Annotated in this window: 51 protein-coding genes and 1 tRNA gene (1 of these 52 running past the window's edge); 15 read left to right on the forward strand and 37 right to left on the reverse strand. The window is 51.6% G+C overall.

All coding sequences use genetic code 11. From position 1 onward, the window contains the following. Positions 1-428: 428 nt before the first annotated feature. Genes Afil_RS01265 through thrC form a run of 4 tightly spaced genes read right to left on the reverse strand, consistent with a single transcriptional unit; the run spans position 429 to position 3,946 of the window. Positions 429-1,190 (reverse strand): DUF1461 domain-containing protein, encoded by a 762-nt coding sequence (locus Afil_RS01265; protein ID WP_230266716.1) that lies wholly within the window; start codon positions 1,188-1,190, stop codon positions 429-431. Beyond that, complete coding sequence (locus Afil_RS01270; protein WP_230266717.1) at positions 1,187-1,615, reverse strand: ACT domain-containing protein; 429 nt, start codon at positions 1,613-1,615, stop codon at positions 1,187-1,189. Before Afil_RS01270 ends, Afil_RS01265 begins: the two co-directional genes overlap by 4 nt. Next, the gene (gene thrB / locus Afil_RS01275; protein ID WP_230266718.1) at positions 1,608-2,480 is read right to left on the reverse strand and encodes a homoserine kinase; all 873 of its coding nucleotides are present in this window, start codon (positions 2,478-2,480) and stop codon (positions 1,608-1,610) included. The genes Afil_RS01270 and thrB overlap by 8 nt, the downstream gene beginning before the upstream one ends. Then, positions 2,477-3,946 (reverse strand): threonine synthase, encoded by a 1,470-nt coding sequence (gene thrC, locus Afil_RS01280; protein WP_230266719.1) that lies wholly within the window; start codon positions 3,944-3,946, stop codon positions 2,477-2,479. The genes thrB and thrC overlap by 4 nt, the downstream gene beginning before the upstream one ends. Positions 3,947-4,044: 98 nt before the next feature. Between thrC and Afil_RS01285 the strand changes: the two genes are divergently transcribed. From Afil_RS01285 to Afil_RS01295, 3 genes are read left to right on the forward strand one after another with little or no spacing between them, the layout of a single operon-like run. Then, complete coding sequence (locus Afil_RS01285; RefSeq protein WP_230266720.1) at positions 4,045-5,181, forward strand: homoserine dehydrogenase; 1,137 nt, start codon at positions 4,045-4,047, stop codon at positions 5,179-5,181. Next, a complete protein-coding gene (locus tag Afil_RS01290; RefSeq protein ID WP_230266721.1) occupies positions 5,182-6,495 on the forward strand; it encodes an aspartate kinase in 1,314 nt (437 codons plus the stop codon). Positions 6,496-6,533: 38 nt separating this feature from the next. Further along, a complete protein-coding gene (locus Afil_RS01295; protein WP_230266722.1) occupies positions 6,534-7,523 on the forward strand; it encodes an aspartate-semialdehyde dehydrogenase in 990 nt (329 codons plus the stop codon). 215 nt (positions 7,524-7,738) lie between these two features. Here Afil_RS01295 and Afil_RS01300 read toward each other — a convergent pair whose 3' ends face one another. From Afil_RS01300 to Afil_RS01315, 4 genes are all read right to left on the reverse strand, one after another. After that, on the reverse strand, positions 7,739-9,502 hold the full coding sequence (locus Afil_RS01300; protein ID WP_230266723.1) for a hypothetical protein: 1,764 nt from the start codon (positions 9,500-9,502) through the stop codon (positions 7,739-7,741). Between the two features lie 583 nt (positions 9,503-10,085). Beyond that, entirely contained in the window at positions 10,086-10,907 is an 822-nt protein-coding gene (locus Afil_RS01305) for a sugar-binding protein (RefSeq protein ID WP_230266724.1), read from the reverse strand. Positions 10,908-11,171: 264 nt separating this feature from the next. Next, positions 11,172-11,693 (reverse strand): hypothetical protein, encoded by a 522-nt coding sequence (locus Afil_RS01310; protein WP_230266725.1) that lies wholly within the window; start codon positions 11,691-11,693, stop codon positions 11,172-11,174. Continuing rightward, positions 11,683-12,132, reverse strand: coding sequence for a DUF4430 domain-containing protein (locus tag Afil_RS01315; RefSeq protein ID WP_230266726.1), 450 nt, complete (start codon positions 12,130-12,132; stop codon positions 11,683-11,685). The genes Afil_RS01310 and Afil_RS01315 overlap by 11 nt, the downstream gene beginning before the upstream one ends. A 138-nt stretch (positions 12,133-12,270) precedes the next feature. Between Afil_RS01315 and Afil_RS01320 the strand changes: the two genes are divergently transcribed. From Afil_RS01320 to Afil_RS01345, 6 genes are all read left to right on the forward strand, one after another. After that, positions 12,271-12,942, forward strand: a complete 672-nt coding sequence (locus tag Afil_RS01320) for a hypothetical protein (protein WP_230266727.1) — start codon at positions 12,271-12,273, stop codon at positions 12,940-12,942. Continuing rightward, the gene (locus Afil_RS01325; protein WP_230266728.1) at positions 12,932-15,496 is read left to right on the forward strand and encodes a homocysteine S-methyltransferase family protein; all 2,565 of its coding nucleotides are present in this window, start codon (positions 12,932-12,934) and stop codon (positions 15,494-15,496) included. The genes Afil_RS01320 and Afil_RS01325 overlap by 11 nt, the downstream gene beginning before the upstream one ends. Beyond that, positions 15,489-17,294, forward strand: coding sequence for a bifunctional homocysteine S-methyltransferase/methylenetetrahydrofolate reductase (locus Afil_RS01330; RefSeq protein ID WP_230266729.1), 1,806 nt, complete (start codon positions 15,489-15,491; stop codon positions 17,292-17,294). The genes Afil_RS01325 and Afil_RS01330 overlap by 8 nt, the downstream gene beginning before the upstream one ends. A 297-nt stretch (positions 17,295-17,591) precedes the next feature. Next, positions 17,592-18,437, forward strand: a complete 846-nt coding sequence (locus Afil_RS01335; protein WP_230266730.1) for a hypothetical protein — start codon at positions 17,592-17,594, stop codon at positions 18,435-18,437. Between the two features lie 35 nt (positions 18,438-18,472). Then, positions 18,473-19,000, forward strand: coding sequence for an RNA polymerase sigma factor (locus tag Afil_RS01340; protein WP_230266731.1), 528 nt, complete (start codon positions 18,473-18,475; stop codon positions 18,998-19,000). Then, positions 18,984-20,159, forward strand: a complete 1,176-nt coding sequence (locus Afil_RS01345; RefSeq protein WP_230266732.1) for a hypothetical protein — start codon at positions 18,984-18,986, stop codon at positions 20,157-20,159. Before Afil_RS01340 ends, Afil_RS01345 begins: the two co-directional genes overlap by 17 nt. A 147-nt stretch (positions 20,160-20,306) precedes the next feature. On the opposite strand, the gene Afil_RS01350 is transcribed toward Afil_RS01345, so the two are convergent. The 3 genes from Afil_RS01350 to Afil_RS01360 all read right to left on the reverse strand — a co-directional run bounded on the left by Afil_RS01350 (position 20,307) and on the right by Afil_RS01360 (position 24,400). Then, positions 20,307-20,391, reverse strand: a tRNA-Leu gene (locus Afil_RS01350). Between the two features lie 389 nt (positions 20,392-20,780). After that, the gene (locus Afil_RS01355) at positions 20,781-22,223 is read right to left on the reverse strand and encodes a leucine-rich repeat domain-containing protein (protein WP_230266733.1); all 1,443 of its coding nucleotides are present in this window, start codon (positions 22,221-22,223) and stop codon (positions 20,781-20,783) included. Between the two features lie 293 nt (positions 22,224-22,516). After that, positions 22,517-24,400 carry a cellulase family glycosylhydrolase gene (locus Afil_RS01360; protein WP_230266734.1) on the reverse strand — a complete coding sequence of 628 codons (1,884 nt, stop codon included), beginning with the start codon at positions 24,398-24,400 and terminating at the stop codon, positions 22,517-22,519. 482 nt (positions 24,401-24,882) lie between these two features. On the opposite strand from Afil_RS01360, the gene Afil_RS01365 reads away from it, so the two are divergent. Then, entirely contained in the window at positions 24,883-25,089 is a 207-nt protein-coding gene (locus Afil_RS01365; RefSeq protein ID WP_230266735.1) for a cold-shock protein, read from the forward strand. A gap of 153 nt (positions 25,090-25,242) precedes the next feature. Here the strand turns inward: Afil_RS01365 and Afil_RS01370 are convergent, their stop codons facing one another. From Afil_RS01370 to sufC, 8 genes are all read right to left on the reverse strand, one after another. Further along, positions 25,243-26,304: a hypothetical protein gene (locus Afil_RS01370; RefSeq protein ID WP_230266736.1), complete on the reverse strand. Its 1,062-nt coding sequence runs from the start codon at positions 26,302-26,304 to the stop codon at positions 25,243-25,245. 172 nt (positions 26,305-26,476) lie between these two features. Then, positions 26,477-27,127: a GDSL-type esterase/lipase family protein gene (locus Afil_RS01375; protein ID WP_230266737.1), complete on the reverse strand. Its 651-nt coding sequence runs from the start codon at positions 27,125-27,127 to the stop codon at positions 26,477-26,479. Between the two features lie 70 nt (positions 27,128-27,197). After that, positions 27,198-27,710 (reverse strand): 5-formyltetrahydrofolate cyclo-ligase, encoded by a 513-nt coding sequence (locus tag Afil_RS01380; RefSeq protein WP_230266738.1) that lies wholly within the window; start codon positions 27,708-27,710, stop codon positions 27,198-27,200. Between the two features lie 8 nt (positions 27,711-27,718). Beyond that, a complete protein-coding gene (sufB, locus tag Afil_RS01385; RefSeq protein ID WP_230266739.1) occupies positions 27,719-29,134 on the reverse strand; it encodes a Fe-S cluster assembly protein SufB in 1,416 nt (471 codons plus the stop codon). Continuing rightward, positions 29,131-29,568: a Fe-S cluster assembly sulfur transfer protein SufU gene (sufU, locus tag Afil_RS01390; RefSeq protein ID WP_230266740.1), complete on the reverse strand. Its 438-nt coding sequence runs from the start codon at positions 29,566-29,568 to the stop codon at positions 29,131-29,133. The genes sufB and sufU overlap by 4 nt, the downstream gene beginning before the upstream one ends. Positions 29,569-29,585: 17 nt before the next feature. Beyond that, positions 29,586-30,854 (reverse strand): aminotransferase class V-fold PLP-dependent enzyme, encoded by a 1,269-nt coding sequence (locus Afil_RS01395; RefSeq protein WP_230266741.1) that lies wholly within the window; start codon positions 30,852-30,854, stop codon positions 29,586-29,588. Further along, complete coding sequence (locus tag Afil_RS01400) at positions 30,844-31,632, reverse strand: SufD family Fe-S cluster assembly protein (protein ID WP_230266742.1); 789 nt, start codon at positions 31,630-31,632, stop codon at positions 30,844-30,846. Before Afil_RS01400 ends, Afil_RS01395 begins: the two co-directional genes overlap by 11 nt. Positions 31,633-31,636: 4 nt before the next feature. Then, the gene (gene sufC / locus Afil_RS01405) at positions 31,637-32,452 is read right to left on the reverse strand and encodes a Fe-S cluster assembly ATPase SufC (RefSeq protein WP_230266743.1); all 816 of its coding nucleotides are present in this window, start codon (positions 32,450-32,452) and stop codon (positions 31,637-31,639) included. Between the two features lie 708 nt (positions 32,453-33,160). Here sufC and Afil_RS01410 point away from each other — a divergent pair. From Afil_RS01410 to Afil_RS01420, 3 genes are all read left to right on the forward strand, one after another. Then, a complete protein-coding gene (locus tag Afil_RS01410) occupies positions 33,161-34,270 on the forward strand; it encodes a peptidylprolyl isomerase (protein ID WP_230266744.1) in 1,110 nt (369 codons plus the stop codon). A gap of 1 nt (position 34,271) precedes the next feature. Next, a complete protein-coding gene (locus tag Afil_RS01415; protein ID WP_230266745.1) occupies positions 34,272-35,195 on the forward strand; it encodes a peptidylprolyl isomerase PrsA in 924 nt (307 codons plus the stop codon). 212 nt (positions 35,196-35,407) lie between these two features. Further along, positions 35,408-35,776 carry an HTH domain-containing protein gene (locus Afil_RS01420; protein ID WP_288820612.1) on the forward strand — a complete coding sequence of 123 codons (369 nt, stop codon included), beginning with the start codon at positions 35,408-35,410 and terminating at the stop codon, positions 35,774-35,776. 131 nt (positions 35,777-35,907) lie between these two features. Here Afil_RS01420 and Afil_RS01425 read toward each other — a convergent pair whose 3' ends face one another. From Afil_RS01425 to Afil_RS01470, 10 genes are all read right to left on the reverse strand, one after another. Continuing rightward, positions 35,908-36,276 (reverse strand): DUF4176 domain-containing protein, encoded by a 369-nt coding sequence (locus Afil_RS01425; RefSeq protein ID WP_230266747.1) that lies wholly within the window; start codon positions 36,274-36,276, stop codon positions 35,908-35,910. Positions 36,277-36,336: 60 nt separating this feature from the next. Beyond that, positions 36,337-37,143, reverse strand: a complete 807-nt coding sequence (locus Afil_RS01430; protein WP_230266748.1) for a hypothetical protein — start codon at positions 37,141-37,143, stop codon at positions 36,337-36,339. Continuing rightward, positions 37,118-37,300 (reverse strand): hypothetical protein, encoded by a 183-nt coding sequence (locus Afil_RS01435; protein ID WP_230266749.1) that lies wholly within the window; start codon positions 37,298-37,300, stop codon positions 37,118-37,120. The genes Afil_RS01430 and Afil_RS01435 overlap by 26 nt, the downstream gene beginning before the upstream one ends. Next, complete coding sequence (locus Afil_RS01440; RefSeq protein WP_230266750.1) at positions 37,297-37,581, reverse strand: WXG100 family type VII secretion target; 285 nt, start codon at positions 37,579-37,581, stop codon at positions 37,297-37,299. The genes Afil_RS01435 and Afil_RS01440 overlap by 4 nt, the downstream gene beginning before the upstream one ends. Before the next feature lie 103 nt (positions 37,582-37,684). After that, positions 37,685-37,978 carry a WXG100 family type VII secretion target gene (locus Afil_RS01445; RefSeq protein WP_230266751.1) on the reverse strand — a complete coding sequence of 98 codons (294 nt, stop codon included), beginning with the start codon at positions 37,976-37,978 and terminating at the stop codon, positions 37,685-37,687. A 111-nt stretch (positions 37,979-38,089) separates the two neighbouring features. Next, positions 38,090-38,344 carry a hypothetical protein gene (locus Afil_RS01450; protein ID WP_230266752.1) on the reverse strand — a complete coding sequence of 85 codons (255 nt, stop codon included), beginning with the start codon at positions 38,342-38,344 and terminating at the stop codon, positions 38,090-38,092. After that, complete coding sequence (locus tag Afil_RS01455) at positions 38,341-41,808, reverse strand: FtsK/SpoIIIE domain-containing protein (protein ID WP_230266753.1); 3,468 nt, start codon at positions 41,806-41,808, stop codon at positions 38,341-38,343. Before Afil_RS01455 ends, Afil_RS01450 begins: the two co-directional genes overlap by 4 nt. Further along, positions 41,768-43,687 carry a hypothetical protein gene (locus Afil_RS01460; RefSeq protein WP_230266754.1) on the reverse strand — a complete coding sequence of 640 codons (1,920 nt, stop codon included), beginning with the start codon at positions 43,685-43,687 and terminating at the stop codon, positions 41,768-41,770. The genes Afil_RS01455 and Afil_RS01460 overlap by 41 nt, the downstream gene beginning before the upstream one ends. A 45-nt stretch (positions 43,688-43,732) precedes the next feature. After that, entirely contained in the window at positions 43,733-45,289 is a 1,557-nt protein-coding gene (locus tag Afil_RS01465; protein ID WP_230266755.1) for a protein kinase domain-containing protein, read from the reverse strand. Next, positions 45,282-46,859 (reverse strand): FHA domain-containing protein, encoded by a 1,578-nt coding sequence (locus Afil_RS01470; protein WP_230266756.1) that lies wholly within the window; start codon positions 46,857-46,859, stop codon positions 45,282-45,284. Before Afil_RS01470 ends, Afil_RS01465 begins: the two co-directional genes overlap by 8 nt. A gap of 148 nt (positions 46,860-47,007) precedes the next feature. Between Afil_RS01470 and Afil_RS01475 the strand changes: the two genes are divergently transcribed. After that, positions 47,008-47,610: a hypothetical protein gene (locus tag Afil_RS01475; RefSeq protein ID WP_230266757.1), complete on the forward strand. Its 603-nt coding sequence runs from the start codon at positions 47,008-47,010 to the stop codon at positions 47,608-47,610. Positions 47,611-47,793: 183 nt separating this feature from the next. Here Afil_RS01475 and Afil_RS01480 read toward each other — a convergent pair whose 3' ends face one another. Further along, positions 47,794-48,300, reverse strand: a complete 507-nt coding sequence (locus Afil_RS01480; protein WP_230266758.1) for an NUDIX hydrolase — start codon at positions 48,298-48,300, stop codon at positions 47,794-47,796. Positions 48,301-48,387: 87 nt separating this feature from the next. Next, on the reverse strand, positions 48,388-49,671 hold the full coding sequence (locus Afil_RS01485; RefSeq protein ID WP_230266759.1) for a tetratricopeptide repeat protein: 1,284 nt from the start codon (positions 49,669-49,671) through the stop codon (positions 48,388-48,390). A gap of 112 nt (positions 49,672-49,783) precedes the next feature. Between Afil_RS01485 and Afil_RS01490 the strand changes: the two genes are divergently transcribed. Next, positions 49,784-50,041 (forward strand): hypothetical protein, encoded by a 258-nt coding sequence (locus Afil_RS01490; RefSeq protein WP_230266760.1) that lies wholly within the window; start codon positions 49,784-49,786, stop codon positions 50,039-50,041. A 170-nt stretch (positions 50,042-50,211) separates the two neighbouring features. On the opposite strand, the gene Afil_RS01495 is transcribed toward Afil_RS01490, so the two are convergent. From Afil_RS01495 to Afil_RS01520, 6 genes are all read right to left on the reverse strand, one after another. After that, on the reverse strand, positions 50,212-50,766 hold the full coding sequence (locus Afil_RS01495) for a hypothetical protein (RefSeq protein ID WP_230266761.1): 555 nt from the start codon (positions 50,764-50,766) through the stop codon (positions 50,212-50,214). Positions 50,767-50,868: 102 nt separating this feature from the next. After that, entirely contained in the window at positions 50,869-51,969 is a 1,101-nt protein-coding gene (locus Afil_RS01500) for a transglutaminase domain-containing protein (protein WP_230266762.1), read from the reverse strand. Between the two features lie 369 nt (positions 51,970-52,338). Further along, entirely contained in the window at positions 52,339-53,109 is a 771-nt protein-coding gene (locus tag Afil_RS01505) for an inositol monophosphatase family protein (RefSeq protein WP_230266763.1), read from the reverse strand. Between the two features lie 14 nt (positions 53,110-53,123). Further along, positions 53,124-54,221, reverse strand: coding sequence for a DUF4062 domain-containing protein (locus Afil_RS01510; RefSeq protein ID WP_230266764.1), 1,098 nt, complete (start codon positions 54,219-54,221; stop codon positions 53,124-53,126). 104 nt (positions 54,222-54,325) lie between these two features. Then, positions 54,326-56,917, reverse strand: coding sequence for a hypothetical protein (locus Afil_RS01515; protein ID WP_230266765.1), 2,592 nt, complete (start codon positions 56,915-56,917; stop codon positions 54,326-54,328). A 295-nt stretch (positions 56,918-57,212) separates the two neighbouring features. Then, positions 57,213-57,671, reverse strand: the final stretch of a protein-coding gene (locus Afil_RS01520) for an MFS transporter (RefSeq protein WP_230266766.1). Its footprint extends 4,158 nt past the window's final position; 459 of the gene's 4,617 nt are visible here — the last part of the coding sequence; its start codon lies off the right edge, out of view; its stop codon occupies positions 57,213-57,215.

A 57,671-nucleotide genomic window follows, 5' to 3' on the forward strand; every position in this document is an offset into this window, starting at 1 on the left:
ACCGGATCCGAAGTATGAAGAAAACGATGAAGAATAAAAAATACGCCAAGCGGGATCTCGAAAGGGATCCCGTTTAGCGTATCTAATATTCAGTCTCGCGTATACCCGTCGATTGTTTGACACTTACCTTTTTATGTAGGAAGAGAGTGGAAAGAAGAGATTTCACGTCTCATTTGCGTGTGCATCCAATCCAAAATGTTTTTCTCCTGCGGTATCTTTCTTTCCCTCTGAATTTGTTCAAATCCGGTCTTTTAATAAACAATACAGGGCAGTATCGATCCGCCGGAATTACAACCAGCGAATCCTTACCGCCCTGTTTTCGTTTCTTTCGTATTTTGAATTTGCACTTCCGCTTTTCCCTTTTCCCTTGGATCAAGGAATTCGACGAATGGTGCAAAGCCGCAAATTCCGCGACCTTTATCGTTTGTTCAGCGTCCGACGGATTCAGAATCCGTCTGCGGATGCAGATGACTCTGGGGAACGATCCGCTGCAGGTATCGCTGTTCCTGCAGACGGGATTTGAGATAAGCCATACCGCCGTAAAAGCCGAGAACCGCCAGAATGAGTTTGATCGCGATTTTGGCGATCATGGTGGAGAACATGGCTTCCGGACAGATGACAATCATGAAATCTGTCGCCGGATTGAGCAGCCAGTCCATGTTTCCCGCAAAGAAGAGGGTATGAAACCAGGTCCATAAGCCGGTGAAGTCGATGAAATACCAGAAGGCAAAAAAGATCAGTACGACCAGCAGACAGGCGCCGGCCTGTCTGATCCCCGTCATCAGAATTCCGAGACAGCGGGTTCCGTTGGATCCGAATTTCCAGAACAGCCAGCCTGCGCTGATCAGACAGACGAACCAGGAAACAATCATGACCAGTCTGGCGTTTTGCCACAGCTGCCGGACATCAACCATGTGCTTTTTCTCTTTGGCATTGAAGGTATCGCGCACTTCGTTTTTCCAGAATACCTTGCCGTCGAGATTGTCGCGTTTGCCCTCGACGTAATCCGTCATCATGAAAATGGAATTCTGAAGATCTTCATCGGACACCGAAACGGTCTGTGCCAGATTCAGCTTGTCATACAGACGTATGTAAAAGCCGTGATCAAAAACGACCGCCGCGACGCTCGAAAGCAGGGCGGCGATCAGAAAGGAAAAGCCAAAAAGAACAGGTAAAACCTTGCGCGTCATTCGACGGTAACCAGATATACGCTGGAGACCCGGTCGGTCTTGCGCAAAATGTCCACGAGATCTTCGATGCTCTGTTCGAGCTCGGTAATATCGAGAGTCAGCGTCACGTTGGAAACGTGATTGATCGGGACGGTCTGGTTGATGGCGATGACGTTGAGCTGGGCAATACGGGTCAGGATGATGGAAAGCACGCCTTTTTCATCCTGAACGACGAGTGAAAGAATCGCCCGGCGGCTTGCGTCCTTGGGCTCAAACTGAAAAATGGAATTCTTATATTTATAGTACGTTCCCCGGGAAATGCCGACTTCGCGTACCGCTTCGCAGATCCGGCGGACTTTGCCGGAATTGAGCAGATTCTGCGCTTCGACGACTTTTTCAATGACATCGGGAAGAATCGAAGAATTGACCAGATAGTATTTATCCATGAATGACCTCCGCTCCATGTTCTGAAACTTCAGACAGACGTACATCCAGTTCGGGATGTGCGTTTTTAATTTCCTCTTTCAGCGCCTGAAGAGTGTCCTTGTTCTGACTTACAAAAAGCATGGTAGATCCGGATCCGGAAATCCAGAACGGTACGGAATTTCGTGCCGCAATTTCCTGCATCGCCGGATAGTGAGCAATCAGCTTTGAGCGGCTTGGCTCATGAAGCAGATCATGACACGCTTCAAACAGCAGCGTTTCGTCTTTATGCGTCCAGGCGTATTCAAAGAGCATGGCCCGGCCGGCCTGCATGGCTGCATTGTGAAGAGGAATTTCTTCTGGCAGCGCCTTGCGCGCCATCGGGGTGGACACTTCATACGGCGGAATGACCACAAGGGCTTTCCAGCCGTTGGCCCCCAGATTGACGCCGATCAGCGAGCGGGTACCTTCCACCGTAACGGAAAGCGCGCCGTTCAGAGCCGGGGCAACGTTGTCGGGATGGCCTTCAATTTCCACCGCGCACGCCAGCAGCTGATCGTGATCCATCTCCAGTTCGGCGATCGCGTTGGCGCCAAGAATGCCGGCGACGACGCACTGACTCGACGAGCCTAGGCCTCTGGCAAACGGAATATCGGACTGAATGTCGATGTGTACGTTTGGAACCGGCTTGCCGCACTTATGGCAGGCGAACACAAAGGATGTCCAAACCAGATTGTCGGCAGTGGCGTATTCCCTGGGACAGCCGCTGATGAGCAGCTCATCGCTTTTTTCAAACGTAATGGAAGAGTACCAGTTCAGCGCAAGTCCGAGAGTATCAAAGCCCACGGAGCAGTTGGCGCTGGTCGCCGGTACTTTCACCGTAATCATGCAAAAATCTCCTTCGAAGCGTCGAGCACATTTTCTTTCATCGCTTCAGGATCAATTACCGCATCGTGCAGAATTTCGAGACGTTCGAGAACGGCTAAAGGATGCGGAATGGCGTCGGCATTGATCTTTTCCAGATCGCGCATCGCCTGCCATGGATTGTCTTCTTTCTGTCCAAGGGAATCGAGAACGTCCTGAGTAAATTTGTACGGACTCGCCGTGGACAGCGCGATGACCGGCGTTTCGGATTTTTTCGCAAGCGCATACGCGGCCGCCGAATGCGGATCGAGCACGTAGCCGGTTTTGTCAAAGACGTCCTTAATGGTGGCTTTGAGCTGCGCGTCGTCATACCAGCCGCCTTCAAAAAGACGGGAGATTTCCGCAAAGGTGTCTTCATCCAGCGTATAGCTTCCCTTTTCGGCCAGATCCTTCATCCAGCCGGCAACTTTTTCGGTGTCTTTATTCGATGCGTAGTAGAGCAGACGCTCGAGGTTGGACGAGATCAGGATATCCATGCTTGGCGAAATCGTCTGAATGAACGGACGGTTGCGATTATAGGTTCCGCAGGCAAGGAATTCGGTAAGAACGTTGTTGGCGTTGCTGGCGACGTAGAACTTTTCGACCGGCAGACCGAGCTGCATGGCGTAGTAGCCGGCGAGCACGTCGCCGAAGTTTCCGGTCGGTACCGAGAAGGATACTTTGTCGCCCGTCTGAATGACGCCCTTGTTTACGAGCTGGCGATAGGCATCGAAGTAGTACACGATCTGCGGAATGAGACGTCCGATATTAATGGAGTTCGCCGAAGAAAGAACGATATCGTCCTGGGCGAGTTTTTCCTTCAGATCTTCATCGAGGAACAGCTTCTTGACCATGCTCTGCGCATCGTCAAAGTTGCCTTCGACCGCAAACACTTTCACGTTGCCGCCCGACTGGGTAGCCATCTGCTTGTACTGCACGGCGGAAACTTTGTTATGGGGATAGAAGACGCAGATGCCGGTATTGTCCACGTCCTCAAAGCCGGACATGGCCGCCTTCCCGGTATCGCCGCTGGTCGCGGTGAGGATCAGCGCTTTCTTGCCGGTATCTTTCAGAGCTTTGGATAAGAACCACGGCAGAATGGTCAGCGCGACATCCTTGAACGCGCTGGTCGGTCCGCGGAACAGCTCGAGAATGTAAATGCCGTCAACGTCTTTTACCGGCGTAATTTCATCGCTTTCAAAACTGCCGGTGTAGGCATTTTCAATGCAGTCATCGAGTTCTTCGCTGGTATAGCCCGAAAGCAGCGCCGTGAACACTTCCTTGGCGATGCCTTTGTAATCGAGCTGAATCAGCTTGTTCAGATTCAGCTTTTCCTGGCCGAGTCCGGGCCAGACAAACAGTCCGCCATCGGGACTGATTCCCTGCAGCACCGCCTCCTTGGCGCTGATCGGATCCGCGTTTTTACGGGTTGACTGATAATAAGGTTTCATAAATTTTCGGCTCCTTGAAATCGCATATGCCCTATGATACAATGTGCAAGTTTTTAAGACAAGTGTATATTAGACAAGAACAAAAGGAGTACAAAGCAATGAAAACGATGAATTGTGTCCTTCTTGGCTACGGTACAGTGGGACAGAACGTAGAGCGTTTATGCCGCGGCATTGACGGTCTGGAAATGAAAGGCGTATTTGTCCGCCCGGCCAAAGCGCGCGAACCGTACTTTTCCGCAGATGGAAAAGCGCTCGTTTCGCGGCAGGACGTTCAGATCGTATTTGAATGCCTCAACGGACTGGAACCGGCCAATACCCTTATCCGTATCGCCCTGGAACATGGAAAGAATGTGATTTCTTCCAACAAGGCGGTTTTAAGCACATATCTGCCTGAGTATATCAAACTGGCTGACAAATATGGCGGATCGATTCAGATTGAGGCCAGTGTAGCGGGTGGAATCCCTTTAATTGACGGAATTCTCAAACTTTCTGCCGCTGAAGAGCTCAAGGGATTTGAAGGCATTCTCAACGGAACCTGCAACTATATTCTCAGTTCCATGGAAGAAAACGGCACGTCCTTTACCGATGCGCTGCGCAGCGCACAGGAGCTCGGCTTTGCAGAAGTGGACCCCACCAACGATGTGGAAGGAAGAGATGTCTGGTACAAAACGCTGCTCGTCTCCTCTTTATATACAAAATCGCCTGTGACCACTCTCCCCGATCCGATCGGCATCTCCAGTATCGGCATAGACGAGATCGCGCTGGCGAAAAAACATCATAAAAAAATCCGCCATCTTGCAATTCTGAAAAATGAAAGCGGATCCTTTTCGGCTCTGATCGCACCCGTTTTCCTGAATGCGAGCGATTATCTGTCTTCTGTTGGTCAGAATTACAACGCGCAAAAAATCGAAGCTTCTTCTTTTGGAAGTTTAGGCTATTATGGCCCCGGAGCCGGCGGCAGTCCGACCGCGCAGGCTATGATCGCCGACGCGATCAACCTGCTGAACGGTACCGTTCGCAGAATTTCGCTCGATCAGCACGCCACATTCTGCAAGGATGGTATCCGCGAAGACTGGATTGTACGCACGTGCAAAAATCTCGATTCTGTAAAGAACGCAGATTCCACCTATTTTGAAGAAGACAGTCTCTGGCTGATTAAAGATCGCGATCTTTCTCTTGTCGAAGAGATCCAGGCGATCGATCCATCGGCCATGCTCGCAGTATGGAGGAAATAAATGGCTTTAAAAGTGACGAAATTCGGCGGCAGCTCCGTTTCCCAGGCCAGCCAGTTTCGAAAAGTAAAAGAAATCGTGGAGGCCGATCCGGATCGCCGTTATGTCGTCGTCTCCGCACCAGGCAAGCGCTGCAGCAATGATTCCAAGATTACCGATCTGCTCTACCTGCTCGACGCGCATCGTCAGTATCATGTCGATGCCAGCAACGTCTACAAGCTGATCCGCGACCGCTTCGTGGAAATCCGCGACACCCTCGGCCTCAAGCAGCCGATCGAAAAAGAGCTGGACACGATGTACGCCAGCCTTTCTTCCATGAGTGAAATGGAAATCGTATCGCGCGGCGAATACTTCTGCGCCAAGCTCATGGCCGAATACCTCGGCTTCCCGTTTGTGGATGCGGCCGATGTCATCCGGATCAACCACGACAAGTCCATCGACTGGGAAGCGACGCGTGCCCGTCTGAAAGCCATCATGAATGAACACGAACATTTCGTATTCCCCGGCTTTTACGGCACAGCCGCCAACGGCAAGATCATGGTCTTCTCGCGCGGCGGCGGCGATGTGACCGGTGCCATTCTGGCCAACATCATGGAAGCAGATATCTACGAAAACTGGACCGATGTTTCCGGATTCCTGATGGCCGATCCGCGCATCGTTCGCAATCCGCAGCCTATCACCCACATTACCTACTCCGAACTGCGCGAGCTTTCCTACATGGGCGCGTCCGTGCTTCACGAAGACGCCGTCTTCCCCGCGCAGGAAAACAACATTCCGATTCATATTCTCAACACCAACCGCCCGCAGGATGCCGGCACGATCATTCAGGAAACGTCCCTCGTGCCGCGCAAGTACCCGATTACCGGTCTGGCCGGCAAGCCGGGCTTCCTGTCCATCTATATTTATAAGAAGCACATGTCCAACGAAGTCGGCTACATGCGCAAAGTGCTCAGCGTTCTGGAACGCTACAACGTTTCGATCGAGCACATTCCAAGCGGCATCGACTCCTTTACCGTTCTGGTCAACGGAGCTGAAGTTGAAGACAGCCTTTACGAGATTCTCCACGAAATCAAGCGTCAGGTTGCACCGGATGAAATCAAGGTGCAGGACCATATCGCGCTCGTCTCCACCGTCGGCAAAAGCATGTCCCATCAGCCGGGCAACGCCGGCCGTCTGTTCGAAGCCTTAGGCCGCGAACACATCAACATTGTCATGATCGCGCAGGACTCCAACGAAATTAACATTACCGTCGGCGTCAGCGAAAAAGACCTTTCCCGCACGATCGAAGTCATTTACAACGAATTTGTCGTTGACTGAACCGCTCTACATTTGAATCAGGAAGAAGGAATACGATTATGAAAACCATCGCCATTGCCGGTGCAACCGGCGCTGTAGGCGCGCAGATGCTCGAATGTCTGCACGAACAGGGCATTGAAGCCAATATCAGACTTCTCGCCTCGGCTCGATCCGCCGGAAAACAGATCGAAGACTGGACCGTTGAAGAACTGACCGAAGATTCGTTCAAAGGCGTCGACTATGTCCTGGGTGCCTGCGAAAACGATGTCACCAAAAAATGGATGCCGTGGGCCCAGAAAGCCGGCTGCGTTGTCGTCGACAACTCCTCCGCTTTCCGTCTCGATGAAAATGTTCCTCTGGTCGTTCCGGAAATCAATGCCGAAGATATCCGCAAGCATCAGGGCATCATTTCCAACCCGAACTGCTCCACGATTATCGCATTAATGGCCATGCACGATCTGCACGAGCTCTACAACATTCAGGATGTCATCTGCACTACATTTCAGGCTGTAAGCGGCGCCGGTGTCAAAGGTCTGCGCGATCTGGAAAACCAGCTCAAGGATCCCGAAGCGACACCGGAAGCGTTCGCTCATCCGATCGCCTTTAACGTCATCCCGCAGATCGGCGGCTTTGATGAAAACGGCATTACGAGCGAAGAATGGAAAATGCAGAATGAAGGCCGCAAAATTCTTCACGCGCCAGAGCTGAACGTCAACTGCACGTGCGTACGCGTACCCGTATGGCGTTCCCATTCCGAATCCATCACAATCCGTACTGAAAAACCGGTCGACCTCGATGCCTTAAAAGAACGTCTGTCGCATTCCGAAGGCGTAAAGCTGCAGGACGATCCGGAAAACAACGTCTACCCGATGCCGATCGACACATCCAATCAGGATCTCGTCTACGTCGGCCGTCTGCGCTACGATCCAGCTGATCCGACCCACAGAACCGTTTCGCTCTTCTGTGCGGGCGACCAGATCCGCAAAGGCGCTGCCTCCAACGCCGTTCAGATTCTCAAGAAACTGATGGAAATGGACGAACAGGCTTAACTTTAAACACTTTACGGCGGTATCCCTGCGCGGGATGCCGCCGTTTTTATCTCTTTGACCGTCTGGCCGAATACAGCCCAGACCAGAAAAATCCGCAGATCCAGGCGACCGCCGGTCCTTTTCTCCGGCCGTTTGCCTGTGTCTGCCGATTTTGAAATTCAAAAAACGAGTGCGCTGTTCACGCAGTCCTTTTTCCCCTTGGTGTTGAACCAGTTTTATTTCGTCCCGTACCAGCTGATGCCTTCTGCGACCCATCCAAGACGGCCGAGCGCCTGATTTTCTTGACTGGACTTTGTGAAATTGTGCGCACCGGCTTTCGCGTTCGGATTGTACTGCCGATAAATCGGGACGCCTTTGGCGGGATCGGAATACCAGCCGATCTTTTCGTAAATCCAGCCGGCTCGCACCAGACCGTCTTTTTCCGCTTCACTGAGCGTGTAATGATGATCGCCCGCGTTCGGATTGTACAGACGATAGACAGGCAGCTCGGACTGCACAGGGGCCGTCCACCCTTCTCCTTCATACGTCCATCCCATCTGCACTAAGGCGTCGCGCTCCACCGCGCTTTCCGTATAAAAGTGTTCGCCAGAATTCGGGTTGTACAGGCGCTGCAGATTCACCCGCTCCGCGCTCGCTCTGGAGTAGCCGGTCCATTGCGCTTCCAGACGAAGCGGTTCTTCGCTGTCGTCACCAAGCGTATGGATCACGGCGCCATCCGGGATTTGTACCGGAGAATAGCCGGCACCGCGCGCATTTGGAATGGTGTCGAAATAGCGCAGATCTCCCCGAAGGGTGCCGTCACTGGAACAGAGAATCTGTCCGTTGGGACGGTAAACGAGCCAGCCGTTAAACGCCATCGCGTCATGGATAAAGGTACAGGCGGGAATTTGCGTACCGCCCTCGCCTAGCGAAACCAAAATCGGCTCCATGGTTCCCTGTCCGATGCCCGGATCGAACGAGAGCGTCCGTGTTTTTTCCTTCCAGACAGCACGCAGTTCGATGTCATCGCCGCTCTGGGCTAAAGGCTGCCCGAAATCGGAGGGCGTCAGACTTTCCCACGAAGCGACGACAGCCAGTTTCCAGCCTTCCTGCTGCGCCTGCACAGGATCTGCAAAATAGGCCCGGGTTCCATTTTTCTCGTACAGACTTTCGCTGCTGGTGAGCCTGGATACCGTCCATCCTGCGAACTGATAGCCAGGGCGCCAAAGCGCACCGTCTCCGAGCGTATAGGGCGTATCGATCGGAACGATTTTCGCATTCGGACTTCCCTGTCCGCCGTTGGCATTGTAATGAAGGACATACGCCTTCGGTGTCCAGTAATGCAGAACTTCGGAGGCGCGGACCGTACGGGAATGGTCAATCCGGCACAAGGCTCCATAGTTGGCTTCGAGAATCGACAGCTGATCGCCGTTTACGTTCCAGACAAAGGCGGTATGCCCGCTCATACGGATCACATCGCCTGCCCGAATGCCTTCGTTTCCAACCACATACCGGGTACCGATCCGCGAGCTGCGCAAATAGCCATGGCACTTGTAATAACAGAGGTAGGCAAAGCCGGCGCACTGCACGCCCTGATCGAAGCTGTTGCATTTGACGCTTCCGCTGCGCGAACCATGATCCGAACACGGAACGTCCGTCGTACTGGTCAGGGAATAGGCCGAATCCGGACTGAAATGGTTCCAGCAGCGCCCCTGCGGCAAATCCCGCCGCAGCTGATTCACACGCTCTTCGAACGTCCCTTCATACGGCTGTACGTCTTTTTCCCGGCTGGAAAATTCAAATTTTCGATCTTCTTCCCCTAAAAGACTCGCATCGATATTGTAAACGGGTTCGGGATACGCATACGTCAGTCCTGAATCGTCTTCTTTGGCCTGAATCTGCATTCGATGACTCTGGAGCGCGGGAGAAATTTCCAGACTGAGCGCCATCGAAACACTCATCAGAACGAGGGCCAGTCGCTTGAGAATCGGATACTTCATACATCTTTCTCCTGTCAAAAAGACAGGTCAGATTATGGATTGGAAATAAATCATCTGACCTGTACAAAAATTGTTGCATTTTCGGAAAATGGCGCGGCGAACCGTTCTTCGCGTCCATTTTCGGGAAAATCTGCCCGGATTTTCCTTTTCTGGCTGGGAATTATGGCATTACTTTTAATTCGTTGCGGACATCTCTAAACCTGATTTTATGAGCAATTCGGACATTTCTTAACTAAGATTCTCTATTATTCCACCCGATTTGTTAAATTGGTTGATCTTTTAAAAATTTAGTATACACATTGTCACTATCGTAATTCATTTGTGCCTTCATAATTATTTTTAACTTTATTATCAGACCCGCTTTTTCACCCTCTGAGAGGACCAAAAAGAAAACGTTCCGGGTTTCTGTACCGTTATACGGTTCAGAATCCGAAACGTGTATTCCGGCTCGTCCTTCCTTTTCAAACCGGTTTCTGATTTTAAACTCGACCAAAAGAAAAGCAGCCCTTCCGAAAAAACGGTCAGGACTGCCTTGTGGATGTATTTCAAACGACAGGCCGTCTGCGGTCTGGAACAGATCGTGCTATTTCAGGATACGGAATTCACCGAAGGAAGAATCGACATGATAGTCCGGTTCTTCGGTTTTTGGATCTACCCAGGAAATCCATTCCATGACGGTATCGTCGCCTTCTTTTTCCGGAGACGAGAATTCGGCACGGTATACGCCTGTGCGCATCGTTCCATCTTCCTTAAGAAGGTTCAGATCTTTCAGCGTGCTCAGCGGCACTTTGCCTTCGACAACGTAGCCATCGTCGGTCTGTACGCCAGCGGTTTCAAGACCTTCAAGATTCCAGGTTCCGTCAAAGTGGCGATAGTACTCGATGGAATAGTCATGAACGCGTCCCTTCGGGTCGATTTCTACACCGTAGTAGAGCGGCATGCCTTTGGGTGTCGGCAGGTCTACCGGTCCCTGCGCGAGAAAGATTTCTACGCGGTCTTCCGCATCGACTGTACTTTCATCGTCTTTCCAGTCTTCTTCCACGAGGACTTCCGGATCGGTAACTTCAAACATGAAGTACAGATCGGTTCCGTCGTTGTACGCTTCGAATACCGTTACCGGCGCTTCTTTATCTGCCCATGGATAGAAGAAGGATCCGGAGATATTCTGTACGCTCGACCAGACGTCTTCGTCGATCTTGCCGTCGATCGTCGCTGCTTCGTCTCGTTTTACGACATCATAGTGCGGCGTGGTGGCCTGGTTTGGAATGGCAGCGGAAACGGCCGCTTTTTCCTTTCCTTCCGAAGCTGAAGCGTCGGTCGGCGTTTTGGCCGCCGGCGTTGTAGAGCAGCCGGCAAGAAGCAGCAGCGCGCCGGCGCCCAGAGTAAGTTTTCGCAGAGTGTTCATTTTTCTTTTTCCTCCTGCTTTTCTTACCCCTAGTATAGGTGCGCCTCTTCAACACCTGTAAGCGTTTTCTGACTATTCCATTTTAGTGACCAAAGAAGCCACTGAAAATCCAAGGCATCGCCAAAAATCGCCATATAAATCGCCATATATAGACATTTTAAAAACCTATGTTAAGACATTATCATCCAATTTGTTTGATTCTTTTGCCTTATGATTTTTTCAAAAGGTATACATTAAAAATTCAGCACATCGCTTTTTTCTGGCTTAGCGGCGCCCTGCCGGAGCGCGCCGGTCGAATCGTTTACACAGCCCGCGAAGCGGCAGAAACAGAAAAAACGTCACGACCATATTGGCCACGCCATGGACCAGATCAAAAGGAAGACCCGCCACCCACCACGAAAAGGCAGCGGATACGCCATTGAACAGTCCAAAAATCAGCGCAAACCAGAACCCGAAGGAAAAGCCAAAAACGCCAGCCAGCAGACTCCAGAACCAGATCGATCGGATGCGACGGCAGGCATAGGCCACGTCAAAGAGAAGCGGCCAGACCAGGACATAGCCCATATTCCAGACGCCGGCTCCCCAGACGAGCAGTTCGCAGACGATATAGACACAGATCGCCAGAAAGCCTTTCTTTCCCAGACAGCAGCCGGCCACCAGAACGAGCAGCGTAACCGGTTCAATATTGGGCAGGGACGCCATCGCCATTTTCAGAGCGAACATCAGAGCGCCGTAAAGCGCGCCAAAGCAGGCATCGTAAAGCAGGGTGCGGGACTTACTGCTCATAGGACCATGTGTAGACGGCATCGTTTTCCGGCTGAATCGAACTTACGCCCGTCTGGGCGTCTTCGCCGTTGATCTGCAGTTTCCACCAGGCACCCTTTTCGGCCTTTTCCCCATCGACTTCGGTCACAAAAAGGCCGTACTGACTTTGTTCGCCCGCAATCCATCCCTGCTCGAGAAGCGCGTCGGCCAGATTGGAGGCATTCGTAGTGAGCTGAATCTGCTTGCCTGTCCCATCCTGATGCATCACATGCATGGTAAAAGTAACCGTCTCATTGACCGGGGCATTACTTGAAAGGGAGGTACTCGAACTTTCCTGCAGGGACGATGAACGAACCGCATACGAATCCGCAGCGGATTCTGCATGCGAACAGGCGCCCATAAGCAGCGAAGCACAAAGAAGAACACCCGCACCGTATGTGCGAAGGACAGATTTTTTCATAACGAAGATTCCTTTCCAAAGACACGGCTTTCCAGAACAAATTCACTCTCTTCTGCAGACATCGTCTGCAGATTTTCGTACGCCGTCGGCTTCTACAAGAGTTAGCCTGTTTAAACCATGCTCATTATAATGGAATTCATGAAATGGACGGAAAATTTGAAGCAGACGGCCCTGCGCTATTGTCACGTACCCAAAGCGGCCGTTTCGCGCTATGAACCGCTGCTAGAAGAGCTGCGGCATCCGCTGCAGGAAAATACGCATTTTCGCTTTATCTTTCGCGTTTTTGATCTCGAACGCAATGGAGATTCGATCTCTGTAGATCAGGGGCGAATCGTCCTGAGCGGCCGTATGGCTCAGAGTCTGCTTGCACACTGCGAGAAAGTTCTGATTCTCGGGGCAACGCTTTCTGGCGATTTTGACCGGCAGCTTTCTCAATTTGAAGTACAGAACAGTGCGAAAGCTCTGGTTTTTGACGCACTTGGAAGCGCTTTGATCGACGAAGAACTCGACGCCTGCACAAAAGAGCTGCAGCAGAAGCTTCCTGGCTGGTATTTCAGCGATCGCTTTTCGTGCGGATACGGCGATCTGCCGCTTTCTTTACAAAGCGATCTGGCTGAACTCTTAAAGCTTGCACAGACGATTGGCGTACACGTTCTGCCTTCCCGCATGATGGTTCCGACCAAATCCGTTACCGCATTCATCGGGCTGAGCCGCACGCCCCTTCCTGCAAAAATCCGCGGCTGCGCGTACTGCCCGCTTCGCCCAGACTGCAAATATCTTAAAGGAGGACTTCGCTGCTATGAAAACTGAAACGACATCTCCCGATTACCAAAATACAGACACTTCCAATCGCTTTCTGACTCTGTTTGAACCGGACCGACTGATCGTATTGGACGGTGCCATGGGAACAATGATCCAGAAAGCCGGGCTGCCTTTGCTTCGTCATCCCGAGCGAAACAACGTTCTGTTCCCCGAAGTGATTGAAGGCATTCACCGCCAGTATATCGAAGCCGGCGCGAATGTGATTTACGCCAATACGTTTGGCGCTTCTCCGGATCGATTCCAGGACGAACCGGAATCGTATGAAGTCATCATTCAGCAGTCCGTGGCGCTCGCCCGAAATGCCGCTGCAGGAACCTCCTCCAAAGTCGCGCTCGATCTTGGTCCGCTTGGCATTTTGATGGAACCGATGGGCAGCGTCACCTTTGACGAAGCCTATGCGCAGTTTACGGCGATGGTCAAAGCCGGCGCAAGTGCCGGCGCGGATCTGATTGTCATTGAAACGATGAGCGATTTAGCCGAAGCCAGAGCTGCCCTGCTGGCCGCAAAAGAAAACAGTTCGCTGCCCGTTGCGGTCACGATGACGTTTGAACAGAGCGGCCGGACCTTTTCCGGCACCAGCATCGAATGTGCCGCCATTACCCTGCAGTCCCTGGGCGCGGATGCGATCGGTCTGAACTGTTCCCTCGGTCCGGATCAGCTGGTCGATCTGGTCAAGAGGCTTCATGACGTGACCAGCCTGCCCATTTTGTGCAAGCCCAATGCCGGTCTGCCCGATCCGATCAGCGGACACTACCATCTTTCGGACGAAGACTTTGTTCGCTTTGTCCGAAAAATCGTCGAAGCCGGTGCGGTAGCCATCGGCGGCTGCTGTGGGACGACCCCCAGCACCATTTCCCGGCTTTCAAAAGCCTTGAAAAACCACCCGCTGCGGCCAGCCGGAAAGCGGCTGGACGCCATCTGTTCGGATCGTCTGTTCACTTTGTGTGACGGGATTCAGGTCGTTGGCGAGCGCATTAACCCGACGGGGAAAAAGCGCATGCAGAAGGCGCTGAGCGAGGAAGATTTTGATTTCATCGCCCGCCTCGCCATTGAACAGAAAGAAGCCGGCGCAAACATTCTGGATGTGAATGTCGGCGCGCCGGATGTGGACGAAGTTCGCCTGATGCCGCTGGTCATTCGTACGATTCAAAGCGTCTGCGATCTGCCCCTGCTTCTGGACTCTTCCAATCCGAAAGCGCTTGAAGCCGGACTGCGCCAGGCGTCGGGCCGATGCGCCGTCAATTCGGTAAACGGTTCGCAAAAAAGCATGGATTCCATTTTCCCGCTCGCCCAGAAATACGGCACGCCAGTCGTTGCCCTCTGTCTGGATGATGCCGGAATTCCCGACAGTACAAAAGGCCGTCTGGAAATTGCCCGTCGCCTGGAACAGGAAGCCGCCAAATACGGCATTGCCCACGGCGATCTGTGGTTTGACGCGCTGACGCTGACCGTCAGCGCTCAGCAGGATCAGGCACAATGCAGTCTGGAAACAATCGAAAAACTGAACAAAGAACCCGATACGCGAACGATCCTTGGTGTTTCCAACATTTCCTTCGGTCTTCCCTGCCGGCCGATTCTGACCCAGGCATTTTTGAGCGCCGCGCTGCAGTGCGGTCTGAACTTTGCGATCATCAACCCGTCTCTGGAACCGCTGATGGATACGATTGCGGCGTTCAAAGTCCTTCGCCAGATCGATGACGGCTGCCGCGGCTACATCGAACGATTTGCGCAAAGGCAGTTTCTCGAAACGCAGAAACCGGCAGCGACATCCGCTGCGGCGTCGATTCAAACTTCGAGCCCAGTAAATCCGTCGGCCGAATCCGCTTTGACAAGCGGCGCGAATGCTGCACCGCTGTCTGGCGGCTGTGATTCCCGCGCCCGTCTGATGGATGCCATTTATAAAGGTCTTTCCGGCGAGGCAGCCGAGGCCGCTAAAGACCTTCTGCGCGAAGGCGAAGACGAAATCGAACTCACGTCTGAACTGCTCATTCCGTGTCTCGATCGCGTCGGTACGGATTATGAAAAAGGCGTTCTGTATCTGCCTTCCCTGCTCCAGTCAGCCAGCGCGGCGCAGGCGGTTTTTGAAGTGATCGCCCAGTCGCTCGAAGCGTCCGGCAAAAACCGGGAATCGCGCGGTGAAATCGTTCTGGCTACCGTGCAGGGCGATATCCATGACATTGGAAAGAACATCGTCAAGACGCTGCTGGAAAACTATGGCTTTACCGTCATCGATCTGGGCCGCGATGTCTCCCCGCAAGCCGTATTGGATGCGGTCGTTTCACGAAACATTCGTCTGGTCGGTCTTTCCGCTTTGATGACGACTACGCTCAAAGCGATGGAAGAGACCATCGCCCTTCTTCACACGCTCGACAATCCGCCCAGAATCATGGTCGGCGGCGCGGTTCTGACCGAAGAAGCCGCGAAAAACATAAAGGCCGACTGGTACGCGCCCGATGCGAGAGCTTCGGTTCAGATTGCGGAAACCTTTTTTGAAAAGGAAAATCGAGAATCCGACAAAAAGGAGACATCCGCACATGACTGATCCCCAGCCTTCAAAATTCGCGAAAGACGTTGTCTATCCCGTGCTGTTTGACGGCGCCTACGGGACGTACTATGCTGCGAAAACGCACAATCCCACCGATCAGGTCGATCAGGCACTTCTGGGCGATCCTGCCTGCATCGAAGCCATTCACCTTGAATACCTGCAGGGTGGCGCCAGCGCGATCAAGACGTGTACCTTTTCCGTTCCTGGCCTGTATACCCAAAATCCCGATCTGACGGCGCATCTGATTCATCAGGCTGTACAGACCGCAAACGCGGCGATCGAAAAATCCGGACGCAGCGATGTTTTGCTGTTCGCGGATCTTGGTCCGGTTTCGAAACAGGAAAATCCTCGTCTGGTGTTTGAACCGCTTGCCCGTCTCTTTCTGGACGAGGGGGTAACGAACTTTCTGCTGGAAACCCAGCCGGATTTTCGCGAGATGGAAGACATTTCGCAAGCGATTCGCGATCTCTGTCCGGCTTCACGCATTGCGATCAGTTTTGCGGCTGGTCCGGACGGACTCAGTCCGAACGGCTGTTCCGCAAGGATGCTTCTGGAAAAAGCCGATCAGGCACCCGCCATCGACTGGATTGGTCTGAACTGTCTTTGCGGACCGTCTCACATGCTTCGGCTGCTGCAGGATCTGCCGGACTATTCCAAGCCGATGCTCGTCATGCCCAATGCCGGCTATCCGTTTGTGACCAGCCGACGCACCATTTACAGCGGAACGCCGGACTATTTTGCCCGGACCATGCAGGCGATGCAGGAAGAAGGAGCTCGGATTCTTGGCGGATGCTGCGGAACGACCCCAGACCACATTGCGGCACTCAAAGCCGTGCTCGATGCGGACTGCGCCCTCCAGAAAACGGATTCTGCGGCCAAATCGCCGGAAGATTCGAGAGGATCGGTGCAGCGCCGCCGGCATCCCGACCGGCTGGATCTCAATTTGCGAAACGGACGCAAATCGATTCTGGTCGAACTCGATCCGCCCACCAACGATCATATCGTCCCGTTTTTAGAAGATACGGTTCGCCTGAAACAGGCGGGCATCGACATGCTTACGATCGCGGACAATCCGATTGGACGGCCGCGTGCGGACTCCTCCCTGCTCGCCTGCAAAATTCATCGCGAAACCGAACTGGACGTTCTTCCCCATATGACGTGCCGGGATCGCAACCTCAACGCCATCAAAGCTCTGCTTCTGGGGCTTTCGATGGAAGACGTGCATCAGGTGCTTCTCGTCACTGGCGATCCGCTGCCCAGAGAAAGCCGGGATGAAGTCAAAGCGGTGTTCTCGTTCAATTCCCGTACGCTCGCTTCGTATGTCCAGACACTCGAAGACGAAGGGCTCTGCCAGCCGTTTCATAAACTGGCCGCGCTCGATCTGAACGCCCGAAATTTTGACGTCCAGCTCGGCATCGCCAAAGAAAAGGAAGCTGACGGCATTGAAGGCTTTCTGACACAGCCCATCTTTTCCCGTCGGGCCATTGAAAATCTTCAAACCGCCCGCGCACAGCTTCATGGCACGATTTACGCCGGGCTGATGCCGATCGTCAGCCATCGCAATGCCCTCTTTTTGAAAAACGAAATTACCGGCATGGATATTCCCGATGAGCTGGCCGCTTTATATGAAAATAAGGACCGGGAGGAATGCGAAGCCATTTCTCTGCGCGTCTGCCAGGATTTAGCCCGACAGGCGGCCAAATTCTGCGACGGGTTTTATCTGATGACGCCCTTTCGACGCGTCTCGCTGATCCTCTCGCTCATTGAAGCGCTCGAACCGCTGCTTACAGAATAAACAGCAGGAAAGCCCTCAGGCGTATGTTGGAGAACCGACAGAACGCCTGCAGAACTTTCCTGCTGTTTTTGGATTGCGCCAGATTCCTGATTCTTGCGTTTTTTCTTCTTTTTCCTGCTCGCTGCTAAAGTTTTTGCGGCTTCTCTGGAACAAGAGCCCTTTTTGCTCCCTTTTCGAAGCCGTCCGATATCTTTTTTGTCCTTTTTTTCAAAGAAATAATCGAAAAAGAAAAATATCCAAATTTATGCAAGGATTCTCTCATCTTAATCGTGTTTGAAGTAAAGGAGGTTCTCTTGTATGAAACCTGTTCAATCTGTTCTCACACTCTGTCTGCTTTCCCTTGTGCCCATCGGCTGCGCTTCGCCGTCTTCTCCGTCTTCAGCCGCAAAGAGCGACGGCTCGTCCATGAGCGCTTCGCAAAGCCAGACGACAGCCAAAAAGGAAAGCACGAAAAAAGATGCAAAGAAAAACTCGAAGAACGACGCTTCCGATCAAAAGAAAAACGACAGCGCGTCTTCAGCTCCTTCCGTACAGGAAGCGAGCAAACAGCCCGCTGCGGATCCGGTCGCTGACTACGACGTCGACACCGTTCTGGCTCAGGGCGCTTCGCTGATCGGTCAGCGCATCTCGGTCATCGGCAATCTGCCGCAGGCGGCGATGCCGGATGGAAACGGCGGCTACGCCACATACATCCTGTCCGATAACGGCAGCGCTCTGCGATTTACGGGCTGCGTGAACTTCGGTTCCTGCAAAGCACGACTTACCGGAACGCTGCAGGCACTCAACGGCGAGTACGTCCTCAATGCCGATTCGGCCGAACAGCTTTCGGCTTCCGGCGTGAATGCGCTCCCGTATTCGGCACCCGTAGAAGAAAATACGAATACGGTATATGATGTCGAGACGGTTCTCGCCAACGCGCCTTCGCTGCTCGATCAGTACATCGAAGTGAGCGGCAATCTTGGCCAGAACGCCCCGCGTGACGAGCAGGGACGTCCGATTCTCTGGCTGACCTCCAATTCCAGAAGCCAGCTCCGTTTTGACGGAAACATCCCCATCGGCGGCTGCCCCGCCATTCTTGGCGGAACACTGACCCAGGACGACCGCGGGTATGTTCTGCAGCTCGAAAGCTATCAGACCATCTAGAATTCTCTGGCCGCCCATTTTAGACAGGAGTACGTATGCACGATCAACCGCCCAGGCAGGCGAAACTGAAAACCGATGAAGAAATTGAGTCTGCAGTAGAAGAGTGCGGCGATGGCATGTATCGTCTGGCGCTGAGCTACTGCGATTGTGCCCAGGCGCAGGATATTGTGCAGGAAGCCTTCCTTCGCTATATGCGCTCGGATCAGGCGTTTCACGATGGAGACCACCGCAAAGCGTGGCTGTACCGGGTGGTGATCAATCTGTGCAAGGACTACCATCGCAGCTGGTGGCAGAAGATGCGCACCGACTATCCGCGAAACGATCCGGCACCCGCTAATGAAGAAAACAATGAAATTCTCGATCTGGTCCGCTCGCTTCCATCCAAAGAAGCAAGTGTCCTCTACCTTCACTATTACGAATCCCTTTCTGCCGATCAGATCGCGCAGATTCTGAACTGCCGCCCGGGAACGGTCTATTCCCTGCTCTCCCGCGGTCGAGGGCATTTAAAAGTCATCCTGTCCAGGGAGCATGGAAAGGAGGATTTGCATGACAGAAGAAGATAAGTATCTGGAAGAATATCGCAGCACGATGAAAAAGGCCGTTCTCTCTTCTAAACAGAAGCAGGACCTGATTTCTGCAATGAAGGAAGAGCAGACCAGAATAAGGGGAAGCCAGACGCAGGAACGCGAAAATCAAAAACGCCCGTCCTTCTTTAATCGAACCTGGAAGCCGGTACTGGCTTCGGGACTGGCTCTGGCTATGATTCTTCTGCTTACCTTGACTTCCTTTCCCAACTCGAATCGATGGGTACTGCCCACTCCATCCGCCAGTCCCAATCCGGACGTTCGCACAGCCGATCTGACGCCGCTGCCCAATCCCGCTTCCGGTGAAACTCCCGTTCTGAATGCGGGCGGTTTGGGCACGGCTGGATGGTACGAACAGACCGTAAATCCAGCCGCCAGCGAGGCATGGCCAGAAACGCTTCCGGTGTATCGCTGGCATGAGGCCATAGAGCAGCGGCGCCTGAACCCAGACGATCAGGAAAGCATGCTCGAAAAGCTGGAACCCTTTGCCAAAGCGCTGCAGATCGACGCGCAATGGACAATTGGCGATATCGATCCGTATTTGATGAATTCCTCCATCTGGGCTGATACGCCCTGGGGACGTCTGGATCTGGTGGGCAGCGATCAGGGAGAACTGTTCGTCAACGGAGCGATTTCCTTCTCGGCGTCATCCCTCGACGAAGCAAAAGCCCAGATCGAACAGATCGTTCAAAGCTATTCCGCTCTTTTCCCAATCGAAAATCCGGTCATTGAATCGATTCCCGTCCGTACGACGGAACCGCAGACGACGTACACCTTCATTGTGTATGCCAGAGAAAAAGCGGAAGGCGATCGGCTTTCCACAAGCGAAGCCCGACCCATTACGATTTATGCAAACAAGGGAGGCGTACAGGCCATTGTCTACCCGCTCGATACCGCCGACTGGGAAGCGGACTATCCGGTTTTAAGTCTGGAGGAAGCCATTCGGGCATTTGAAACGCCCGCAGGCTATGAAGCGCCGCAAAGCGATCGCATCTGGCGGATCTGGAAAAGCGATGCAACGGGTACCTGGCTGATGCCGTACTATCGTTTCTATGTAAAGAGCCAGACGTACGACGGCTATGAAGCCTTTGATCTTTGCGCGATTCAGCCCGAATATTTGAAACAGGCCGAAAAATGACAAAACGGTCCGGATGAACCTCTTCGAATTCGAAGACGGTTTTCCTCCGGACCGTTTTTCTTTTGTCCATGTCGGGTCAGCGCCTGCAGGATACAGGCAGACCGACAAGGCATAAAAAAAGCTTCCTTGCGGAAGCGAATTTTCAAATGGTGAGGTCGATGCGACTTGAACGCACACGAGCTAAGCTCACTACCCCCTCAAAGTAGCGTGTCTGCCATTCCACCACGACCTCAGGCTTGAATACTTTAACACAGTTCTTTGAACGTGTCAATTTCTTTTTGAAACTGACTGACGATTTGAAGGTTTTTTGATCGCCGCGTTCATCGAACATGTGTAATCATACTCCTCCTGAAACGAAATGCAACCCTTTTTAAAAAATTTATAAAATTTCCCAGATGCGGTGAATTGAAGGGTGAATTGAAGGCAGGATCAGAGAGAAACGAAGCCTCGAGATGAAAGCCAGGGACCAGCGAAGATGCGCATGTGCCGTTCGAAACGGTTCCGAAAGAAAATGCCGGTCTCTCTTCTTCCCCGCTTTCAAACGGATGGCGAACACAGCGTTCTCTGCGCAAAAAAAGTCCCCGAATTGCTTCAGGGACCAAATGTCTTGAATGAACTGGATTACTCCGTAAATTTGTCGTAGAAGGCCATTTTCTCGAGTGCAGACGTATCCGCAATCGGGTTGTCTTCCAGACGCAGGGCCTGCAGCAGAGGCAGATCCTTGAGCGGGCTGACATCGCTGATGTAGTTGGCTTTCAGCGTCAGCTGGCGCAGGAACTTCAGGTTGGAAAGCGGTGAGAGATCGCGGATCATGTTGTGATCGAGACGCAGATACGAAATGAACGTCAGATCGGCCAGCGGGCGCAGATCGGAGATGTTGTTGTTGTAAAGGTCGACATCGCACAGTTCGCTCAGACCTTCCAGCGGAGACAGGTCGGAAATATTGTTGTTTTCGAGCGAAAGGATTTTCAGATTGTGCATGTCTCGCAGGCACTCGATGCTGCGGATCTGGTTTCTTCCCACGTTCAGATCCACCAGTTCGGTATCGTCGCGCAGACAGTCGATGCTTGTGATGCGGTTGGTGAACAGATCGAGGACTTCGAGTTCCTTGGCTTTCGCGAGGAAATCGACATGATCGAGCAGACAGAACTCGGCATGGAGCACTTTGAGGTGTTCGACATTCGTAAATTCGTCGACGTGCTCGAGTTCGTTTTTGGACAGGTTGAGAACCTGGAGTTCCTTAATATGATTCAGCTCGCGCATATCCGTAAAGCCGGTCTGTTCCATGGAAAGCACGCGCAGATGTTTCAGCTTGGCCAGGAAAGAAAAGTCATTTGGATTGTTGTAGTCGAGGTTGAGAATTTCCAGCGACGGGAAATCCTTCAGCGGATCGTAGTCTTTCAAATACGGGTTATTGGAAACATCGAGTTTCTTGAGGTGTTCCATCGCCGAGAGCGAAGAAATATCCGATACCAGGTTGGTGGACAGATTCAGTTCTTCAATGTGGCGAAGGAAAGACAGATCTTCAATATAGTAGCGGCGCATGCCCGACATATCGAGACGGACAAGTTCCGGAAGCATGCCCAGAACCGAATAGTTGAACGGTCCGTTTTCGGTATTGATCCGGATTTCCTTGAGGTGCTTGCAGCTTTCTACATAATCGAGCGAGTCGATTTTGGCTCGTCTCAGATTGAGGATTTCCAGGTTGATCATGCTTCCAACCGCGGAAATATCCATAACGTACAGATTATTACGGGACAGGTTGAGTCGTTTGATCTGGTAATGGGCGTTAAGCGGTTCAATGTCACGCAGCCGGTTTCCGCACAGATTGACGTCCACCAGGCTCGACAGAGGACGAAGCGCTTCAATGCTCGTCAGTGCATTGTTGGACAGATTGATCTTTTCGAGATTTTCGGCATACTGCAGACCTTCGATCGTATCAATATCGCGATCGGAGGCGTCGAGCGAAATCAGTTCCTTAAGATCTTCTTTCTGCAGCGTCTCGGGGGTTTTGTGGAGAGTGCCGGCAATCACTTCCGCTAAAGCTTCATTGCGAATAAACATGTTTTTCCCTCCAATTCGATGGCTTGATTTCCTTTATTATACATGATCCACCACACGGGATGATTTCAATCCGGGCGATTTAGCATTTCCCAGCAGCCGTACAGAAGACCCTTGCATTGCCCCTTTTCCAATCTTCTTTTCTGCGCAGAAAAACTGTTCCTGAAAGACTGGTTTTTTCTTATTTCCCCGTTTTTACCCGTTCTGATTTTTCCGTCCTGAAACTGCAAAAAAGCCATGAAACTTCGATCGTGTTTTCGACCGGTTCCATGGCTTCTGTATGTTTATTGTTTATTTCAGCTGGTCCAGAGCTGACTGGATCGCAGGATTATTCCGATGCCGCCAATGCTCTGTCCAGCGCCAATCGACGCGTTGTAGCTTTCGTTTTGCACTATGAGCGTACGGCCGTTCTGGCTGAATACGGCGTTCCAGCCGCTCTGCACACGGAAATCCTGATTCAATGGAATTTCCGCTTTCCAGCCGTTTACATCGTGATTTTCCTTGTTAGTCAGCGTCAGTTCATACTGTACGTAGTATTCCCCGTTTTCTGACCAGCTGTTTATCGTTTTCAGGGACCAGTTTAAAAAGCCGCTCTGTCCGGAAGACGGAGTATCCGGTTTTGGCAGATCCGGCTCAACGGGATCCGAAGGCTGCGGCAGTCCTGGATTTGGATTGGGCAGATGCGCTGGATAATGATGCGTATACGTCTCATAAAACCATTCTCCGGATGGGGTCAGGTCAGACAGCGAGAGGGATGTCGTCGTTCCGGGCTTGAACAGCGCGGACGTTTCGTTCTTATCGCTTAACGCCCAGCCGACGCGGCTGATTCCGTATTCATTCAGCAAAGCGATCCATGCATTTCCAGAGGCCGGATCGATCGTTCCGTTGCCGTCCGCCGAAGAAATTCCAAATTCCGTTACGAATACCGGCAGGCCCAGCGCATGCGCCGTTTTCAGCTTATCCCGGATCGGCTCCTTATGCGTCGCTGCATAAAAGTGCTGCGTATACATGATGTTCGAATAGCCCTGAAGCGGATCGCGGGCGGCAACGTCTACATCCTGAGACCAGGTCGGCGTACCGACAAGAATGACCGCGTCGGGATCGTGCCGGCGAATGATCGGAATGATCGTATTGGCATAGGCCTTTACGGAAGCCCAGTCCGTCCCGTTCGGTTCGTTGCAGATTTCATACAGAACGTGCTTCTCGCTGGCGTATTTAGCGGACATTTCATCAAAGAAGACTTTTGCCTGATCGATATGCTGGTTGGGGTTGCCGTCGGACAAAATATGCCAGTCGATAATGACATACTGCCCCGTGGCTTTGGCCGCCTTCACGCCGCGATCGATGATCGCCTTCAGTTCGGTCTGGTTTCCACCGGAGCAGTAACCGCCGTATTCCTGGGTGTACAGCGCCAGCCGGATCACTCGGCTGTTCATCTGGGTATACAGAAAGCGGAATACATTTTCATTTACGTACTGCGGCATGTAGTTCAGTCCGAACGTACTGAATCCCTGCAGAACGACTTCCTGATTGTTCTCATCGAGAAGCTTCGTTCCCGAAACGTGGAGCGCTTTTAAGGAGCGATCGACCGGCACGCCTTCCTTCTCCGCATACCAGGCAATTCCTTCCGCCTTCCAGCCAAAGCGGACCAGAGCCTGATCTTCCTGCCGGCTTGTGGTGAAATTGTGCACACCGCTTTTCGCGTTCGGATTGTATTCGCGATAGACCGGCACGCGTTTCTGGGTATCGGAATACCAGCCGATCTTTTCGTATCGCCAGCCGAGCTGAACCAAAGCATCCCGTTCGTGAAGATTGAGCGTGTAATGGTGATCGCCCGCATTCGGGTTATACAGACGATACACCGGCTCTCCGCTCTGCGGAGCAAACCAGCCGATTCCCTCGTACTGCCAGCCATATGAGATCAGCGCGTTCTTTTCATGAAGATCCGCCGTATAAAAATGTTCTGAAGAGTTTGGATTATACAGCCGGTACATTTGTGTACTTGAGTCTGTTGCATCCTCCTCTGTCCCTTGGGACTGAGTCTGCTCATCCAAAGACCTGTCGAAAGAGTCCGTATTGGCCCAGACCGGCAGTGAGGACAAGGAAAGTACGATCGACGAAGCAAGAAGAATTTCAAAGGTTCGATCGATCGATTTCAGCAAACGATTTGTTTTTTTCATGCTTCCATTATATCGAGGCGGCTGAAAACACCCTTTCGCCACGCTGAGACAATTCCGTGCCCGATCAAAAAGACACGCCTTCCTTCAGCGCTGAAAACAGAGGAAAGCTCACGCGGTTTTATCGCCAGCCGCATGGAAAAACCTTTGCCTTTTCACAGCGGATTTTAAACGTTTTCTCTACACTCAAGCGGCCCTGCGAAAGGCAGTGAAAGTTTTTTGAAAGCATGCCCCATAGATATATGATCTTTATATAAAGTATATTTGTATTTTTTTACATTGTTAAATGACATATTTCGTGTTTGTTGAAAACAGAAACCTGCTTGACCTTTTTTATCCAAAGTCTATATAATTGCTGATGTAAAGGATAGATTTCATACTGATTTTTAGAAACTGGATATTCGCAGCTTTTTCGTTTTCCAGGTTCGCATTAAAAGCTCTCTTTTTAATAATAAAATCTTCCAATCTATTCCGGGAGGTAAAACATGAACACTGGAAAAGTGAAATGGTTCAACGCCGAAAAGGGTTACGGATTCATCACTGGTGAAGATGGAAAAGACGTATTCGTACACTACTCTTCCATCAACCAGAAAGGCTACCGTTCCCTCGAGGAAGGCCAGACTGTTACCTACGACATCGTTGAAGGCGATCGTGGAAAACAGGCAGCTAACGTGACACCTGTTGCTGAATAATCACAACCGAAAAATGAAAAAAAATTGAGCGCATCCGCGCTCTTTTTTTCGTTCAAAAAGGGAGAGTTATCGACGCTGAGTCGACAGCTCTCCCTTGTGTTTTCTATTGTTGTCCAGTGTTTTTACATTTGAATTGAGCGGTCCGCTGGTCCGTTAGGCTTCCTGTCCAAAGCTGCGGTAATGCAGATCCACTTTGCTTTTGAGCTGCTGCTGGATCTGCGCAAATGCCTTCTGGAACATCGGCTCATCGTAAAGAATCAGATCAATATACGAATAGGACTTGCCGATGGCTCCGCCGATCACCTTGGCGCAGTGAAGCGGCGCCAGAATATTTTCGATCTGAGTCGAAAGGGCCTGCCGGAACGACGCGTCTTCCTTAGCGTCGAACAGGTTGGCGTAATAAATGTAGCCGTACTCCCCTTCTCTGGATTTAATATCAAGCGAAACATCGCTCTTATTTCCCAGCGATTCTTCGATCAGCGAAGGATGGGTGGTGAAAATAATCTTCATATCCTTGCGCAGCGAATCGCTCGCAAAATCTTCGTGCGGTTTGAAGACGGTATAAATATCGGTCGGATGTTCATACTGCGGCCATTTCCGTTTTTCCGCTGTGTCGAGAATGACTTCATACAGCTCCGTCAGATTGCAGAAATCGACGCCGTTTTCCGGCTCGTCGACATAGTCTACGATCCCGACATACGCCTCAAGTTCTTTCTCGCCAATGGCCAGTTCCACCAGATAGATCGACATTTCCCGCTTGTATTCGGTATTGTCGACCAGCGAGAAGCCAGGGCAGTACACTTTGCAGACAAAAGAATGGTTTTTCTCATCGATCTGATAAAAGACCGTCATGTCAAAAAGCGAATAGCGTTCCTCCTTAATCTGCAAAGAGGCTTCGATCGCCTTTTGCGAGAGCGGCGGCAGCGTGTCGTTGATGATCCAGGTTTTCTTTACGGACTCTGGTGCAAGTTCCTTCATTTTTTCGCAGATCAGCTGCGTCGTTTTATCCGGACCGGTATCAAAGGTCATTTCCGGCTCTTCCGCACGATCTTCTACAAAGAAATGCGCGCCGCTGATTTCATAGGACAGCGAATTCAGCGTATCGAGAATTTCCGAAAGCTGATCATAGTTTTTTTCCTGCAATGCCTTCAGAAGCGCTGGTTCTTCATCACAGAACCGTGCCCAGAACGCATGAATTTGATCAAGTACACTCATGTTCATTCTTCTTTCCAGTTCACTTGGCCAGACCGGACTTTTGTCCAGTCTTCCTTTCCAGCATATTTCACGCCGGTCTGTTTGAACGCTCGTTTGCCCGTCACAGGTTGGACAATGCGCTCGAGCAGAATCCGTGAAATTCTTTTTTCGCATTTATCGCGTTGATCGAGAATCATTTCGAATCGGCAAAAATCGTATGAAATTTCTCTTCCAGAGCTTTGGCAAGTCGCAGATGCCCGCTGGCATCGAGATGAATGCCGTCATAGCCGCCTCCATACAGACCGATCTCACTGCTGATCAACGTATAAAAGCAGATTTCTTCTCCCGCTTTCTGGATCTCGCTCTGGGCCTGTTCGAGAATGCGCTGACCGCTTTGCGAAAAGGTCGAAAGCATTTCCCTGTCAATCGCCTCTGCATTTAACAAAGGCGGACTCACCAGCAGCCCCGGCGTATGCGGACACAGAGTTCTCGCCGCGTTTAAGGCGTTTAAAAACGCATCGAGATTCGCTTTCCAGACGCGGATGGAGGGTGAATACATCCGTCTGGCGTCGTTGCTTCCTAAAGCGATCACAATCAGATCGAGCGGGAGATTTCGTTCAATCGCTTTTCGTATCGAGGCGGATCCGGATTCAGGACCCAAATAGCCCGGCCCATCGAGCACCCGGCCATTCATGCCTTCTTCCAGAATTTCATATTCGGGACAGTCGCTTCGAAGGCGCTCCACAAAGCGGTCATGCCGCTGATCCTCGGTCTGCGGATCCCAGCCCCACGTATTGGAATCCCCGAAAATCAGGATCCGTTTCCTGTTTTTGCGGTCTGCCATACAGTGCTTCTCCTTTCTTCCAAACGCATCTAAACGCATTTGTACAAAACAAACTGGCGGTCTGACGGATTTATTGGCCGTTTCGATCGTAGTGCAGCGTTCGTGTCGGCGTGATGATCCAGTCCAGCCGCTGATCCCAGGATTCGGGCTCAAACTGACCTTCCTGCTCATCGAAGGCAATTCCGATGCGCAGGCATTCGGGATGCTTTTCCAGATAGCGATCGTAATAGCCGCCGCCATATCCGATCCGGTATCCATCGCAGAATACGAGTAAAGGAATGACAAGAACGTCCGGGACAATTTCCTCATCGGAAACGGGTTCCGGGATGCCAAACCCGCCGGGTTTTAAAATTGTGGAATCGTAAAAAGCCATCTTCGTCTTATCGAGTACGCGCGGCAGGACAAAGGTCCAGCCCGGATCCCGCAGCGAGAAAATGTCCGCTTCCTGGCGTACTGGATAAAAATACCCGATGCACGAAGAGGCTTTTAAAAAAGGCAGAATCCGCCTCGCAATCTGTTCGTTTTTCAGATCGCGCGACGAAATCTGCTTTCTTTTCTCTATCCATTCGGATCGGTCGATCATCGTAAAATCTAGCCAATCGAATCGGACATATCCAGTTTGAGAAGCTGGTTGAGCTCAACCGCATATTCCATCGGCAGCTCGCGGGTAAAGGGTTCCAGGAATCCCATGACGATCATTTCCGTCGCCTTGGCTCTCGAAAGGCCGCGGCTCATCAAATAGAACAGCTGTTCTTCGGAAATGTTAGAAACCGTTGCTTCGTGTTCGATCTGGGAAGTCTGATTGAGCTGACGGTTCAGCGGGATGGTATCGGAACGGGAAATCTTATCGAGAATGAGCGTATCGCACTCGACTTTGGATTTCGCATAGTCGGCTTTCTTTCCATGAACGACCCAGCCGCGGTAGTTCACTTCCCCGCCGCTGCGGGCTACGGACTTGGAAATAATGGTAGACGACGTATGCGGCGCGAGATGAATCATTTTCGCACCGGCATCCTGAATCTGCTCCTTGCCGGCGACGGCGATCGAAATCGTCGTGCCTTTCGCGTACGGTTCCACGAGTACGCAGGACGGATATTTCATGTTCAGATGCGAACCGATGTTTCCGTCAATCCATTCCATATGACCGTTTTCACGCACCTCGGCACGCTTGGTTACGAGGTTGATGATGTTGGTCGACCAGTTCTGTACAGTCGAGTAGCGGCATTTGGCGTTTTTGTGTACGTAAATTTCAACAACGGCCGCATGCAGAGAATCCTTGGAATAAATCGGGGCCGTGCAGCCTTCCACGTAATGCACATCCGCCCCTTCATCGACGATGATGAGGGTCCGTTCAAACTGACCGGAAGCCTGCGAGTTAATGCGGAAGTAGGACTGCAGAGGCTTTTCGAGCTTTACGCCTTTTGGCACGTAAATGAAGCTGCCGCCCGACCATACCGCGGTGTTCAGCGCCGCGTACTTGTTATCGGAATACGGAATAATTTTTCCAAAGTATTTTTTGAACAGATCCGGATGTTCGCGAAGCGCGGAATCGGTATCGAGGAAGATAACTCCCTTTTCCTGTACTTCTTCGAGCATGTTGTGGTACACAACTTCGGATTCATACTGGGTGGAAACGCCGGCCAGATATTTCTGTTCGGCTTCTGGGATACCGAGTTTTTCAAACGTATCGCGGATCGTTTCCGGAACTTCGTCCCAGCTCTGTTCCTGCCGTTCGCTCGGTTTGATGTAGTAGGTGAACTCATCAAAATCGATATGGCTCAGATCCGGACCCCAGTCCGGGTTTTTCATTTTTTCAAAGCAGTGGTAGGCATCCAGACGCCGCTGCAGCATCCATTCCGGCTCTTTTTTGATCGCCGAAATTTCACGGATGACTTCTTCGTTCAGTCCTTTGCCTGTGTTGAATACCGACGTGTCCCTGTCGTGAAAACCGTATTTGTAGTCGGTATCCTGGAGCGCCTGCACTTCTTCTTTTTTCAGATCGCTCATTTGCCGGCCTCCTCTTCATCAATCATTTCCTGCACCGCCTTCCAGCCGATGGTTGCGCATCCGATCCGGTTTGGCTGCTTCGAAACGCCCTCAAAAACGACGGCTTCATCGAGCACCTGCGGATCGTAGGGCTTGCCCTGAATCATCTGGTTGTAGTTGTTGATGATGTTCTGGGCTTCCTCAATCGTCTTGCCTTTGAGCAGTTCGGTCAGAATGGAAGTAGACGCGGTAGAAATCGCACAGGCTTTTCCGTCAAAGCGGACGTCTTCAATTTTTCCGTCCTTGAACTTGGCCTGCACGGTAATATCGTCAATACACGAATCGCTGGCCATGTGGCGGGAATGGTAATCCGCCTCATCGGAAAGCGATTTGTTATGGGGATAGCTGTAGTTGTCCAGGATAATATCCCGGTAGTAAGAAGGATCAATCGACATCGTAAATTCCGCCTTTCCTAGAAGAAAATATCCAGACACTTCTCGACGGTGGCATCCTTGATGGCATCCACGAGACGGTCGACATCCTCAAGATCGTTATAGAAATAAAGACTGGCACGGACGGTGCCCGGTTCCTTAATAATATCGCCCATCAGCTTGGCGCAGTGCTGGCCGGAGCGGACGGCGATGCCTGCGGACGAAAGATAGCTGGCCATATCCTGCGGGAAGATCAGCTGACCCTTGTCGTAGACGTTAAAGGTGATAATGCCGCTTGGAGAATCGGCATTGTAAAGCTTGATTTTGTCCTTAAGCTCTTTGGTGGCACGTTCGACAAAATGCTTCTTGAGTTCGAGTTCATACGCATGAATATCCTCAAGCCCGATTTTTTTCAAATAGCGCGCTGCCGTGGCCATACCCATGACGCCTTCAATCGGCTGGGTGCCGGATTCGTATTTCAAAGGCGTCTTGCGCAGTACGAGCGTATCGCAACCTTTGTAAAAGCGGGCGTTGCTTTCTCCGCCGTAGAACACCGGAGTGAGCTTGTCGAGCAGTTCAAAGCGGCCGTACAGTACGCCGACACCGGTCGGACCGCACATCTTGTGGCCGGAGAAGCAGAAGAAGTCGCAGTTCATTTTCTGCACATCGATGGGCAGATGGGCAACGGACTGTGCGCCGTCCACCACAAAGAGAATGCCCTTGTCGTGGCAGATTTTTCCCATATCTTCTACCGGCGCAGCATAGCCGAGCACGTTGGAAACCTGGGCGATGACAACGACTTTTACATTTGGATTTTCATCGAGCGCCTTCTGGAAGTTTTCGATGGTCACACGGCCGTCTTCAGTCAGTTCCATGAACTTGGTCTCGACGCCTTTTTCACAGCCGGCCTGCTCCCACGGCAGAATCGAGGAAGCGTGTTCGGTTTCGGATGTCAGGATAACATCGCCTTCCTTGAGCATTTCGCGAACGACCATTAACGCGACCATATTCAGCGATTCGGTCGTTCCGGACGTGAAGACAATTTCTTCCTTACGGGCGGCATGAATGTATTCCATCATAGTCTTTCGTGCGCCTTCAAAGGCATGATCGACCTGGGCGGACATTTCGTAGTCGCCGCGGTGGGCGTTGGCACCAAGGTATGTGTAATAGCGAACGACTTCATCAATGACGCACTGCGGCTTGAGGGTCGTTGCGCTGCTGTCGAGATAATCCACGGGATGACCGTTCATCGTCCGCTTCAGGATCGGGAACTCGGCACGGATTTGTTCAATATTTTCTTTAATATTCATATAGACCAACTCTCTGTTCCATCTGAACTTCAATTTCACTGCGCACGTCATCGTCTGCAATCAGAGAGATGACCGGCTTGAAATAGCCGATGGAAAGCAGACCGACTGCCTGTCTTGTTGACAGACCGCGGGACTGCAGATAGTACAGCTGTTCGGCATCCGGCTGACCGATGGTCAGCGCATGGGATGCTTTTACATCGTTTTCATCAATATAAAGAATCGGTATTGCTACAGCTTTGTGGTCCTTGCCCATCGTCAGAACGCGGGTTTCCTGATGGGATTCGCTGGCATAAGCGCCTTTGACAATCCGTCCGGCTGCGGCCATTTCGTAATTGCCACCGTCAAAGCAGACCGCAAAGTTGTGCATGTTGCCAAAAGTATGCGGCACGAGGTTGTTCAGATTCAGAACGCCTTTCTTGAACTTGTCGCGCAGGCAGAGCTGAGCAGTATAGAAATCCAGATCGGCTCCCTGTTCGATCAGATCCCCGTCAAAATGAATTTCGCAGGGTTCGTCCTGCAGATCGAGCAGACCGATTTTTACGTTCGAATCGGCTTTGGAGCGCGCCGTGATATCGAGTCGAAGGGCATGCTCCGTTACGTTCTGAATAAAAACGCGGACCTGGCTTGAAGGTTCGGCTTCAAAATCCAGAGAAAGGGTATCTTCTTTCGCATCGACGAAAAGAAGGATACTGCCCTGTGAATGCGCATCAAAAACAAGACGGACATCCTCATGCAAATCGATCCGGTCTTCAAACCGGTTTCTGTATGTCCTCTCCATGGGCCTACTCCGTTTTCTTGGCGCCGCAGTTTTCGAGCAGGACGGGGTTTGGCTTTTCTTCCTTGCGGGCGTGAACGTGGTACTCTTTTTCGATCCAGTCGTAGCCCTCGCTGTCGACTTTATGAATCAGTTCCGGTCCGCCGGATACGACAATGCGGCCGTCGACCAGAATGTGAGCGTGCGTCGGCTTCAGATAGTCCAGGAAGCGGGCATAGTGGGAAACTACGATAACGCCCATGTGATCTTCTTCTTTCGCCTTCAAAACGGCTTCCGAAACAATGCGCAGAGCGTCGACGTCCAGACCGGAGTCAATTTCATCGAGCATCGTCATCGTCGGTTTCAGCAAAAGCATCTGCACAATTTCATTGCGCTTCTTTTCGCCGCCGGAAAAACCGACATTCAGAAAGCGATGGGCCAGATCCGGTTTCATGTGAAGCTCATTGATCGCATGGTCCATTCCCTTAATAAACTGAAACAGAGAAATCGGGGTTTCTCTGCGTGCGTTAATCGCGGTACGCAGAAAATCGGAATTGGTTACGCCGGCGACTTCGCTCGGGTACTGCATGCCCAGAAACAGGCCTGCCTTGGAACGTTCGTCGACAGGCATGTCGAGAACGTTTTTTCCATCGAGCGTAATGCTGCCCTGGGTGACTGTATATTTCGGGTTGCCCATGATTGCGGCAAGCAGGGTGGATTTACCGTTGCCGTTGGGACCCATTAATGCGTGCATTTCATCGGAGTTCACGGTCAGGTCAATGCCTTTTAAAATTTCGTTGCCTTCAACGCTGACATGAAGATCTCTAATTTCCAATGTTGACATTTTTGATACCTCATTTCACTAACAGAATCAGTATACTCTAAAACCGTTTTATCCCCTTTAAGAGCGAACCGGCAAGCTGTATTTGTGAGTTATTTTTCATCTTTATAAAAACCGGGCTTCCTACACTCGCACCAGGAGGTGTAACTTGCCGCATTCTTCCTTTGAAAAGCGAGCGGGTAAATAAAAGCATGGAGCGGATCAGCGTATTTCCTTACGGGCAGATACAGTCTCAAAACGGGCAGATACAGTCTCAAAAACGATCGTGCCCCTTTCTGCTTCCGAACGTCTTCTTAAAACTGCTCGTTAAATACTTTCGTCTAATAATATGGATCCATTTCTGGAAGGCGGAAAGCATTCCGGCAGGACGCAAAGTAAATAGAGGACTTTACCCGTTTGGAAAACCGGTTTTAATCCGCCTTTTACGCTCGGCTGGCAGTCTGAAAGCCAAAGGCACTTCGAAAGGCTTTTCAAAAGCGCAGAATGAGCATAAAAAAGGCGCCCATTCAGGACATCGCCTTCACACAGGGACATCGGCAATCCCTGTTCCCTCTTTGGCCGGTACATTGCTTTTTATAGAGGCCTTTCGTATAATTTTGACTGATTCTCAAAAAGGAACCGGTTCTATTGCCCGCCTTTTTTCCTCTCTTCCGGATCACAGAAAAAAGAAAGGATTCAGCTGCAGCCGGAAGAGATTTGCAGCGAAACGCAATGTCAGAATTCTTAAGAAAATACTGGTTTGTGACACTGATTGCGATCGCGTTTATTGGTGTACTTGTTTACTTCGTCATCGATCTGAACAAGGATAACGTAAACTCCCGCAAAGTCGACGGCCAGGATGTAGTTGCCTCCCTGAATTTCGGCGACATCACCAGTACAGATCTCTACGATGAGCTTTCCTCGAACTCCTCGAACGTTCTCTACAACATGTATCGCAACGCGGTTGTAGACCAGAGCGTCGAAGCCGATTCGGAAATGAAAGCCAACGCGAAACAGATCGCCAAAAACATTGAAAACAACATGAAGTCGGACAGCACCGGCAAAACCCGTCAGTCCATTCTTCAGACGCTGGCTTCCTACGGGTTTACAGGAGATGATGCGCCTTATAATTACGCCATGACGGCGGAAAAGATCCGCAAGCTTGACGCCGATTACCTCAAGGAACACTTTGATGAACTGAGCATGTTCGTTCCGGAAAGCGGAAGAACCATTTCGATCATCACCATGCAGGTACCAAACGCAGACGTTCTTTCCGATGCATCGCAGGAAAAGAAGGACAACATCCAGAAAGCCCTCGATGAAGGAAAAGACTTTGCGGAAGTTGCTGAGGAATACTCCGACAGCGACAACACAAAAGACGGCGGCTTCTATGGCTACATTGACGAGAACACAACCGATCTCGATTCCAATGTGCTCTCCGCTGCAAAATCCCTGTCCAAAGGCGGCGTATCCGACTGGATCACCGTTCAGCCTGACGGCATGGAAATGGTTACCCTCTACAAAGTGTATGTAAACGAAACCGATCCGAAAGCCATGATGGACAGCGGCGACGAAGATGTGATCGAAGCCATCGTGACTTCCCTGACCGGAAGCGTAAACGGACTGGAAGCTGCCGCTGTTGAAGACGCAGCATCCAAGCTCGATATCACCTACGAAGACGATTCCGTAAAGGAAAAGATGGAAAAATCGATTAAGGAACAGCTCGACGCCTTTGAAAGTGCGAAGACAACAAAGAAAGCCGAAGTTGAAAGCGCCGCAAAAGAATCCAGCGAGCAGTCTTCTGCCGCCAGCAGCGAAAAAAAGACTCAGGAGGGTGAATAAGATGAAATACAAAACACCGCTTCTGCTTGCCGCCCTCTGCGCATCCATGACGTTTGCCGGATGCCAGGCCAATACATCCGTTCCAGAATCTTCTGCGAAACTGATGACCGTAGGCAAGACGACCTTTACCAAAGGCGACGAATATAACGTATTTAAAGAGATTTCCGGAACCAACGGCGTCCTGTCCATTGCCAATTGCAAGATTGCGGACAAGGAAATCGGCGTAACCGATGAAATCAAGGAAGAAGCGCAGAACACGCTTGATACCTACACCGCAGTAGACGGCTTTGAAGATCAGCTCAAGGAAAACGGCTACGACAGTGCTGAGGATTTCATCAACAAAGTTCTGATCCCCAACATCCAGTCCACCAAGCTGACAGAAAAGTACTTCACCGATGCCAAAGAAGAAATTATTCAGGAATTCGATCCGGTGAAAGCCTTCATTATTGAAACCGACTCCGAAGACAACGCCAACAAGGCGCTCGAAGCCCTGAAAAAAGGCGAAGACGCCGGAAAGGTCGGCGCGCAGTACGCCAAGGCCGACGCCACCTATACCGGAAGCGAACAGATCGTTTCCACGCAGGACAGCGGCCTTCCGGAAACGCTCCGCAACGCCATTCTCGACGCCAGCAAAGACGGCCTGCTCGATCAGGTCTTCACCAGCGACACGTCGACCGACGATGTGACCTATTACGTGGCTTCCGTTGTATCCACCGATTACGACGCCAACCTCAAGGACATCATCAGCGCACTTTCCAGCAACCAGACCGTTGCCAAGGACTGCCAGATTTACTACCTGAAGAAATATGCCTTCGAAGTGCACGATCAGGAAATCTTCGATGCCTTCAAAGCCAACTCTCCAGAATATCTGGTAACCCGTCCGGATCTTACTGAATCCGATGACAGCCAGTCCGCAGCTGCCTAAATCGTACGTTTCCAATCCCACAGCCTTCTGAAAAGAGGGCTGTTTTTTTTTGTACCCATCTGGATGGATAAATCCGGATTTGCAAGAAAGCGAAAACTCTCGCAAAAAGGATTCCTGTCACTCTCCCTCTCTGGAATCGATCGGTTTCCCGGATGATCCGAACATGCGACAACAGGTTTACCGTCAACGCGAGCGGTAAGGAGAGATCAAGTATGCCACGTTCCTGTTTCACACAAGATCAGGTGAAAGTTCTGAGCGAAAATCCAAACACAGATTTTGTGTCTGCGCACTCCATTCGATTTACGCCTGCGTTTAAGGACCAGCTCTGGAAGTACGTTCAGAGCGGTAAGAATCCGCGTGATGTTTTTGAAAAAGCTGGCTACGATCTGAATTGGATTGGTCAGCGAAGAATCGACAATCTCGTTCAAAAACTTCAAAAGCAGCGAGAACCGCGCGAGAACAATACCGTTCCGGCTTGGAAGTATCAGAAGGCTCTGGCGGAAGCTGAGGCCTTACGACGTGAGATTGATTCGCTAAAAAGAATTCTCCGTATCACTGATGCCAGAAAGTATCGAATCTGAGCAGGCATCGGATGCTCTTCCCCAAAAGCTGCATACAAAAGAGCTGAAGAAACCCTAAAAGAGGTAAAGTAAAGCCGGCAAGCTTCCAGATCCTGGAAAGGCCTGCCGGCTTTGTCTGTTTTTTTCGCCGTTCAGCATGCTGCAGTGGACACAGAGTTTTTGAGATGTTCTGCCCACTTCTGGTCCATCTGCCTGCGAAACTGGATTTCTTCTTCGTCCTGCAGGCCGATAAAAACCAGACTTTGAATAGCGGGTGCATTGAACATGCACGTCTGCCTCGCACTGATCAGTCCTTCTGGCCAGCCAACAGCCGCATAGTCATACAGTCGGCCCGTAGTGACATCCTGCTGGGCGCGACCGATAATCATAAACCGCTTATCCCCTTCCTTCAGGCAAACGATGCTGCCCAGAGGCAAAAAGGGCTTCAGTCCCGGTGACGACAGTTTTTCCGACTTTGAAGTGTCCGTTCGATCCTGCGGCTTGCTTTCTTCTTTTTCCATAGCTGTTTCCTCTTTCGAAATTTACTCTGTAGTGAATCTCTCAAACCGGTTTCGACTTACCTAGTTGTATTCAACGCGAACGCTGAGACCGGCACCAGCTAAAAGCGCGCCGTTAACGCTGACTCCCCAGACCCCCGGAGTATTGGCGTATTCAAAGCCGGCTTCTACACTGCCTACCGAGCCGGAAAGGCCCATCGTGATCGTAAGGCCTGCCAGATCGAAAGCCATTTCGCATTCACCGCGTGCCAGGGCAGCCCCAGCCTGAGCGGAAATTACCTGCTCGTCGACGGAGAAAACGCATTTCGCCTCTCCGCGGACCGAGCCGACTTCTCCTGCGGCGCGTACCGACGCATCAAACAGCCCCAGATCCACACCTGCAGCGGTTTCTGCTCCAAAGAGATGGGCCTGTCCCTGCGTCTGCAGACTGAGCCGCGGATTGATCTGATTGTTTTTCATCAGTCGAAATCCAACGTTTCCCGAAATTCCGATCGACAGCCAGTCGTAATTCGCATACGCGTACAGATGGTCCTGACTCCAGGTCCAGCCGCCGGCCTGATACGCGTAATTGGCACCCATCACGGCGTTTACCGTTCTCCCCCTCAGAAGACCGGCACCCGTTCCATGGGTGACAAAGGACGTGTTCCAGCCGGGGGTATTGGCCACATAGACCACGCGGCGATCGTACAGCGACGCTTCGTTGTTCTCGATCAGATCGGCGGTTCGCTCAAAGAAAGCCGCAAGCTGGTCGAGAGAATTCATGATCTGTGCGTGGCGGCTGTTGAGAATTGGACTGGTAAAGGAAGCTGACTGTTTCAGTGCCCGTATGGACGCAGCAAGGGCTCTAAAGTCCTGGGTGTCGAAGGTCATTCCAGTTCAGCTCCTGAATCTGTGCCTGGATCTGGTTTTGGAGAAGGTGAATTCGCCGCAGAACGGCCTCGCGCTCGGCGCTTTCCAAAGAAGATGGCAATGCGTTTTTCAGCTGACTCAGACTCCAGTAGAGCGAGCGATAATACGCTTCTTTCATGCTTTGCCGCCAAGCGCTTCCTCGTTCTGGCGATAGCTCATCGCGGTGTCGCTCAGAAACGAGCAATAGGCGCTGACCAGTTCGATATATTTTGGAAAAATGGGGCTGAGCTGTTCAAACTGCGCGAACGCGTCGTTTGCGGCAGGCGACTGCCAGTAGGCATTCATGCCCTGAATCAGGGAACGCGTACTGTTGAACGTGTTTTCCATCTCGGTTTTCAGAGTGCTTACGCGAGCGGCACAGCTTTCAAGCTGATCCGCGCTGATGGTAATCGATGACATGACTTTCTCCTCCTCTTTTTCGTTATGTATGGATTAAGCTGAAGACCTTCCCTTTCGGTCATATGAGTCTGTCCTTTTGGAAGCTGTCTCGTGTTTCGTAATCTCAGCCGAGTCTTCTGGCATTGAGCGTACGATTTTCCTGCAGTGCGCGATACGCTTCCCCGTCGTGGAGCAGGCGGTCGCCATAAGCGTCCATCGCGTTTTTCAGCTGCAGCATTTTCGGACGCAGTTCTTCAAGTCTTGCCATGAAGGCTGCGCTGTCTTCGCCCTGCCACTGGCTCTGCAGTTCATTCATCGTCTGAATCATCTGGCTCAGCAGCGTTTCGTATTCGCCGGCCCGGCTTTTGAGCGTTCTTCCGGTCCGGGAAATCTCATTAAAATCCGCAACAATTCGCATACGCTATCCTTTCTGAACACATCCGTGTTCCCATTCGTTTTTTCTCATTTATCCGGCCGCTGTGTGCGGCCGCTTTTGGTTTTCTGCTCTTGCTGAGGGGGGATTCTGCTTTTATTTCCGGTCAGATTCGCAGGACGTGATTGGAAACAGAAGCAGATGATCCTGATCGCAGATCGGCAGATCGCTCAGTCTCGTTTCCCCATCCACAAGTCCGTGTTCTTCTTCGAGATACCAGGCACTTTCCGCGCGCGAATAGCCTGAAAGAAAGGGCAGAAAATCGAGCAGATCGTTCAGCACCAGACAGGCTGGATTTGCTATTCGAAGAAGATACGTCTTTCGATCCGTCAGGGTCAGATGCAAAATCATGGCTCGTCCAGTGCGGCGGTCTGCACATCGAAAACCTGTCCGTCTTCGATCCAGAGCGCATTGCCTTCACACGGATACGGCAGGCGAAGGCCCAGACTGTACATCCATTCGTTTTCCGGGTGCCCAAACAGGAGCACAGTTCCCTGCCTCGTTTTTTCCTGAAGAACGGCCTGGATCTGGACAGAATCCGCCCGGCTTAAATCCAGACATTCAAAATTCGTTCCGTTTGAAGCGGATCCGTTTTGTTCAAATGGAACCGCCGTCGGATTTTGCATGTACAGTCTTCGCTGCAAACAACGGGCGGCTTTCCCCATTGCCGGCGTCAGGATAATCAGAGTCGTTTTTTGCCCTCGATAAAACAAAGGGGATCGACTGGAAAGATCGATAGCCATGAACAGATCACCCGGTTCTTCTTCAATCTCGTCAGCTTTCAGTCGCAGGCGGCATTCGGGCAGGCGATAAAACCAGGGCCGAATGGTCTGCTGCGCCCTTTTCTGACCGAGAATCAGCCGCTTCTTTTCGCCTTGGATCCTCGCAATCGCTTCGTTTTCCTTAACCTGACCCGGTACGCTGGTTCCCAGAAAGAGAGCGCGCATTTCCCGATCGGCCAGATCGAAAAGAATGCGACAGTCGAGTGTGCCGATAAAGGAAGACCGCGCATAAGGGACGGTCGTAAAGACCAGAATCAGAGTGATGGCCGCTTTTTGCGGCAGCCGATCGATCTGACGTATAGCGGATTCAAAGCCGGCGGGATCATCAAGGACGAAAATCGCAGGACCAATCTCTTCCGGCAGGGCGTCCAGGCATTCCGGCGCAATGACTTGATCGACCCCTTCAAAATTCAGGGTGGAATAAACCGCTCTTTCTTCCTTCGATACCAGGAGCGATAAAGCGTGTCGAAGTGTCTTTTCTTTTCCAGCCATGGCCATCGGTCCGCACGGCAGTCGAAACGGAATCGTTCGATGGATTTCATCGATGAGAATCTGATCTGAGTGTTCTTTCTCTTCGAGCGGATCGGGACAGAGAATCCATTCATGGGGCAGTCCCCTGGCGGCAATCGTCTCGCCGATCTGATCCTGCAGGCTTCTTCTTGGCTGCAAAGCCCACAGGCCGTTTTCATCGAGATATTCGACGGAACTTTTCTGATCCGCCGGCGCCTTGAGATAAAAGACGCGCCCGCGCTTTTCTGCACTTCCCTGCACTTGAAGAATGAACTCTCCCGGCTGCTTTAAATGCACCGCCCCGTCATGCCCGAGCACTTCCCTGGAATCTCCGGAATCCAGAACGGAAAAACAGAGGCGGCTTCTGGAATTGGCCCAGATCTGCTCGTCCACCAGACCGGCCGGTTTCTGTGTGGAAAGAATCAGATGGACGCCGAGGCTTCTTCCAATTCGTGCCGTTTCCTGCAGCGATTTCATGAACTCTGGACAGCGGGCTTTCAGCTGACCAAATTCATCCACGCAGATGAACAGATGGCTGAAAGGAAATGGCGCCGTTTCTGTTCCTGCCGCCTGCTGCTGTATCTGTTCTGCAATGACTTTCTGGCGCCGGTTCAGCTCATTTTCTAGAGCCTTTTCCATACGTTCAATCGAGGCCGCCTGAAGATTGGTCATCAACCCGGCGGTATGCGGCAGCGCCAGAAGCGGTCCGCCAAACGCGCCGCCTTTAAAGTCGATCAAAATGAACTGAACCCGAGAGGGCGGATTTTGCCATGCCAGCAAATGCAGCAGGGTACTTAATCCTTCGCTTTTTCCGCTTCCCGTCGCTCCGGCAACGAGCGCGTGCGGGCCATCCTGAACCAGGTCCCAGAACACGCCTGGCGCCAGTTCAATGCGCAAATTCAGATTGCTCGAGCTCCAGAGCGGTTCGTTTACTGTGCTGGGAACCGGCAGACTGAACAAATCGGATGCCAGACCAAAGCCGCTCGCTCGCAGTTTCTGCCGTTTTTGCGTTCGATCCAGCGACAGGCGAATCGGGGCCGTCTCCCCTTCGGGTTTTGAAAGAGACGTCTTGCAAGTACAAGGAAGAAATTCAATACATGCAGCATTTGCAGGAAGCTGGCTTGCAAAGAGTTTCTGGCGCGAACAGATCGTCCACTCCAAAGACGGATGAAGAGTGGCAAAACGAGAAAATGCCTGCACATGCGGAAAGCAGAGCGGTGTCTGTTCGAAAAAGCAGGCGGAATGAACCGGCATCTGCTCCAGAGAAAAACCGATCCACGCAAAACGCCGTCCGGAAGAATAGACCATATGGCACCATATGAGAAAAAGATCAAGCAGGGCCGATTCGTCCAAATCCGAAAGCGTGATCGTCCTGCCTGGTTCCAGAAAAGACCAGGATGGTGCGCTGAAGCACATCTCTTCCAGTCGATGGACGGCTTCGAGGGCTTTGGGATTTTCGGTCTGCCAGCTGATTTTCGGCTTTCGAAGCGTGATGCACGAGGAAAACTGAACGCCGGCGGGAATGGCCCAGTCCTTTCGCAGACATCCATGACGAAGCGTGTCTTCGAGAAGACAGAGTGTTTTCGCTTCGCTTTGAAACGCGCTTGTTTTCTTTTGGCGCCGTTCTTCCATTTCGTTTGCTACCCGGTTTAAGTACGCCAGATAGCTTTCCTGCGTCTTCTGCGCTTTTCGAAAAATGTTCTGCTTTTGCTTGCGGCCCTGCCAGCCATACCATCCGCCAAATGCAGCTGCGCTCATTCCCGCCCCGACAAGAGATGCCCCCAGCGTTTTCCAGTCACCGGGATTGAGCAGTGCACCGCTGAGTGCCGACACCAGCGAGCTGATCACCATCATTCCGGCGGGAGAGGGCATGCGCGTATATTCGTCGGATTCATCCCGAACGAACGCTTCCAGTTCAAATTCCGCCGGTTTCTCCGGAGATTGAAAGGCATACGGCACAATTTCCTTTTCCCCCGAGGGTGCATCTCGTTTGTGTACGTTGGCCATTTCTCGACTGGGGCCATCGGAAAAAGCCGGAGGAGCCAGCAGCAGTCGATTCCAGAACATAAACAGAGCACCTGCCGCAAAAATCCAGTCGCCTCGATTTAAGAGACAGGATTTTTCAACGCGCTGACCATTCACATACGTTCCGTTGCAGGAAAAATCTTCCAGTTTCCAGAGACCGGGCGAATCCGCTCCAAAGGCCGTCTCAACCGGCTCTGAAGAGATCTCTCCATCATCCTCCGTACGGCCTGCGAGCTCGATTCGAAAATGGAGCGGCGAAGCGTAGGGGAAATCTGCGGAGGCCGTGAACGCAAAACCTTCCGGATCCAAATCGAGCGCCATAAAGCGCGTATTCACCCGACACAGGTAACCGCCAGACCAGGGATGGAATTCGTGAACAGCTAAAAGGGGGGCCTCCATAGTAGAGTCTGTCTTCTCGTCTGTCTTGGCCGCTTCGAAGAGAACGGCCCGTTCTGGCTCAACGAAGAGAAGCGTTCCGCAATCGTCTGCGTTTTCCATCCGCAGCAAAGCCGCCAAGCAGTCCGCAGGCCAGAATCAGTCCTCCCATGGCCGATGCAGGTTTCACATGCAGGGTAAGCGTGTCGAGTTTCTGACCGTCTTTGAATACTTCGACCCTCTGATTTTTTCGAGCGCTGTACAGTTCGAGATACGGCTGCCCCAGCTCATCTTCCTTCAGTTTTGCGGGCTGCTCTTTTCCATCGATTTGAAGGGCATAGGAAGCCGAAGGATCATCCACATACAGGCGGAGCGCTTCGCAGGGCATAATGTCTGTTCCATCCGTTTGGACAAACCCTCGGCAAAGCATAACTTCCTTGCGATGAAGCGCATCCCTGCGAATCATCCGGCCGTTTTCATCGAGGGAACAAAAGCGTTTTAAACGCAGCCCCGGCAGCTGGATCTGCTCCTGAAACATCTTCCCCGAATCGATGACGGTCCAGCTTTGATCCACCTTCTGCTGTCTGGCGTCCAGAAAAACCGCCTGAATCTGAAACGCAGAATTCGATTCTGCATCAAACGCCTGTTCGAGCGATTCGTACGTTTTCTGGGTATCGAGCGACTGTACAGTAAATGCTTCAAGCGTCCCGTTTTGAACGTCGACTTTCAGATCCTGAGCGGAGGACGTAAAAATCAGCTCACCGGGTTTATACGCTTTTTCATTTCCTTTCAAAGCGGTCTGAAGAAGAGAATCCCCGTATTTGCGGCTGGAAGGGCGAAGGCTCTTTTCCGGATCCGCGCTGAGAACGGCTCCGGGATTTTGTCGTCCGGTCGGCGCAAAAGGCGAATACAGCAGCGGATCGTCGAGAAGCGATACGCTGGAAGAAGCGGAATTTGAATCCGTAAAAACCGAAGCGGTCAGCTCAGCGAATGGCCGATCCTGCATAAACGAAAAACTAGCCGAAGAATTCCAGCTGGAATCAGAGAGAGGTGCGTCCTGATACGTGAAGGCATTCTCGACATTTAAAACGGATGGATCCGAAAGATCTGTGCCGTTCGTCTGCGGATTGGGCTGAGGCGTATCGGGATGTTCATACACCGCAAAATCCGAACTGTCGTTTCCTCCTTCCTCTGGCAAGTCATCCTCCAGAGAGCCGTCCTGAGAAGTATTTTCACTATAGGAAAAATCGGATTCGGGACGAGACAATTCACTGGCAGAAAATCCTCCAGCTGCCCAGGATACATCCAGCGGACTGAGCCGTTCGATTTCCGCTGGAGAATGGAACGACTCTGAATATCCGGTATCCGGCTCAGCATCCGGCTGCCCGTCCTTGTTTTCGAGGGAAGGACTATAGACGCTCCATTCCAGTGCGGCACCCGTCGGTACATGGATCAGCCGAAGCCGGCTATGCGGATACTTCAGCGAGAAGCGAAACGAATCGCCCAGAGCGTACACTTCTCGCCTTCCCTCTTCATCCTCGATTTCCAGAACGCATTGCCCAGTGTCGTCATTCAGTCTCAGACAAAGTTCGGTATCCGATAAAATCCGTTCGCCCGGCGTAGCAAAAGGCGCCTGAGGCATGGAAAGCGGCCAGTCGATACTCTCCGTTTCTTCCTGCAGTTGTCGCTGGCTGGCGGAAGACATGCGCTGAAGGCGTAAATACGGGCTGAGCAAGAAGGGACTGTCTTTGGACAGGGCGATTTCGCTGCTTTCCAGAATGTGTCCGTCTGAATCCTGCAATTCATAGGAAAGAACATGAAATCCTTCATCGAGAAGAAGATCCAGATCGTGCAGACGCGAACCATCGAGACAGAAAATCGACCGGTGCCGGTCGACCTGCGGATAACAGACCACCCGCGCCTCAGCGAATACTGAATTCGCAGGATTTTCTGGACTAAGACTGGCGCTGCAAGTCTGCATCACCGTTGTAACCACAGTCATATTCATTCACCTGCCTTTTTACATGCCGTTGATGACGGCTGCGGTTCATCTATTCATACGAGCCTGAATTGTCGAGAGCGAAAATTTGAGACGGCTTTTGTTTTCTCGAAAATCATTCCAGGCTGGAAAAGTCATCGGATAGTTTCCACAAAAACGAATTGTTTTTCTCATCTTCCTGGCGATCGGTTTCCAGAGCGGAATTCGTAACCAGAGGAAAATCGAAAAGAGATCCTCTTTCTGAATTTCCTCTATGGAAGCAGCATCGTCTGAATCTGCGCTTTGCCAGTGCAAATACAGTTTCCAGAGATCCGGGGCGCGTTTGGCCAGAGCGTTCTGCATCGTTTCGTTTAAAGAAAGGGTCTGTCCGTTCTGCCGTTTTCCAATCAGCATGTACACGAGCGAACGCGCACACTCTCCGCTCATCTGTTCAGGAGTTTCGATCTCTGCCAGAAGGCGTTCGAGCCGATCTGGAGCGACCGCATCCGGCGTAAGGGCGACCATCTGCGCCATAAGCTCAAGCGGTTCCTGCCATCCGCTCTGGTCTGGGAGTTCTTCGAGCAGATCGTCCAGCTGCTTCTGCGGGATCAGGCCATACACTAAAAGCTCCAGCATCGCCTTTGAAAAGCGGATCGAATAGTTCGTATCGTCTGGCAGATGATCCATACAGAAGCCGGCCAGACTGCGATGTTCTTCGCGCAAAGCCGCTTTGGCCGCCACACTCCACTCCGCCGGGCTCAGTTTGCGCTGCGGGTTTTCTTCCAGAAGTCTGGCATACTGGGCGCACAAAACCGAGGCTTCGGGAAGTCCGTTCGACGAGTCGAGCGCATACGCCAGCCGCTCATTTTCGCCTGCCTGGGAAGACATTCCAATCGGCAGCACGAGCATCAATACCGAACAGCACGCGACCAGAAAAAGGGACAGGATCAGCAGCGCGCTTTTCTTTCGCGATTTCTTAACGGCCTTTTTCATGGCCTTCAACGACGAGAATCGCCGTCTCGGATCGGTACTCAGTGCTGTCCACGCAATGAGCGAAGGTCCAAACATATGCAGATACAGACGGCCCAACCCGATCTGATCCGCTCGCTCATCCATGCGTGCACCGTCCGCGCCTTCAGGCGGCAGCGCGTCTTTATTGACGAAGACCGGACGCGTGCTCCCGATCGGCAGACAGGCATTGAAATCGATCAGTACGGCATGTCCGTTGTGGACCAGGACGTTGTCGCCTTTCAAATCGAGATACAGATATCCGGCCTGATGCACCTGTTCGATCAGCGCAAGAATTTGAAGGAAGATTTCTTTTTTCGCCTTTCGCGAGGGGCGTTCGTGCAGCCATTCCTCTAACGAACAGCCCTCAAACCAGGTTTCCACCAGCGTGTGGGCATACAAATCGGATCCATACTCCACTAAAGAAGGAGTCCACATCGAATCGAGCTTTTCCAGAACGTCTTTTTCCCGTCGCAAAGCGTCCAGAACAACGGAGGGCGCATCGATCGGAACGCTTTTGCGCACGGCTTTCTTTTGGGAGAGCGGATGCATTACCAGATCGGTCTGGCCATGCGGCGTCTGCTTGAGCGTTTCGATCCAGATCCAGGATTCACTCATGGAAAATCACCGTCCGGCTGCCCAGCCGAATTTCCATTCCGTCATGAAGGCGCATTTTCCGAATGACCCGCTTTCCGTTCAGCCATGTGCCATTGGTCGATTTCAGATCCTGGATGTACCACTTTCCCTGCGTATGCGTCAGCCGGGCATGGGTCAGTGAAATCGTGGGATCGATCAGAACGAGGGGACAGTCTGCCCGACGGCCAACAACAATGTCCGCTCCCTCCAGGTCCAGCCGCTTCCCTTCCAGATCCAGAAACGCAGGGCACGCCAGTTCTTCCAGCAAAACCGTCGGATTCGCAGGCACTGCTCCTTTTCTGGATTTGGAAGTCGAAGAATTTCTTTTTGGCGTCATGCTGCGTTCTGGTTTCTGATCCTGCACAGCAGATTCGGATACCTGTTCTTCTCGTTTTGACAGATCGGGCTGGGATGAAGGATTGAATGCCCCCGAATCGGGCCAGAGCGGACGAGGGGCAAGCGGGCTCTCATGCGGGCTGCCGTAAGGCGTAAGAAGCGGTTCTTCGCGCACCGAAAGGGCGGAAGGTTCTTCAAGACCGTAAAGCGAAACCGAACCGCCAAAAGGCGTGTTGCTTTCTGGAACGCTGTGAGATATCGGATCGTCTTTTCTCGTTTTCCTTGCTTTCTTCCGTTTTTCTGTTTTCTTCGGATTGGAATCATCGGTTCCTTGCGGATTTGGTTCAAGCTTGAGAAGATGCGCTTTCTCTTTTGAAGACGTGTCGGAAAAAGGATCGAATGGCAATCCTTCGCTTTCTTCCCGGGAAAAATCAAGCGGGGAAAGCTTTCCGTCAAAACTTTCGGGCTTTGCCTTTTCAGCCCGGGGAAACAGAGGAGAGCACGCCGCAAAGGACGTCTTCTCTTCATTCAGAGGATCCGTATTCGTATCCTCTTCTTCCGACTCGGTCCACACCAGATCGTCCTTTTCTTCCAAACCGCTCATCCCATCGCCGCGAAGCGGATAAAGCGGTTTGGACCGGACATAAGGCGGTATGTCTTTTTTCAGACAAAATCCGAACAGACGGTTTCTGGACAGAAAAAGCGTTTCAAGCTCCTGGAGAAGAGCATCCGTTTCCAGCCGGCCATTCGCCGCCAGAAACAGCAGCCCGCAGACGGCGCTCGCTTTCGGATCGAAATAGTCCAGCAGTTCCCGATACAAATGAAGCAGTTCCTCCTGCCGCTTCATCCAGGCTCGAAAATGAACCGGGGCCCGGACAAAGTAAAACGCGTCACCGCGAAGGGACAGAAAAATCGTTCGGGCGGAAAGCAGAACCGGCTGGCTTTGCATCGCCTTTAAAACCTGTTCAAGCAATCCATGCAGAAACTGACACGCCAGTCGGGTTTCCAAATGGCTCTGCACGAGAAAATCGTGCAGAGAAATCCGCTCTTCCAGGCTGTAGTACGCGCTGCAGGAAACAGGATCGAGGCGAATTAAGGAAAGAAAGCTTTCATCCTCCTCATTTTCCATAACCCGCTCGTCATACAGTTCGCGCTCTTTGACGCGCACCTGCAGGCGATTCGGTCCATAAACAATTTCTGTACATTCCATCAGCATCTTTTCTCTCTCCTTTCCCGTGGCGTTCGTCGTGTTATACGAGCGATCGCCTACGAAAGGAAAACCGAATTGATTTCGACGTCATGCGAGAGTCAAAAGATGGATGGAGCCGGAAGACACGGGCGAAAGAAACAGCGATAATGAGAGCATGTCGCATAAAAAAACGCGCTCGGATGGACGCGGCTTACCTTCTTCTTTCTGGCTTTGGGGACTTTGCCTCCTTCTGTGTCTGTGGGCGCTTGGTCTCTGTTTATCCTGCAATCCCTGGCGGGACAATCTGACGGGTCTGGTCTGGATCGACCATAAATGGATGAGTGCGGGCGGGTTTATTCCTTTTGCCTGCCTGTTCAACGCCTGTTTAACGGATCGCGTGTTTCGTCAGTGCGAAGAAACACGTCTGGCCCGGCTTTCCCTTTTGTTCTGGGGAATCGGCTGGATTGGCGCATGGCTTCCCTGGCAGGATGTGAGCGTAAACCTGCTTTGGGGTCTGCTCAGCAGCCTGCACCTGTTTCTCTGTCCGCTTGCTTTTTGCGGGATTCTTCTGCTCTGGCTGTATGCGGCGCTCTCCTGGACGAGCAGCCGGGCGCTTCGACAAGCCGCGCAGGGAATGATCGGGATAGCGGCGGGATCTCTGGCTTTGATGGCCTTCAGCCAGTCCGTCAGTCTGTATTGCGAACTCTTCTTTCTTTGCGCTTCCCCTGTGTATCTGGTCTGGAAAATTCGAACATTTTCGCGGGACGCCGGCTCGTGATGTTGCTGCATCGCTTTGGCCGGTCCCTGTTTTTCGTCTACGAAAACGAAACGGACCAAAAAAATCCGCATTCTCTATTGATGAGAAATGCGGATCAGCTGGAGATTTTTCGATTTGAATTCTGGCCGTTTTAAACACAGCGATTGCGTTGAGGCGCGTTCAATCCGACAGCAGCCCAGGGCTTCAGATGTCTGCTTTCTCTTTTTGGACAGGCCGATCGTCCGTTACGATGTGCAGAATTTCCGAATGATCCTGACTGAGGTAATCCTGTAAAAAGGAAGGATATGCCCGGTACTGATCGAGCTGGTCGATCGGAAGCCAGTACATATACTCACGGACGCCCTGCGAATAGCTGTGGCTGTTCAGATTCTGGCTGCCTCTGGGTTTCATCCGAAAGTAGAAGCAGATTTCGTGGCATTCCCGCTCCTGGCCAAACTGCGTATCGCAGAAAAAGCTTTCATGAATGATCGCCAGGCGATCGACTTCATACGCCACGCCGGTTTCTTCGAGCACTTCGCGGCAGACCGCTTCCTGCGCGGTTTCTCCATGCTGGACGGCGCCGCCCACGGAATAGCAGTACGGGCTTCTGGCATTGCCCGCAAAAAGAGCACAGCCATCCTCAATGAGGATGGCTGCAGCGCGATAGCGAAACCATTTGTTCTTGCAGGAAAAGCCAAGATCCATTGACATAGAATTTCCTCCAGATTTCACTCGGACGTACGTCCTTATCGTTTTACCGGTCTTGCATGACCGTTTTTTTGTATCCGGAAAGTCTGATCAGGCTTCGTTTTCCTGAGACGAACTGTACTCGTCAGGCTCATCGAGCAGATGACTCTGCTGAATTTTTGCGAGATAGTTCTGCGCGTTTTCAACGTAGTAAAGGCTGCCGCCCTGACTGATCGTCTTTTCAAAATACATTTTCGCCAGTACGTAATCCTGCTGAACAAAAGAGATCAGCGCAATATAGTAGGCGCATTCCGCACTCTGAAGGCGGCTAGTGGACGCTTTCAGAGACATGAGAAAGTATTTCTTGCTTTCGTTGAAATCGCCGTGCATCAGATTCAGCTTATTTTCCAGCATGCTCAGCTGCGAATCCTTCATCATCATGCCCATCTGACCGCGCGGAAAACGCATTTTCTCCACGGCGTCGATGCAGCGCTGAACGCCGGATTCGTCTTTCAGCTGGTAGTAAATGCTGCCCATGAGCAGATAGTACTGAAGCTGATCGGAGAAGCTCGGACGGCGATAGGCGATCAGAACGTCCTGCGCCAGTTCCGGCTCATCGAGATAAATCAGACAGCTTGCCATGAGCGCCCGGTTAGCCAGCTTGTAGTGGCTGCCGCGTTTTGAATAGTAGAGCAGCGCAGACATGCAGGCTTCCGGATTGCACTCCTGATACAGAAGCATGGCAATCGAGTTGAATGCCTGCATCCGTACGCGGGACAGAAACTGCATGGCGACCATGCAGACGGTCAGCAGAAGAATCAGAATCCAGAAGTTGTCGATGAAGACTAGAGAGCATCCAATCGCAACCAGACCGAGTACAAACGCGAAACGAATCGTACGCATCGTACGGCGAACGTTTTCCCCCAGTGCCTTATAGCTTTCATCCAGAGGGTGATGAATCGTGTAAATACGGACGATTTCATCATCGCCGGTAATATCGGCCTGGCGAAGGGCTTTGCTTGTCGAACGGTTGAGCGTGGCCCAGCCGTAAATCCATACGATGATCGTAACGGGAAGACTGAGAATGCCGATCAGGACAACCCAGTCGGGCATGAACATCAGAAACATCAGAACGATGAAGATGGAACCGCTGTAATAGGCAGAAACGACATTGGCGACCGTAATCACATTCGCCATGCCCATCAGACCGATTCCGCCGGCAAGGGAGATCAGGAGCGGCTGTTCCATGACCGTTTTCAGCACGTCAGCCGGAAGCATATCCTTCGCCATGCTCCAGAACAGTTCGCTGGAGCTGAAGAAATATGTGGTAAGAAAGCCGATCAGAAAAGCGCCGAACAATATCAGCAGCTGCCGCTTGCAGTTATATTTCCACATGAAAAAACCTCTCTAACACTCGATTCTCAAAAGAGCGAGTCCATGAGAATCTCAAATAATACCTTACACAAGTATAAAAGACGAAAACCGATCGTGTGTCTAAAATTCCCTAATGGATGATGTGAAATTGTGGTATTCATTTTATTCCGACACACCGCACCAGAAAAGCCAAGTCGATTGCCGCGACAGGCAAACACTGGATAGGAGAGCAGGAAAATACGGAACGCCTCTTTCCGATCTTTCTTGCCGCCTGTACGCACAATCATTTTTCCTGTTCCCTTTCCGGTATTCTGGACGGCTGAATCCACAGAAAAAGGGGCCAGACCCAATTGGCGATTTTCAAAATTGTCATTCGGATCCGGCACCCTGAAATTCGAACGAATTCACTGGTTGCCTGCAGACTGCCTTTGAACTGCCGCACAGCCTGACGGCTTTCCTTCCTCCCCTATGAAAAATGACTCCAGAGGGACGAGAAAACCGATGCAGCGGACGATTCAGGCAATCCGAATTTTGTTAAAAACGTATAGCCTGGAAAGCAATTCAGTCGTTTTTTACTTCCCTGTACGTTTTTTCAAACTCTTCTCTGGTCAGCAGATTGAACGTAACGGACAAAATCTCCTGCTTTTCGCTGCGCTCAGCTTCATAGATCACAACAAGAGCGTCTTTGGCTGCCGTTTCCAGGGTTCCCCAGAGCTGCGCCTGAAAGTAATGGTCTTCATCTTCCGGATGAATTTCCAGTTTTCCATGCTTCACCAGATACTCGATCAGATCGTTTGACGGCTCGCCGACCTGCCAGGCCTGACGGGTCTCCGGCTTCTGAAAAAACGTATCTTCCCTGGCTGCGGGAATGTGATGTGCGAGGAAGAAATCCCGCGTGTTCGGATACGGATAGCCTGCGCCATCGATCTTAATGTAATCGCCGGCGCTGGCATGCTGGCCATGCGCCTGTCCTTTAGTTTCCTGCGAAAAGACTTCAAAGCTTCCATCCGGCAGCTGGATCAGTTTTTTCTCCTCAAGCAGCTGACGGATTTTTGGATGATGCTCATCGAGGGGATAAGCGAAAAGCGGGGTATCACAGATTTTCTGGATATACATGAATGCAGATTCCTTTCCTTTGCATGCTGAAGCACGGAAACTTTCAGTCTTTTTCGAAATCCATGTTATTACGAATTTGCCTGCGAATTTGCGCTTTCGTCTTTAGCTGGGATCGTATTGCGTATCGGTGCAGGCAGGCGCGTGATACTCGGTCGGATCATACGAGCGGCGTTTAAGCATGAACTCATCCGAAGTAATCATGTAGTCATAATCCGCTGCGCCCGATACCGTCTGGCCGTTCTGGCTCATATAAACGGGATCCCCATACGTCGAATCGCACTGGTAGTAATTGCCGTTGATTCGGATGACGTTCCATCCGTGGGGGCCGTTGGGAAAGACATTGCCGGTAACCATAAATGCCTGAATGCCCTGGTCCTGAAGCAGGTACGTCATCATCTGTGTATAGCCCGCACATACCGATTCCCCGTTCATCATGGAACTGATCAGATTCTGGTTATCCGGTGCGCCGGCAACATATTCCACGTGTTCCACGACATAACTGTAGGCCGCTTTCAGACGGTCATATTCATTGGCCGGACTGCCAATTTCACTCCGAACGGTCTGCAGCTTTTGTTCGAGTTCCCTGTTCATCGCCGTCACGGCATCCAAAGCCCGGTTGTAGCGGTACGTGAAGGTGGTCTGATTCCCCATGACGGTATAGCTGCCGCCGGTATCCACCCAGTAAATTTCCGGATGCTCGCTGAGAAGACACATATAAATATTAAAGACGTGATCGCTGTCATCCGTAACCACAGAAATATCGGGATCGAATGCGTACAGACCCGAAAGCATATCGTTATAAATCTCCTGATCTGCAGCGCACATCAGACTGTAGTAGTAATATTCATTGCTTTTCATGAGCGGTCTGGCATTAGTCGGGTTGTCCTGAATGACCGTTCCTAAAAGATCATAGCCAGGATTCTGGGAAGAAGGGCTGGTCGGGGCACTTGCGGATGACCCGCCGTTTCCATTTCCGCCATTGGAAGGCGCCGTTAAGCCGGATGTGCCGCCGCTTCCGCCGTTTGCGGGAAGCGCGGGAGTTCCACTGGATGCGAGCGGACTGGTAAATGTGCTGTCGTAATAACGAAAAAGATACGGCGTGGCCAGAACGGTAATGGATAATAAACAGGCAATTCCAGTTACGGCCAGGCTTTTCAAAGCCCCTTTTTTTCCGTGGTAATCGTACATTCCGGTTCTTCTCATTTTCCTGTCCTCCTCTTCTCTCTCTGCTCAGTTCTGCTTCTTCGAAAGCCTCCATGCAGAGGCTCACTGCCCATTTGAGGAAGCGTTTGATTTTATTTTAACGAAATGCTTTTTCGACACTGTATCTTTTGAGAGCATTCTATTCAGAATGATCGTTTCTATAGAGATAGGGGTAAAAATACAGAAAATCGAAGCCGCCCTTTTCCGATCCGTGCGGCTGTGATGGACGGACGGTTTCCAATAAACGAAAAAGACGATTTTCCGAATCCGGTTCGGTAAAAATCGTCTTTTCTGATTATTTTTTTCAAGGATTGTCTATTCCTGCCTGTCTAAGGGCAAATGGAATTCAAAGGGCGAAAGCCTTTGTTTTCAGTCCTTTGTGCGGCTGTGTTCCTGGATAATTTCACAAAGGCGGGCGTTGGTCTTTCCGTTTCCGGCAATAACCGAAGTCGGTCTGGCAAACTGAAGCGGGCGTCCGTCGTAGTTGCTGGCTGCACCGCCGGCTTCGCTTAAAATCAGAGAGCCTGCCGCAATATCCCAGGGCTTAAGAACCTTTTCGAAATAGCCGTCGATGCGGCCGTCCGCGATATAGCAGAGATCGAGTGCGGAAGAGCAGATCCGGCGGACATCGATGCATTCCTTAAAGACTTTTTTGGCCAGATCAAAGTTGGCGTCTGCCTGATCTTTATGCGTAGAGCCGGCTCCAAATTCGACCAGCGCATCCTTAAGTTCCCGATTGCTCACATGCAGGCGCTTGGATCCGTTGAGCCAGGCTCCTTTTCCCTTTTCTGCCGTAAAGCATTCGTCGGTAAACGGGTTGTAGACGACGCCGAACACAATCTCGCCGTTCTGATACAGACCTAAGGAGACCGAACTCATATTGAACCCGTAAACGAGGTTGGTCGTTCCATCAATCGGATCAAGAATCCAGCAGGGATCTGAAAGACTTCCTTCTTCTTCTTCCGAAAAGAAGCCGGCTTCCGGTGCCATTTCTTTCAGTTTTTTCTTCAGAAACTCGCTGATCGAAAGATCAACCTGCGTGACAAAATCCGCTTCCCCTTTCATTGCGATCTGCAGATGATCCTGGTGCGCAAATTTTCCAGCTTCCTTAACTGCGTCGATAATTTTTGAATAGTCCATCTCTTGATCCTCCCTCAGAATTCGGCAGTTCCATCGTCCGCCCGATTCAGCATAAGCACATCGTGGTGGTATTTCTTTAAAAACTCGATCCGTTCCGTTTCCGTTTCAAAAACGAAAATACGGCCGGTTTTATAGTTGCTTTTTGGATGATGATAGTCCGCCGCGTCCTGAAATGTCCCGCGGATGAAAATCGGGCGGTTTCCAGATTCTTTATCCAGAATGGTAAATCGATGAATTCCATCTTTTTTCCCTGGTTCGATCTCCATGTCCCCGAAAACGCCTTTGGTGGATTTTGAAGCCGAAAAGATTCCGACCAGTTCCCGGTCCTGACAAAGATACGTTCCCTGCCACCGGGTAATATCCCACTGGCTGAGTTCAATCGTTCCATCCGCTGGGTTATAGCTTACCTTATGATTTTCCGCATTGGCAATGATCTCTCCCGGCTGCTCCCCTCGTAAAAAAGTAACCGTTCCCAGTCGGAGATATCCCTTCGCCACTTCGCTCATATGGACCTGATAGTAAGGGCGTCCAAATTCAAGCTCATAATAACTGTCCACAGGCATTCCCCGGATCCAGCCGCTCACCTGACTGGTATTGCGATTGACAAAGTTGCGGCAGCTTCGGATCAGCTTGTACGGATCGGTTGCCGGCACAGGCGAATGAATGGAACAGACGAACTTCAGCTGATCGCGGATATCGTTCACGGACTGGTGAGGATCGAGAGCCTGAAGTTCTTCAACCGGCATGTCCGCGTTTTGCAAATACAGATCTCTGGCCCGCACCAGCTCCGGTGTCAGGCCTACCCAGACTTTAATGCCCTTGTTTGTGGACGTTTTAACGGTCTGGCAGTATTCGTATTCTTTCTGGGTCCAGCTTTTTCCTGTATCGTCGCGGGATCCATACCGCAGCGAAAGAATCATGAGAAAAAAGTCGGAACTCTCAATCATTCTCCGGATATCCGCAAAGCCCTCATCCGCATCCACCGCAAAATGTTCCATCGCAAACGGGAATACGCTGTAGTCAATCAGTTCATCGAGAATGCTTTTGCGAATATCTTCAAGATCGCTGGTGGAAGACAGAAAGGCTGTATAGATCGACTCGCGGTTATTCATGCTCATCCCTCCTTTTCTGTAACGGGTAAAGAGAAGCTGTCCCTTTCTGGAAACGCAGCTCCTGTTCCCGTTTTTTCTTCAATAAAGCCGCATCGATGATTTTTCTACTTTCGTGTTGTGTATCTGGAATTGCCTTCCATCACAGCCTGACGCGTCCTTTCTTTCAGTTTTTCAAAGGCAAGCTGGCGGCCTGGGCTGGATGGGACCGGATCCTTGAGGAAGAACCGGCCAATTTTCTGACAGAGCGTAACGTCGAAACAGGGCAGGTCATTTACCTTATAGTCCTTTTCCGGATACTGGCTTAACGTCGGACGATTTCCCTGTTCATCCTGTAGCGGATTGGCTTGCAGGGTTGCTTCACTCACCTCATCGAGACGGTCCGCTTCCAGACTCATTCCATACTCCTCGCGCAGAAAGAAAGGCAGGGACAGTTCTGGAGTCGTTTCCACTAAGCAGACGTGCCGCATGAGATGGCCGTCTTTGGACTGATTTTTAAACTGGTCGATCTCGTTTCGTTCGATCACGGGCATGTACGAATAGCCTGATACGCGGGTGGCGGCATTCCATCGCCGCTTTTCCATCCACGTCAGATCCGAAATCACCGATGGAATTTCAAAATAGCCTGGATCCACGTCCTGGACGCTCTCGATCCGGCTGAAGGCGTTCATATTCCGGGCTGGACTGGATGAGGCTAAAGAACAGGAATCGTTCAAAGTGCCTGGCTCGATCACCGCCGACTGAATCAGCCCCAGATCAAAGAGCTTGTATTCCGCATGGGATGCTCTCGACCAGTTCGACCAGTTGCCGTAATCTTTTTTCAAAAAATTCGGGGCTCCCTTTTTCTTCGCTTTTTTGGAGGCGGAAGAAGTGGTCCGCTTGCGGTGTCGAGTTTCGGCCGGTTTCTCCTCGGCATAGCCATGAATCACGTCGTAGCGGAAATTGGATTCCACGGACGTTTCGAGAATGCTCATCTGCAGCGCCGCTTCGAGGCTGAAGCGCGCCTGATCAAATCCATAAGGAATGACAATGGGCACGTATCGTTCGGTGGAACCCAGAGCTTCTTCTTCGATTCCATTTTCCGGGGTTTGCAAAGTCAGCGGCAGCGGTGTCTGCATAGAAGGAAGCAGCGCCGAGTTCTGAAGGATCGGTACGACGAGCTGCCTGCCGATTCGTCTGGAATCATAGTTTCTCTGGGTCAGGAAAAGTTTCATTCTTTGCGCCATTTCCATATTTTCCGTCTGAGCGTCCTGAGCGAGAACGATATAATCCGCTCGAAGTGCCTCCTCCATCAGTCGTCTCATGTCTTCGCTCTCATCCAGACTCAGAAAATTCAGTCTGGCATAAGGGGAATTTCTTCGATTTCGCTGTGCGGATAAGACGGGATCCGGGCAGAGCAGATCTTCGTTTTCCAGACAGGAGAGCATGAGTTCCGGATAATTCAGATGAAGTTCCTTTTCCATGCTCGACTGCGAAGGATTCATGACCGTAACGGACAGACGGTGATTTTTCATCTGTCCTAAAACGATGGAGTGCAGAACAATGGATTTCGCCGCGGATGAAGATCCACAGACCAGCAGTTTCAATTCTCCGCTCTCGGATTCAGGCTTCTCAATCAGAGGAAGAAAGAGCGGGAGATCGCGCAGAAGATTGAATCCCATTGTCATATAGTCTTTTATTCCGTTCACCTCGAGAACCCGATCCCCGTTCTGGGCGGAGAGGTTCAGAAGATGATCAATGCGCTCCATCCATACCGGATCGTCAATGTAAATATTGACCAGCGTGCTCTCTGTGGGAAACGGAGCTTTGAGCAGCGGCTGCCGGCCAAGGGAGCGATTGAGATAATCGTGCTGAAGAACGCTCCATATTCCGGCTTTCTGGGAGCCGCTGTATTTTGTGAAGTTGGACAGAATTTCGTAGTTTTCCATGGTGTCGCCCATCAAGTAATACACCACCCGGGAAGACTTCTGCAGATGAAGAAGGCGCGGATCGGATTTCACACAGATCGCCTGAATGCTTTTCGCGCGTTCCACGAGTTCCATATTGGCTTCCGAATCACTGGTCATGTACGTGTCTGTAAAAATCAGCAGCGGCCGCTTGCAGCTCGAAGGAAGCGGGTCATTCAAATCCAGACCGTACAGCGCACGCAGTGTCTTTTCATCCCCGCGGGCAAGGCGTCTGTGGATATCCTCCGCCATTAAAATGGTTGCCTCGCTCAGCGACGTAAACACAATTTTCGGTCGGAAGGGGTGCCCCATAATTTTCAGCACCGGGAAAAGAATATCCAGAGCGGTCACGACCGAACTCAGCCCGCAAATGGGAGCCGCCACATTCAATACGGCGGTCAGATCCAGCAGGATGGGCTTGATCCATGCCCAGGCTGGATAGGGACCGGACTGAATCCACCAGTCAATCGCCTGCTCTTCCATCGCAAGAAACTGACCGTAATCCGCATCAAGAGAGACAGTCTGCAGCGTATTGATTATGGACATGGATACGTTTTCCAGTCCATTTGCATCCTGCGCGATTGCCGGACTAGGGCTGCTCAGTACAAACAGGTTTAAAAGGAAAACCGTGATGAGAATCCCGCCTGTGAACACGAAAATTCGATGAAATCGAAACTGCGTACCAAAGGCGAAAACCAGCATAAGAATAAAAATGATCAGTATCGAACCAGCCAGCACAAGCAGACTTTGCATATTCTTTCTCCTCTTCCTGTTTTTGGAATAAATCGAGTTCCAGTATTCTTTCAGTTTACGGAGAATATTCAAAATGCGGATGCGGTTTATTATTTTCGTTGCATTTTAATCCTCTTCCGTAAAAAAGCGTCCCTCATTTTCTGAATGAAGGACGCTTTTCAAAAGGCAAAATGTACAGACTGTTCCCTCCTGAACGTTCATGCAGGTACGGTTCTATTGAACGGCGCACCCGTTTGAAGCGTTGGGATTTTTTTCTGGAATTGAAAGCAGACGGGCTGAATCCATTCGATCCCGGTTACTGTTCGACCGCTTCTTCTTCGCTTGCATACGGAATGGGCGGGAGCGTATTGAACGGTGTCTTGCTTGTACCGAGCATCGAATCCTGCTGAATCGGATAGTTGGCGAGGTACAGGCGCATACCGATTCCATACTCATTGTCTTCCAGTTCACGGTTGCGCATATACCGTATGGCGCGTTCGATCTCGCCCATCGCGACATAGTACTGGACTTCTGTCCAGACAGCCATGCCTTCATGCAGAAGCAGGTTCGTCTCCTGGTTGTCATACCCTGGTCCTACGTTCTCGGAGTTCCAGTGCTCAAACTGCCAGGCATGGGTCATTTCATGCACAATCGTCGATTTCACATTCCAGAGCGGAGAACCATTTTCCACATAGATCACTGTCTTTCCCTTTCGCGGCGAAGCGTAGCCTACACAGCGGGGATCCATTTCCGGCGTCGGCTTGAAGTCGGTCAG

This window comes from Allobaculum fili (genome assembly GCF_020969955.1).
In the GTDB taxonomy this organism is placed as follows: Bacteria; Bacillota_I; Bacilli_A; order Erysipelotrichales; family Erysipelotrichaceae; genus Allobaculum; species Allobaculum fili.

Bases quoted from the DNA above. Each gene is read 5' to 3' on its own strand.
- Afil_RS01430 (WP_230266748.1), bottom strand. From the start codon at position 37,143: ATGACCTTCGACACCCAGGACTTTAGAGCCCTTGCTGCGTCCATACGG.
- Afil_RS01320 (WP_230266727.1), top strand. From the start codon at position 12,271: ATGAAATGGACGGAAAATTTGAAGCAGACGGCCCTGCGCTATTGTCAC.
- Afil_RS01410 (WP_230266744.1), top strand. From the start codon at position 33,161: ATGTCAGAATTCTTAAGAAAATACTGGTTTGTGACACTGATTGCGATC.
- Afil_RS01495 (WP_230266761.1), bottom strand. From the start codon at position 50,766: ATGTATATCCAGAAAATCTGTGATACCCCGCTTTTCGCTTATCCCCTC.
- Afil_RS01485 (WP_230266759.1), bottom strand. From the start codon at position 49,671: ATGTGGAAATATAACTGCAAGCGGCAGCTGCTGATATTGTTCGGCGCT.
- Afil_RS01465 (WP_230266755.1), bottom strand. From the start codon at position 45,289: ATGAGTGAATCCTGGATCTGGATCGAAACGCTCAAGCAGACGCCGCAT.
- Afil_RS01500 (WP_230266762.1), bottom strand. From the start codon at position 51,969: ATGAGAAGAACCGGAATGTACGATTACCACGGAAAAAAAGGGGCTTTG.
- Afil_RS01435 (WP_230266749.1), bottom strand. From the start codon at position 37,300: ATGAAAGAAGCGTATTATCGCTCGCTCTACTGGAGTCTGAGTCAGCTG.
- Afil_RS01325 (WP_230266728.1), top strand. From the start codon at position 12,932: ATGAAAACTGAAACGACATCTCCCGATTACCAAAATACAGACACTTCC.
- Afil_RS01395 (WP_230266741.1), bottom strand. From the start codon at position 30,854: ATGAATATTAAAGAAAATATTGAACAAATCCGTGCCGAGTTCCCGATC.
- Afil_RS01370 (WP_230266736.1), bottom strand. From the start codon at position 26,304: ATGAGTGTACTTGATCAAATTCATGCGTTCTGGGCACGGTTCTGTGAT.
- Afil_RS01440 (WP_230266750.1), bottom strand. From the start codon at position 37,581: ATGTCATCGATTACCATCAGCGCGGATCAGCTTGAAAGCTGTGCCGCT.
- Afil_RS01355 (WP_230266733.1), bottom strand. From the start codon at position 22,223: ATGTTTATTCGCAATGAAGCTTTAGCGGAAGTGATTGCCGGCACTCTC.
- Afil_RS01470 (WP_230266756.1), bottom strand. From the start codon at position 46,859: ATGCTGATGGAATGTACAGAAATTGTTTATGGACCGAATCGCCTGCAG.
- sufU (WP_230266740.1), bottom strand. From the start codon at position 29,568: ATGTCGATTGATCCTTCTTACTACCGGGATATTATCCTGGACAACTAC.
- Afil_RS01330 (WP_230266729.1), top strand. From the start codon at position 15,489: ATGACTGATCCCCAGCCTTCAAAATTCGCGAAAGACGTTGTCTATCCC.
- thrB (WP_230266718.1), bottom strand. From the start codon at position 2,480: ATGATTACGGTGAAAGTACCGGCGACCAGCGCCAACTGCTCCGTGGGC.
- Afil_RS01305 (WP_230266724.1), bottom strand. From the start codon at position 10,907: ATGAACACTCTGCGAAAACTTACTCTGGGCGCCGGCGCGCTGCTGCTT.
- Afil_RS01290 (WP_230266721.1), top strand. From the start codon at position 5,182: ATGGCTTTAAAAGTGACGAAATTCGGCGGCAGCTCCGTTTCCCAGGCC.
- Afil_RS01505 (WP_230266763.1), bottom strand. From the start codon at position 53,109: ATGGACTATTCAAAAATTATCGACGCAGTTAAGGAAGCTGGAAAATTT.
- Afil_RS01480 (WP_230266758.1), bottom strand. From the start codon at position 48,300: ATGTCAATGGATCTTGGCTTTTCCTGCAAGAACAAATGGTTTCGCTAT.
- Afil_RS01455 (WP_230266753.1), bottom strand. From the start codon at position 41,808: ATGGAAAACGCAGACGATTGCGGAACGCTTCTCTTCGTTGAGCCAGAA.
- Afil_RS01285 (WP_230266720.1), top strand. From the start codon at position 4,045: ATGAAAACGATGAATTGTGTCCTTCTTGGCTACGGTACAGTGGGACAG.
- Afil_RS01270 (WP_230266717.1), bottom strand. From the start codon at position 1,615: ATGGATAAATACTATCTGGTCAATTCTTCGATTCTTCCCGATGTCATT.
- Afil_RS01265 (WP_230266716.1), bottom strand. From the start codon at position 1,190: ATGACGCGCAAGGTTTTACCTGTTCTTTTTGGCTTTTCCTTTCTGATC.
- Afil_RS01425 (WP_230266747.1), bottom strand. From the start codon at position 36,276: ATGGAAAAAGAAGAAAGCAAGCCGCAGGATCGAACGGACACTTCAAAG.
- Afil_RS01415 (WP_230266745.1), top strand. From the start codon at position 34,272: ATGAAATACAAAACACCGCTTCTGCTTGCCGCCCTCTGCGCATCCATG.
- Afil_RS01420 (WP_288820612.1), top strand. From the start codon at position 35,408: ATGCCACGTTCCTGTTTCACACAAGATCAGGTGAAAGTTCTGAGCGAA.
- Afil_RS01460 (WP_230266754.1), bottom strand. From the start codon at position 43,687: ATGACTGTGGTTACAACGGTGATGCAGACTTGCAGCGCCAGTCTTAGT.
- Afil_RS01375 (WP_230266737.1), bottom strand. From the start codon at position 27,127: ATGGCAGACCGCAAAAACAGGAAACGGATCCTGATTTTCGGGGATTCC.
- Afil_RS01475 (WP_230266757.1), top strand. From the start codon at position 47,008: ATGTCGCATAAAAAAACGCGCTCGGATGGACGCGGCTTACCTTCTTCT.
- Afil_RS01365 (WP_230266735.1), top strand. From the start codon at position 24,883: ATGAACACTGGAAAAGTGAAATGGTTCAACGCCGAAAAGGGTTACGGA.
- Afil_RS01335 (WP_230266730.1), top strand. From the start codon at position 17,592: ATGAAACCTGTTCAATCTGTTCTCACACTCTGTCTGCTTTCCCTTGTG.
- Afil_RS01360 (WP_230266734.1), bottom strand. From the start codon at position 24,400: ATGAAAAAAACAAATCGTTTGCTGAAATCGATCGATCGAACCTTTGAA.
- Afil_RS01295 (WP_230266722.1), top strand. From the start codon at position 6,534: ATGAAAACCATCGCCATTGCCGGTGCAACCGGCGCTGTAGGCGCGCAG.
- Afil_RS01515 (WP_230266765.1), bottom strand. From the start codon at position 56,917: ATGCAAAGTCTGCTTGTGCTGGCTGGTTCGATACTGATCATTTTTATT.
- Afil_RS01345 (WP_230266732.1), top strand. From the start codon at position 18,984: ATGACAGAAGAAGATAAGTATCTGGAAGAATATCGCAGCACGATGAAA.
- Afil_RS01510 (WP_230266764.1), bottom strand. From the start codon at position 54,221: ATGAATAACCGCGAGTCGATCTATACAGCCTTTCTGTCTTCCACCAGC.
- Afil_RS01450 (WP_230266752.1), bottom strand. From the start codon at position 38,344: ATGATTTTGCATCTGACCCTGACGGATCGAAAGACGTATCTTCTTCGA.
- Afil_RS01300 (WP_230266723.1), bottom strand. From the start codon at position 9,502: ATGAAGTATCCGATTCTCAAGCGACTGGCCCTCGTTCTGATGAGTGTT.
- sufB (WP_230266739.1), bottom strand. From the start codon at position 29,134: ATGAGCGATCTGAAAAAAGAAGAAGTGCAGGCGCTCCAGGATACCGAC.
- Afil_RS01310 (WP_230266725.1), bottom strand. From the start codon at position 11,693: ATGAGCAGTAAGTCCCGCACCCTGCTTTACGATGCCTGCTTTGGCGCG.
- Afil_RS01315 (WP_230266726.1), bottom strand. From the start codon at position 12,132: ATGAAAAAATCTGTCCTTCGCACATACGGTGCGGGTGTTCTTCTTTGT.
- Afil_RS01380 (WP_230266738.1), bottom strand. From the start codon at position 27,710: ATGATCGACCGATCCGAATGGATAGAGAAAAGAAAGCAGATTTCGTCG.
- thrC (WP_230266719.1), bottom strand. From the start codon at position 3,946: ATGAAACCTTATTATCAGTCAACCCGTAAAAACGCGGATCCGATCAGC.
- Afil_RS01400 (WP_230266742.1), bottom strand. From the start codon at position 31,632: ATGGAGAGGACATACAGAAACCGGTTTGAAGACCGGATCGATTTGCAT.
- sufC (WP_230266743.1), bottom strand. From the start codon at position 32,452: ATGTCAACATTGGAAATTAGAGATCTTCATGTCAGCGTTGAAGGCAAC.
- Afil_RS01340 (WP_230266731.1), top strand. From the start codon at position 18,473: ATGCACGATCAACCGCCCAGGCAGGCGAAACTGAAAACCGATGAAGAA.
- Afil_RS01490 (WP_230266760.1), top strand. From the start codon at position 49,784: ATGGATGATGTGAAATTGTGGTATTCATTTTATTCCGACACACCGCAC.
- Afil_RS01445 (WP_230266751.1), bottom strand. From the start codon at position 37,978: ATGCGAATTGTTGCGGATTTTAATGAGATTTCCCGGACCGGAAGAACG.